Consider the following 51,928-nt stretch of genomic DNA (forward strand, 5'->3'; position numbering starts at 1 on the left):
GCGTCCCTCCGAGGACACGATCGGCCCGTTCGGCACCTTCGCGGAGGCCGAGGAGTCGCCCGCCGTGCTGCTCGAGCACGCCCGCGCCTGGCTGGAGAGCGAGGAGAGCGAGCCCTTCCGCGCCATCGCCGAGGCGGAAGGCGACATCGATCTTCCGTGACGGCATCCCGGTGAGGACTCGACGCGCCGCTGCAGCGTCTGCCGTCGTGCTGCTCGCGACGGCGCTGACCGCCTGCGCCCCTGCGCTGCCGGAGTCCGTCGTGCCCGGCACGAGCGTCACGGTGGCATGGGCGCAGGAGCTCACCTCGATGAACGCGGCCGCCTCCCCGACCGCGGGGAACATCGACATCGCGGAGACGACCCGTGCCCGGTTCGGCGATGTGGTCGACGGCGAGTTCATCCCCGACGAGGGCTTCGGGACGGTCACGATCGTCGGGGACGACCCCTTCACCGTGCGCTACGACCTCGCGGAGCCGACCTGGTCGGACGGCATCCCCCTCGACGGCGCGGATCTGATGCTGGGCTGGGCGGGCGCGGCCGGCTACTTCGCGCAGGACGAGGACGGCGAGGCCGCCGAACGGGACCTCTCGGCGCCCGTCCCCGTCCTCGACGAGTTCGCACGATCGATCGAGGTGACGCTTCCCGCTCCCGCCATCGGCTGGCAGCAGGCGCTCACCGTGCCCGTGCCCGCGCACGTCGTGGGGCAGCGGGCATTCGGGACCGACGACGCGATGGAGGCGAAGCAGGCCGTCATCGCAGCGATCCAGGATGGCGATCCGGATGCGCTGGACGCGATCGCGAAGGTCTGGAACGAGGCCTTCACGATCGCCGACCCGGCGAAGATCCCCGACGACCTGCTGCTGTCCAGCGGTCCGTACCTCGTCGACGGGATCGAAGCCGGCGACGAGGGGGAGCAGACGGTCACGCTCGTGCCCAACGCCGCATACCGGGGTCTCGTGGCGCCGCAGGTCGCACGCATCGACCTCGTCCCGCCCGCTCCGGACCCGGTGGCGGCCGTGGGAGAGCAGATGGACGTCGTGCAGGTCGCACCCGCGGCGTCGAACCGGGAGGCGATCCGCGACCTCGAGCGCAAGGACCTCACCGTCGCCACCACGCACGACGGCACGCTCTGGGCTCTGCTGCTCCGACCCTCCGGCGTCTTCAGCCGGGCCGACGCGCGCGCGGCCTTCCTCCGCACTGTTCCCGCGAGCGCGATGGCTGACGGCGGCGGCGGAGTCTGGGCCTCGGCCTACACGGGGACCACGTCCATGGTGTCCGCACCCGGAATGCGGGCGTACGACATCGTCAACGAGGACTCCGGGTTCGCCGAGACGCTGGGCACGCCCGCCGACGATCCGGTGCTGGCGCGCGACGCGGCGGGCGTGGGCTCCCAGACGAGGATCTGCGTCCTCTACGACACCACGAGCGAGTTCGCCAGAGGCGCCTTCGCCGCGTTGCGCGCCGGTGCCGCCGAAGCGGGCTGGAACGTCGTCGACTGCGGGAGCGACGACGTCGACACGGCGTATGCGGCGGGCAAGGGCGACGCCGTGATCCGCCGAGTGCCGATCCCGCAGTCGCCAGAGGAGATCGCCGCGCAGTGGGGCTCCGAGGGCGGGGCATCCCTCACCGGCCAGACCGATGCGAAGCGCGACGAGCTGATCGCGCAGCTGGCGCAGACGACGGACGTCTACGCGGCGCGGGACGTCCTCGCGGCCATCGAGGGGACGATCGTCCGCGCCTCCGTCGCTCTGCCGATCGCGCTGAATCCGCGTCTCACGGTCGTCGACCGCGACGTCACCGGTGTCACACCCCGTACCGGAGCGGTCGCCTCGCTCCTGTACGGGGTCGTGCAGTGGGCGGCCGTCCCGTGAGCGCGGACATGTGGGTGGTTCTCCCCATCGCGATCGATCGATCGCGGCCCTTAGAGTCTTCTATGGAGGTTGCGCTGTGGGAATGATGTTGCCGAATGAGCTCGTGTGGGTGATGGAGAAGCTCGGTTTCGAGTGGCCGGACATCGATGAGGACGAGGTCCGCAAGGGCGCCACTCTGGTGCGGAACTTCGGGTCGGATCTGGAGACGGTGATCCAGGCCGTCGACCGTCAGATCAACACGGATCTGGGCGGTGCGCTGAAGGGGAAGACCGGCCCGGCGACCTTGAGCGCCTGGAATGCGAACCGCTCTCAGAATCTGCAGAAGCTGGTGGACATCATGCCGCCGGCGTCGACGGCGATGGACATCGGCGCCGATGCGATCTTCGGTCTGAAGATGAAGGTCATCGTCGATGTGACGACGACGCTGGTCACGCTGGTGGCGATGCTGACGAATCCGATCAGCGCGGTGGGCGCCGGTCCGATGCTGCTGATCAAGAAGAAGCTGCTGAACGCGGCGGTGGACATCGTCGTGGAGCAGCTGCTGAATCAGCTGGCGCCGATGCTGATCGAGCCGATGGCGGAGCAGCTTCCCGCGGTGATCGATGCGATCCTCGATGCGCCTCTCGTGGAGGGCGCCGTGGGCGACTCGGACGAGTTCCAGGCGGATCTTGCGGCGCTGGAGAGCGCCCAGTCCACCTTGAAGCTGCATGGTGCGGACATCCAGACGCTGACGACGAACTTCTTCGCGGAGTTCTCCGCACTCGACTTCGGGGGAGACGACTGATGAGCGCGATCAAGCCGATCATCCGAGAGGTCAAGCAGTCGGTGCTGAAGGGCTTCGCCCACGCGAAGGACAAGCTGCACCAGGTCGCCGACAACCTCTCGAACCACGTCGACGACGTCGTGAAGAAGGTCAAGGGTCAGGACCACTTCGATCAGCCTGCGTTGACCGGCAACGTCACGACGCGGGTGGACCGCACCACTTCCCAGCCGCTGTACCGATCGGACGACAGACCGCCGTCCGAGATCTTCCAGGACGGCTTCCAGGTGAGGGATCCCTCGAACAACGACCTCGACAACTTCGTCCGGACCAATGCGCCGTCCAACTTCGTCAGCACGACCAAGGATCCGAACCTCTATCAGCGTTGGGGCTCGGACTACCGCTACACGGTCGACGCGCCCGGAGGCATCGACGTCGACGCGACGATGCCCAACGGCCCGTACAACCCGAGCTCGGCGGCGCCGGAGTTCGAGATCGCGTTCCAGGGCGGGGTGCCTGCCGAGAACGTGGTCGGAGCGCACCCGGTTCTTCCTGGCGGCGGGCTGGGCGACTGGGTCCCCAACCCGAACTACAGTGGGGGGAAGTGATCGAACCGACATGGAAGCCGAAGACTCGAATATGACGACCCCTGCTGCACCGCCCGTCACCGACGAGCTCCGCGCGGAGGCGAAGGCCAACCCGGGGTCGTGGGTGTACGCGATCGACAGCGGATTCGACGGATCGTCGTCCGTGCCGCCCGAAGGCGTCATCGGCGCATGGCACTCGGATGAGAACGGCGAACTGAGCGCGGAGTTCACGCCGAATCCGCGCTATGCGCCGACGCCGCAAGCGCGGGGCTGGGCTGCGCCCGCGTCCCCGCTGGAGCGCATTCTGCAGCTGCTGCTCTCGGGGTACGTCTCAGCCGAGCAGTTCCACAGGGAGTTCGCTGCGGCCGACGTCATCGTGTTCAGCAGGCCGGAGGGCGGGTTCTTCCTCGCCCCCGCCGCCGACGGCGGACAGGTCGTGTACGCCTACACGGATCCGGACAAGGCGGCGGAGTCCGGCTACGCGGAGCATCGGGCCGTCCCCGGTGCCGAGCTGGCCGCTTCGCTGCCGGACGCCGTGCGGATCGTCCTCAATCCCGGTTCCGTCGTCTCGATCGTCATCCAGCCCGAAGACATCGCGAACGCATGATCCCCAGCCCGCAGCGCATCCGGGTGGCGCAGTCCGGCGCCGTGCACCCGGCGACCGTGTCCTGGCGGCGGGACGACAGGCTCTGGGTCGTCTCGATCGCGTCCGATGCGTTCGAAGCGGTCGAGGCGAGGGCGGATGATGCGTTCGAGGCGCTCTGCCGGGTGCGCGACGTCCTGGAGCCCCTCGGCTGGCGCATCGGCGTCGCCGGGGCGCAGCCGGATGTCTGGCCGAGCGGCATGGCGCGCGATCAGGGCAGGGGCCTCTCCGCCTATCGGATGACGCCGGAGGCGATCACCGGCGTGGTGGAGACGTTCGAGCCGGTCGATCCCGCGAGCGTGACCACCGTGGCTGAGCAGCGCCTCGAGGCGGATCGGCTCTACGCTGCGATCGAGCGCGCGAACCTGGGCGGATGAGCCGTTCAGCGTTGCTTCGCCGCCGCATGGGCTGATCTCCCCATGGTCTGCCCGGCCGGTGCTGGGTAGCGTCGTCGCCGGAGGTGGACGACATGGGAATGATGCTCCCGGACGAGCTCATCTGGGTCATGGACAAGCTGGGCCTGGACTGGCCCGACATCGACGAGGACGAGGTCCGCAAGGCCGCCGTCTACGTGCGCGGCTACCGCGACGACATGGAGACCCTGGTCCAGACCGCCGATCGGCGCATCAACGGCGAGATCGCGGCAGCGCTGCAGGGCCAGGCGGGCGCCGCGCACGTGAACGGGTGGAACCGGAACCGCTCCGAGAACGTGCAGCAGCTGCTCGATCTGCTCGGGCCGGCGGCGGTCGGCATCGACATCGCCGCCGAGATCGTCCTCGCCCTCAAGATCAAGGTGATCGTCGAGATCACCGCGACCCTGATCCAGCTGATCCCGCTGCTCGCCGCCGGACCTCTCGGCGCCGGAGGCGCCGCACTGCTGATCCTCGCGCGCAAGAAGCTCTTCTCCATCGCGATGGAGCTGACGCTGGAGAAGGTCCTCGACGAGGTCCTCCCGCTCGCCGTCGAGCCGCTGGCGAACCAGGTCCCCGTGCTCGTCGCCGCGCTGCTCGACTCGCCGGTCGTGGAGGGGACCGTCGGCGACGTGGACGACTTCTTCGCCGATCTCGAGGCTCTCGACCAGGCCGCGGAGGACATGGACGCCCACGCGGCGGACGTCGAGGACCTCACCGACCGGCTGCTCGCCGACCTGGCCAATCTGCAGATCACGGGGGACTGAGGAATGTCGTTGAAGAAGCTGATGCGCGACATCGTGGACGCCGTCGACGGCGCCGGACGCGAGTTCAAACAGGGGTTCGCCGGCGCGTTCCGCAAGCGCGGCGGCAGGCATCGGGCGGATGCCGACGCGATCCGCGGACTCGACAGACGAGGAGCGGCGCAGACGCCGCGGCATCGTGCGGAGCGACGCCCGGCGTCGCACGCGAAGGACTACTCGATCCTCGAGGACGTGTCCAGGGGGATCGATGCGCTCGGGCGCACGCCGCGGCATTCGAACCCGGACTACAACCTCGTGCGCGATCTCGGCGGAGCCGTGGGCCAGGGCGTCCGCGACATCCCGAAGGATCTCCTCGGCGAGGTCAAGGGCATCCCGAAGAAGATCGCCGAGCAGCTGGTCGACGAGCTGTTCGAGAACGCGATCGGGCAGAGCAGCCCGACCGCGTACGGCGAGAAGCCCGGCGACATGCGGTTCCTCGCGCCGGCGGGGGAGGCCGGTGAGCTGCGCGCCCTCGACGGCGCCGGGATCGAGTCGCGCTTCGACCTCGAACCCGGCGCTCTCGACGGTGCGAAGGTCGAGGTCGAGCCGATTCCGGAGACGCGCTTCGTCAGCGTCGAGATCGACGTGCCGGGGGAGTGAGCGGGGTGACCAGGACGTCCGCCGGTGGGAAGCGCTACCCATGGTGCGATCCTGCTCGGGATCGTACAGTCTTCGCAGGAGGTGGGTCCTGTGGGAATGATGTTGCCGAATGAGCTCGTGTGGGTGATGGAGAAGCTCGGTTTCGAGTGGCCGGACATCGATGAGGACGAGGTCCGCAAGGGCGCCACTCTGGTGCGGAACTTCGGGTCGGATCTGGAGACGGTGATCCAGGCCGTCGACCGCAAGGTCAACGGCGACCTCGCAGGCGCGCTGAAGGGGCAGACAGGGCCGGCGACTCTCGGAGCATGGAACGCCAATCGTTCCCAGAATCTGCAGAAGCTGGTGGACATCATGCCGCCGGCGTCGACGGCGATGGATGTCGGCGCCGATGCGATCTTTGGTCTGAAGATGAAGGTGATCGTGGATGTGACGTCCACGCTGATCACTTTGGTGGCGATGCTGACGAATCCGATCAGCGCGGTGGGCGCCGGTCCGATGCTGCTGATCAAGAAGAAGCTGCTGAACGCGGCGGTGGACATCGTCGTGGAGCAGCTGATCAACCAGCTCGCTCCGATGGCGATCGAGCCTCTTGCCGAGCAGCTTCCCGCGGTGATCGACGCGATCCTGGACGCCCCGATGGTGGAGGGCGCCATCGGGGACTCGGACGAGTTCCAGGCCGACCTCGCAGCACTGGAGGAGGCGCAGTCCACGATGAAGCTGCATGGTGCGGACATCCAGACGCTGACGACGAACTTCTTCGCGGAGTTCTCCGCACTCGACTTCGGGGGAGACGACTGATGAGCGCGATCAAGCCGATCATCCGAGAGCTGAAGGATGCGGCGCTCAAGGGGGGAGCCCGGGCCAGGGATCGACTGCACCAGCTCACCGACAACATGAACGACCACCTCGACACCGTCGTCACCCGGGTCAGGGGGACCGACAGGTTCGACACCGACATCGATGTGAGCCTCAAGCGCTTCAAGAAGAACAGCAGGCACGATTCCGCGGAGTACAACCGGCAGTACAACGAGCAGATGGAGACGCTGCAGAGCATGTCGGCCGCGGACTGGCTGCGCAACCGGATCGAGTACCTCGAGAACGGTCGCACGCCCGACTCGTTGCGGGCTCAGCAGAACGCGCGAGACGCGGCGCTGGACAACCGGATCAATGAGCTGCTCGACGCCGACGGCGACCTGAGCTATGACGACGCGTCCGATATCGCTGCCGAATGGCTCAAAGGACAGGCCGCCACGCACCGGCTTGACGGGATCGCAGGCGGCGACGTCACGGACATCTCCGGCGTCGGCGACAGTCGGATCAACTCGTCGCTGGGCTCGCAGTGGCAGTCGCGAGTGGGCGACATCGACCGTGCCATCATCGACTTCGTGAACGCGAACCCCGGTGTCGACCTCAGCAACGTCGGCATCAACGTCGTCCTCCGATAGGTTGGGAAGCATGGTTGAGATCGCAGATTTCGTCCCGCACGCGCCCGTTCCCGCGGAGATCGTCGAGGAGTACCGGGGTCGGGTCCCGGACGAGCTCGTCGAGATCTGGGAGCAGTACGGCTATGGAACCTTCGGTGAAGGCTTCCTCAGGGTCATCGACCCGAAGCTGTACGAGGCCGAGGTCGGCGACTGCATCGGCAAGACGCAGGGCGACGGCATCGCCATTCCGATCATGGTCACAGGAATGGGTGACCTGATCACCTGGGAGCCCAGTGCTGGTGTGATCGGAATCCTGTTCCGTGAGGGGCGCACGCGCGGCCTGGGAGAGCTGAGGACATTCCTCAACCTCGTGCGCAGGGGCGGCGCAGCACATCTCTCGCGCACGCTGAACTGGGATCTCTTCCCCGAGGCGGTGGCCGTGCACGGCGAGCTGCCCTATGAGCAGTCCTTCATCTTCGTGCCGCTGCTGTCGCTGGGCGGGCAGGCGAAGGTGGAGAACCTGCACAAGCGCGAGACGATCGCGTCGATCCAGGTCGCCGTCGACATCCAGGGCGTCATCGGTCATTGACGGCGGCGCCGTGCCTGCGCCGTCTGCGAGCGGCCCTGATCGCTGAGGAACCGCGCCCGGCGACGATTCCGAGCGCGCGTCCGTCGTCCCGTCGTGGCAGGATGGTGTGCCGAGGGGGTCGTTACGTGACTGATCGGAATCCAGCAGCGGAACTCGACGAGGGCACGACGGGGTCGGAGGCGAAGAAGGCTGCGCCGCTCCGTCTCGAGTTCGCCGGAGAATGGCATGACCTGAACCCCGATCGGCCGTTCATCATCGGGCGGGAGGGCGATCTCGAGATCGACGACAACCCCTATCTGCACCGCCATTTCCTGGAGCTGCAGCATCGCGACGGCCTCTGGTGGCTGGCGAACGTGGGCGTGCGCCTGGCGGCGACGGTCTCGAGCGCCGGAGGCGCGGTGCAGTCCTGGCTGTCGCCCGGCGCGCGGATGCCGCTCGTGTTCGAGCGGAATGTGATCGTGTTCACCGCCGGCCCCGTCACCTACGAGCTGAGTCTGCACACCGAGGAGGCCCCCTACGAGGTCTCCCGCCAGGTGGAGATGTCGATGAGCGGCGAGACCACGGTCATGCCGGCGAGTTTCACGCCCCTGCAGAAGCAGCTCATGGTCGCCCTCGCGGAGCCCATGCTGCGGCGCGAGGGCGTGAGCATGAACGAGCTGCCGTCCTCGAGCGACGCGGCCCGGCGTCTGGGCTGGACGATGAGCAAGTTCAACCGCAAACTCGACAACGTCTGCGACAAGCTCGACCGCATGGGGGTGCAGGGGCTTCGCGGCGGGCCGGGCAAGCTGGCGACCAACCGTCGCGCCCGCCTCGTCGAGTACGCCGTGACCTCGCAGGTCGTGACCCGTGCCGACCTTCCTCTCCTGGACGACGAGGTGCTGCGGAATCAGAGCGATCCGGATGGCGACTGACGGGGAGGGCGCGACCGAGGATTGGATCGTGCTGTGCGCGCTGCTCGATGAGGACGCCGAGCTCGCCGCCGCTGTCCGTTCCGCCGCCGAGGCCGAGGACGGCGACGATCCGTGGATCGTGATGCTCGACGGGCTCGACGACGCCGGGGCGCTCGCCTATCTGGATCGGACGGACTCGGGGATCGAGCTGTCCGACGCCCTGGCTCAGCTGCCGCGGATCTTCGCCACCGGCGTCGACCTCGAACCGGTGGGAGACGTCGACGGCGATCTCGAGTCCGCCGTCGACGTCGCTGTCCGGATGCTCGCCCCATACGGGCTGGGCCTGGTCTACCTCGAAGAGGACTCGGACGCCTATCCGCTCGTCGCGGTGCCGCGAGATCGTGTCGAGCGGATCGTCTCGCTCGCAGCCGCACGCGGAAGGACCGCGAGGGCGTACGCCTGATCGGCCCCGGACTCAGCGGCCGGCGTCGGCGAGGTGGCGGGAGTCCTGACTGAGGACCTTCACCATGATGCCGCGCTGTCGCAGTTCCGTGATCGTGCGGGTCTCCTCGTCGCGGTCGCGGCCGAGAGCGTGCGCGTTGGCGACGACGAGCACATCGCCCTTGTGCAGTGTCGAGATGAAGCGCGCGAGCCGGTCGTTCCAGCTCTCCAGGATCTCGGGGGCCGGATGCCGGAACCCCTCGATGGGGACTCCGAACCGGGTGAGGTCATCCCGCTGCTTCACGACGGGAGGCATGCCCTCGCGCGCCACGACGAGTCCGACCAGGCGGGAGCCGTCCGGTCGGGCGGACCAGAAATCACGGTTCCGCTGAAGCTCGGTGAAGCACTTCGGGCACTCCGCCGCCGCATGCGGCAGGTGCACGGGGCTCGTGAGGGCGTCATCGATCTGCACGGCCCCTGTCGTCAGGTCGGTCGAATCGCTCATCGGCGCACCTCCAGGGACCATTCTGCCCTGCCCGGTGATTCCCCGCCACTGCTCAGAGCAGCCCGAGAGCGCGAACCGTCTCCCGCTCCTCGACGAGCTCGGCGACCGAGGCGTCGATCCGCGCCCGCGCCCACGCGTCCAGCTCGAGGCCTTCGACGATCCTCCACTCGCCGTCGACAGACTGCACGGGGAAGGACGAGACGAGGCCTTCGGGCACCCCGTACTCGCCGTGCGAGATGACGCCCGCGCTCGTCCAGTCGTCCGTCCCGTGCACCCAGTCGCGCACGTGGTCGATGACGGCGTTCGCCGCGGACGCGACCGAGGAGGAGCCGCGGACGTCGATGATCTCCGCGCCGCGCTTCGCGACCCGGGGGATGAACGTGTCCTCCAGCCAGGCCGTGACGGCGCCGACGCGCTCGGCGAGAGCATCCCGCACCGGTCTTCCGTCGACGGTCGCATGCGAGATGTCGGGGAACTGCGTCGCGGAGTGATTGCCCCAGATCGGGACGCGGCGGATGCTCTCAACCGGGGCATCCAGCGCCAGAGACAGCTGAGCCCTGGCGCGGTTCTCGTCGAGGCGGGTCAGCGCGGTGAAGCGCTCGGCGGGGACCCCGTCGGCCGCCGCCGCCGCGATCAGCGCGTTCGTGTTCGCAGGGTTCCCGACCACCGTCACGCGGACGCCCTGTGCCGCGTTCGCGGCGATCGCCGCGCCCTGCGGGCCGAAGATCCCCGCATTGGCGGCGAGGAGGTCGCCGCGCTCCATGCCCGGTCCCCTGGGCCGCGCGCCGACGAGCAGTGCGAGGTCGCAGCCGTCGAAGGCCTTTGCGGCGGCATCCGTCACCTCGACGTCCTCGAGCAGCCCGAAGGCGCCGTCCTGCAGCTCGAGCGCCGCGCCCTCCGCCGCCTTGAGACCCTGGGGGATCTCCAACAGCCGCAGCCGCACCTTCTCGTCCGGACCCAGCAGGTCGCCGGCGGCGATGCGGAACAGCAGCGCGTAGCCGATCTGCCCTCCCGCACCCGTGATCGTGATCGTGGTCGCCATGCACCGAGCCTACGCGCGCTACCCTCGGTTCCATGACGTTCAATCCCGATGCCGACATCTCCGGGCATTCCACGCGGCGGCGCGGCAGGACCGCCGCCGCGGTCGGCGGCGGCGCCGTGGGACTCGGCGCGATCGTCGTGCTCGTGGTGAGCCTGCTGTCCGGCGGAGAGCTCGATCTCTCCGGTCTGCTCGGCGGCGGAACGACCGGCAGCGCGCCCACCGGCACCAGCACGAGCGACCCGGGTCTTGAGCAGTGCGATACGGGTGCCGACGCGAACGCGGACGTCGACTGCCGCATGGCCGGCTCCCAGGTCGCTCTGGACGCGTACTGGGCGGATCACGTCGACGGCTATGTCGCTCCGACGCTCACGATCGTCGACGGGTCGACCTCCACGCAGTGCGGCACGGCGTCCAACGCCGTCGGGCCCTTCTACTGCCCGCCCGAGCAGGGCGTGTACATCGACCCGACCTTCTTCCAGGTCATGCAGCAGCAGTTCGGCGCCTCGGCGGGCAACCTCGCCCAGCTGTACATCGTCGGTCACGAGTGGGGACACCACATCCAGAACATCACCGGCGTGATGGGCGATCACCCGGACAACGGCACGGGGCCGGGCAGCAGCGGCGTGCGCACGGAGCTGCAGGCGGACTGCTACGCGGGCGCCTGGATCGGCGACTTCACCGAGCAGACGGATGCGGCGGGCAATCCGTATCTCGAGAAGCCGACGAACACGCAGCTGGAGGACGCCCTGAACGCCGCGCTCGTCGTCGGCGACGACCACATCCAGGAGATGTCCGGGTTCTCGAACCCGGAGTCGTTCACGCACGGATCCAGCGAGAACCGGAGGTACTGGTTCGCGAACGGATACCAGAACGGCCTCGGCGTCTGCGACACGTTCGCCGCATCGGTGCCGATCGAGGACGTTTCCTGACCCGCACGGTGCGCGGGGGACGGGGTCGCGCACGGTAGCGTGGATCCCAGAATGATGGATGCTTCGTACGGGGGTCGAAGATGGATCTGGATGCTCTCTATCCCGAGATAGAGCCTTATGACGGTGGGATGCTGATCGCAGGCGACGGCCAGCGTATCGCGTGGGAGGTCAGCGGCAACCCGGACGGCAAGCCGGTCGTGTTCCTGCACGGGGGGCCCGGAGGGGGGACGTCTGCCTGGCACCGGCGCTTCTTCGATCCGGACAAGTACCGCATCGTGCTGTTCGACCAGCGCGGCTGCGGCAGGAGCCTCCCGCATGTGAGCGCCCCCGACGCGGATCTGCGCTTCAACACCACGGCGCACCTCATCGCCGACATCGAGCTGCTGCGCAAGAACCTCGGGATCGAGAGCTGGCAGGTCTTCGGAGGGTCATGGGGCAGCGCCCTCGCCCTCGCCTACGCGCAGGCGCATCCCGACGCCGTCGGCGAGCTCGTGCTGCGCGGCATCTTCACGTTGCGCCGCGAGGAGCTGGAGTGGTTCTACGAGGGCGGGGCGTCCGCCCTGTTCCCCGATCTCTGGGAGGGGTTCATCGCTCCGATCCCCGTGCTCGAGCGCAATCGGATGCTGGAGGCGTACCACCGGCGTCTGTTCGATCCCGATCCTGCCGTGCATCTGCCCGCGGCGATCGCGTGGACGACCTGGGAGGCGTCCACGATCACACTGCGACCCGACGCCGCGGTCGTGGCCGGCATGACCGAGCCGGAGGCGGCGCTCGCCTTCGCCCGTATCGAGAACCACTTCTTCGTGAATCGCGGGTGGCTGCGGGAAGGCCAGCTCATCGAGGGGGTGGACGCCATCCGTCACATCCCCGCCGTGATCGTGCAGGGCCGATACGACGTCTGCACGCCGATGATGACGGCGTGGGATCTGCACAAGGCGTGGCCGGAGGCGGAGTTCATCGTCGTGGACGACGCCGGGCACGCGGCGTCCGAGCCGGGGATCCAGGCGGCGCTGCGCGCCGCGACGGATCGCTTCGCCGCTCGGTGACCGGGCTCTCTCCCGTTCCGTCTCCGTTCGTCGGGCGGGCCGGCTTCCTTTCCCGTTCGTCGGGCGGGCCGGCATCCTTTCCCGTTCGTCGGGCGAGTCGGCTTCCTCTTCCGTTCGTTGAGCGAGCTGGCTTCCTTTCCCGTTCGTTGAGCGAGCCGGAGGCGAGTCGAAACGGGGTTCGTCGCAAACGGCGTTTCGACTCGGTCGGCTGCGCCGTCCTCGCTCAACGTGCGGGGGGAGGGACCCCGTTCGTCCTCTCGCAACGTGCGGGGAGTGTGGCGTTCTCTGGTTCGTCGGGCGAGTCGGCTTCCTCTTCCGTTCGTTGAGCGAGCTGGCTTCCTTTCCCGTTCGTTGAGCGAGCCGGCTTTCTCTTCCGTTCGTTGAGCGAGCCGGAGGCGAGTCGAAACGGGGTTCGTCGCAAACGGCGTTTCGACTCGGTCGGCTTCGCCGTCCTCGCTCAACGTGCGGGACGAGGACGGCCGCATCGTCCTCGCGCAACGAGCGGGGACGAAGCGGGAGCCGCAGCTCAGGCGCGCAGCGCCTGGAGGAGCGTGCGGAGCAGCCCGGGGATCCGACCGGTGGCGCGGAAGCGCGTCAAGCCCTCGCTGACCTGTGCGCCGGTGCGGGCGGAGACGAACCACGGCGGCTTCGGCAGGATCGTGAAGCGATCGCCCTGGCGCGACAGCGCGCCGGGGACCCAGCGCGGGAACGGGCGGAACGGTCCGCGCACGACCGAGCGCTCGACCCCGTCCAGCAGCAGCGCATTGTGCACGACACCGATCCCGCTGCCGACGTCCTGCACGGTGCCGCCGGGGAAGGCGCCCCAGGTGAGCGTGGGCGTGATGAACCCGAACGCCGTCCACGCGTTCACCGCGATCGACCCGTAGCGCAGCTCCGTCAGAGCGCGCTCGAATCCGGATCCGAGCCGCTTCTGGGTGACGGGATCGATGAGCAGATTCGCGCCGAGAGTGCCCTGCAGGCGATCGTTCGCGTGCGCGACCGCGGCATCCAGGAACGCCTGCCCCGTCCCGGGGACGTCGACGACGCCGAGCACCGGCGCGAAGTACTCGGTGCGCTCCAGGGCCGTGGCGTCGGCGTCGCCGTCGATCTCGACGAGCAGCCGGTCTCCGAGCGCGAGAGCATCAGGATAGTCGGCGGCGGCGCGCTGGATCCGGGCATCCGAACCGGGGTACCAGATCGGCCGCTCCGGAGCGTTCGCGTACGCCCGCCGCAGCGCCGCGAGGAACTGCGCGCGCTGGGGCCAGTCGCCGGAAACGATGACGACCTGGCCAGCGATGCAGTTGTGGCCGCAGTTCTGCAGGCGCATCGTCGCGATGTGCTCGGCCTGGAAGGTGAGATCGGCATCCGTCCACTCCCCGGGGACGACGATGATGGGGGACACGCCGCCGAGCTCCGCGGTGATCGGCTTCTTGAGCAGAGGCCGATCCTCCCGTCTGCGGCGTGTGGTCTGCGCGGCGCCCGGCGCTCCCCAGGCGATCGCGTCGAAGGTGGCCGCGGACCCTGTGATGTGGACATGGGCCAGGCTCTTGTGCGCGGTGAGGTAGGCCCCGGTCGCCGGCCCGCCGCGGACGATCCGCACGAATCCCGGCTCGATGAGCGGCGCGAGGGCGCGCTGGTAGATCGGGACGAGGGCGTCCTGCGTCGGGTTCACCTTCAGCAGGGCGACGCGATTGTGCGCGAGCAGCTCGTAGAGCACGTCCAGCACGGGGATCGCGGTGACATTGCCGGCGCCGAGGACGAGTCCGACGCCGCCGGGCTCACCGGGGGTGCGCTGCGCGAGGCCGGCCGCGGCGCGCGCCCGTCGCGGGGTGATGCCCGGCTCCAGCCAGACCTCGCCCGTGAAGCCGGAGAGCAGAAGAGAGTCGATGCCTGTCAGAGGGAAGGCGTGCACGCGGATGCGTCCGCCCGGCGCCCTGTCGATGCGGACGCCCTCCAGCGGATTGCGTCCCTCCGCCAGCCGGGAGAGCGTCTCGATGTAGGCATCCAGGGCGCCGAGAGTGCTGTAGGGGCCGCTGAGCCATTCCTCGCCGCGCAGCGGGTGGCTTCCACCCAGTCCTTTGGATCGGGCGGCGCTCAGCGCCCAGTCCTCCGCGGAGGCGGCGACGCTCCGGCGCACCGCACGCAGCAGCGTGACGCGCTGTGCGAGGGAGAGACGCGACCAGGTGCGCGAGCCCTCGGCGAGCTCACGGATGGTCGCGTCGAGGGCGGCCCTCTCCTCGTCGGAGGCGGCGGGCGCCACGGCGTTCTTCTTCGGGGGAGCGGTGGATGCGGTCGCGGAGGTCATCGGCGTCTCCTTCGGGCGGGATCCCAGCCTACGTCGATCGGCCTGGCCGCGCTGTCGAAATCCGAGTCGCGCGGCTGATCCGAGTTGGCGCTGCGGCTATCTTCGTAGCGCGGGACGGGAAGGGCAGCGCGGGACGGGGATTGGTAGCGCGGGACGGGGATTGGTAGCGCGGGACGGGGATGGGCAGCGCGGGACGGGGAAGGGCAGCGCGGGATGCGGATGATTGGCGCGAGACCGGGATGAGCAGCGCGGGACGGGAAGGGCAGCGCGAGACCGGGATGGGCAGCGCGCGCAGCGCAGGGTGGGAGATCGCGCAAGGAATGCGAGGTCGGCCCAGGTAGCGCGAGTCGCGCGGCTGTTTCGGACCCGCGCTGCGGCCTTCCTTGCAGCGCGGGACGAGGATGGGCAGCGCGAGACGAGGATGGGCAGCGCGAGACCGGGCCATGTGCGCGGGGTGGAGGAGACAGCGCGAGCAGAGCGGGACGGAGCGGAGAGCAGAGGGCAGAGCAGGGGAGGGCAGAGGGCAGAGCAGAGGGGGTCAGAGGTCGATGTCCGCCTTGCGGAGCCGGTAGCGGGCGAGGGGGACGAGGCTCAGCGCCATGAGGGCGGCGGGCAGGATGCTGAAGCCGACCACGATCCCGGTGACGGCCGCCTCGGGCTGCGCCGCCGCGGCGCCGGCGACGCTCGACACGTACCCGGTCGCGGCGAGCATGAGCGACACCGCCGTCGCGCCCAGGGCGAAGCCGACGGTCTCGCCGGCCGTCCAGATGCCGGTGAAGGCGCCCGCCCCGCCGGGGCCGGTGGCGCGCTCGTCGTGCGAGATCACGTCGGGGAGCATCGCCATCGGCAGGGACTGCAGGCCCGCATAAGCGACGCCGGCCACGGCGACGGATCCGTAGATCCACGCGCCGGGAGCCCAGATCGCGACGGCGAGGGAGGCGGCGGCCACGAGGAAGAGGATGCTGGCGAAGCGGAAGGAGCGCTCCTTGCCGATGCGGCGGGCGATGGCCGTCCACCCCGGCGTCGCGATGAGGGCCGGGGCGACGAGGGCGGCGAAGAGGATCTCGACCGCTGACTCGGAGTGCAGCACCCAGGTGGCGACGTACTGCGCGCCGGCGAGCATCGTGCCGGTGGCGAGGGCCTGCAGGACGAAGGTCGCAAGGAGTGCACGGAACGGCGCGCTCCTGCGCAGCGCCGCGAATCCGGCTGCGTACTGCGCGCGGATGCCCCTCGCGACGATGGCGGACACCTCGGCCACCGGGGCAGCCGGAGCCGAGGTGGCCGGAGCCGGAGCATCCGCCACGGGATCCGCCGCCCGCGGGGAGCCCTCGGAGCGTCGCGGAGCGGTGCGGGTCGCCACCAGCATCCCGATGCCGATGACGACCCCGGCGGCGACCCCCATGAGCAGGTATCCGCTGCCCGGGTCTCCGGTCGCGCGGCGCAGCATCGGCCCTCCGGCTCCGAAGAGCAGGATCGCCGCTGTCAGCACGACGACCCGCCAGCCGAGCAGGCGGGTGCGCTCGTCATAGCCGTCGGTGAGCTCCGCGGGAAGGGCGATGTACGGCACCTGGAACAGGCTGAACGCCGTCGCGGTCGCGAGGAAGGCCAGCAGCACGGCGACCGCGCCGGCGACCGGCCCCCAGGACGGCGGCACGGCGAAGGTGAGCGCGAAGAAGACCGGCAGCGTCAGGGCGCCGGCGAGCATGAAGCCGCGCCGGGAACCGGTGCGCGCCAGCTGCCGGTCGGAGGCGACCCCAATGATCGGGTCGATGACGACGTCCCAGACTTTGGCGGCCGTCACGATAAGGCCGGCTCCGAGAGCGGCGACGCCCAGGTTGTCGGTGAGAAAGTAGGTCAGTACGAGCCCGGGCAGCGTGGCATAGCCTCCGGTGCCGAGCGAGCCGATCGCGTAGTCCGCGACCGTGCGGGGCTTCAGGCGGACGGATGCGGCCGGCTCCGCGGCGTGGCTCATCGCGCCAGTGTACTGCCCGTCAGATCAGCGACAGCTCGCGGAGCTTCGCCTCGACGTCGTCGTTCGACGGCTCGACATGGTGAGACGCGTCCGGATAGACGACGACGGGGATGTTCGTGCGCCCGGAGATCTCCTTCGCGACGTCGGCGGCGGCGGGGTCGGCCACGAGATCGACGTAGGTGTAGGCGACGCCGAGCTCGTCGAGCTGCTTCTTGGTGCGGATGCAGTCGCGGCACCAGTCGGCGCCGAACATCGTGATGCTGTCGGATGCGGGAGAGGCGGTCATTGCTCCAGCGTAAACGCCCGGAGACAAGAGGGCATTGCAACTAAGGTAAGCCTTACCTATAGTTGAGACGTGACTTCTGCATGTGAGCATATCGATGATCCGGACTGGGAAGGCCTCGACGGCCCGGTGCTGATCGCCGGCGACTCGCATGACCTCCCGGCCATCCGCAGCATCTGTCTGCGCCTGCCCTGGGATGCGCAGGGGACGGTGCTGCTCGAGGCGGCCGCGCGCATTCAGATCCGCCACCTCGACGTTCCGGATGGCGTCTCGGTGCGATGGCTCCTGCGCGGCGACGGCACGCAGGCGCGCGTGCGCGGCGAGCGCCTCGCCATGGCGGTGCACGCGTGGTGCGTGGAGTGGACGTGCAGCGAGCCGCCCGAGCAGTGGACGATCTGGCTGGGGCCGCACACGCCGCCCCGAGTCGCGCAGATGGCGCGGAGCCTGCTCGGCGTCAACGCCCCGGACTCCTGACCGGGTGATACCTCATGCCCCTTCCGGCCTCGGGCGAAACGACCGGATGCGGGCATGATCGCGGGGCCGTTCATCACCGGCATCCCGCACCGCGGGTCCTCGGCGGGCAGGGCAGAACCGACGAGGGCCCGCGAACCTCTCAGCCCTGCGAGACCAGCCCGCCCGTGGCCGCGCCGGCGGTGATCGCGTCGAGGGCGCGGCGCAGCGAGGAGCTCGAGGTGTGGGCGGTGTACGGGAAGTACACGACCTCGACGCCGACCTCGGCGAACTCGCGCTCCAGGCGCAGGCCCTTCTCGGTGCCGCGCCAGTCGTCGCCCTTGAAGAAGTGCGTGAAGTGCACGTCGCGCCAGGCATCCATCTTGGACGGCGTCGTCTCGACGTGCACGTGGTCGACGAACGAGATGTGGCGCACGATCTCGACGCGCTCCGTCGTCGGGATGACGGGCTCGATGCCCTTCACCTCGCGCAGCATCTCGTCGCTCACGACGCCGGCGATGAGCACATCGCACTGCGATTTCGCGTGGCGCAGAAGGTTCAGATGCCCGACATGGAACAGGTCGAAAGCCCCAGCGGCATAGCCGATACGCGTCCCCATGATCTCCCCAGATCAGTAGATTTCCCCAGAAGGACGGCCCCCACGGCCGTCTACGGCTCCCACAGCCGTATCCGATGAGTCTAGCGCCTCCGATGCCGCAGCGCACCTGATCCGGGACTCGCGCCCGTGCCTCCCCTCTTCTGCGCCGCGCGGCCCGTGCTCTCTGCGTCGTACGCTCCGTGTCCAGGAGTTCGTGGCCGTTCGGGTCATGTTCCCGCAGCTTCTGGGACACGTGGTGAGCGGCGTCCGGGAACCTGCGACCGGGCGAGCGGTGTGCTCGCATCTTCCGGGACATGCTTCCCACGCACGGGAAGCATGTCCCATGCACGGAAGCATTTCGGAGGCACGGGAAGGGGGGCGGGCGCTGGGCGCTCTGCAGGCAGGCGTGGCGCGGACGCATAGCCGGACGTGAAACGATGGATGCCGGCATCCGACGTGAGGGGAGGGAGACACGTGGCACTCGACGTCACCGTCATCGTCCCGACCTTCAACGAACGCGACAATGTCGTCGAGCTGGTGGCCCGCATCGCTGCAGCGCTCGACGGGCGCGCAGCCGAGATCCTGTTCATCGACGACAGCAGCGACGGCACGGCATCCGAAGTGCGCAGGATCGCGTCCGCGGCGCCCCTCCCTGTGCGCGTGATCCACCGCGAGCAGAACACGGGAGGGCTCGGCGGGGCGGTCGTGCTCGGGCTCGCGGAGGCGGATGCCGACCTCTGCGTCGTGATGGACGGCGATCTGCAGCATCCCCCCGAGCTGATCCCGATCATGCTCGATCGTCATGCCGAGAGCGATGCCGACGTCGTCGCGGCTTCGCGCTACATCGGAGGAGGGGATTCGCAGGGGCTCGGCACCGCGATGCGCTTCGGCCTCTCCCGGGCCGCCACGCTCCTCACGAAGGGGATGTTCCCCCGTCGGCTCGCCCGCAGCACCGATCCGATGACCGGCTTCTTCCTCGTCGACCGCAGCCGCCTGGACCTCGCCGAGCTCAAGCCGCAGGGTTTCAAGATCCTGCTCGAGATCCTCGCACGCTCCGACGTGCGCATCGCAGAGGTTCCGATGGAGTTCGCGGAGCGCCGTCACGGCACATCGAAGGCGACGCTGCGTCAGGGGGCGACCTTCGTCGCCCATCTCGCCCGGCTCCGCTTCGGAAAGATGTCGCTGTTCGCGGCCATCGGCATCCTCGGCGCCGTCGCGAACCTCGGCATCATGTGGCTGCTCACCTCGATGGGGATGCCGTACGTCTGGGCGGCGATCATCGGCGCGGAGACGACGATCATCGGGAATTTCCTGCTGCAGGAGCGCTTCGTCTTCGCGGACATGCGATCGGACGCGCGCGGGGGGTGGGTGCGCTTCGCCACCTCCTTCGCGTTCAACAACGTCGAGGCGGCGCTGCGCATCCCGATCATGGCTCTCATGGTCGAGAGCTGGCACATCTCCAGCGTCGTCGCGACTGCGATCTCGCTCGTCGTCGCCTTCTTCGCCCGGTTCCTGTTCCACTCGCTGGTCGTCTACGCGCCGCGCAGGCCGCGCAGGCGCCCGGATACGGCGGCCGCAGCGGCCGAGCCGAAGCCGGACACCGCGACGGTGCGCATCATCCGCGCGATCGACGCGGAGGCGATGCGGCCGGGGGAGCTCTGACGGGACGCGGACCGTCTCCGGGACGCCGCCGCCGTCTCCTCCGCAGTCCCTTGCGGCGTCGCGGAGTCAGGGCTGGCGGTGGTCGCCGCCCGCATCGGGGACGACGACGTCGCTGATGACGTACTTGATCTTCCCGCCGGTATAGGGCAGCGCGTCGACGGGCTCGACGGTCACCGGGACCTCGTGAGCGATCCGGTCGCGCAAGGAGCTCACGGCGTCGTCCACGTGGGCGCGGGCGTTCGCGCCGCCGCCGAGGACCACCCGGATGATGATCGAGTAGTCCGCCTGCTGGTGGATCTGGAAGAGGCGAACGGCCTCCGGGTGGCTGCCGAACATGCCCATGAGCCGGTGGGCGAGCACGGCTCCGCTGGGCAGCCGGATGAGATCCGTGGTGCGCCCCTGCGGCTGCTCCATCAGAGGCAGTGATCGTCCGCATGCGCAGGGCTCCGCGCGCAGGATGCCGCGGTCGCCGGTGCGGTAGCGGATGAGCGGGAACACCCGGTTGCGCAGATCCGTGATGACGAGATCGCCCAGCTCCCCCGGGGCGGCCGGCGCGCCGTTCTCGTCGACCACCTCGACACGGCGGACGTCGGAGAAGACGTGCAGCCCGTCGCGGCGCTCGCACTCTCCCGCCATCCAGCCGAACTCGGAGCCGCGGTACTCGTCGTACACCGGCGCGCCGAAGGTCTCCTCGAGCCTCGCACGCGCGGATGCTGTGAGGGGGGCCGCCGTCGTCGCCACGGCCAGAGGCTCTGGCACGGTCAGCCTGCGGCGCTCCAGGAAGTCCGCGAACTCCAGCATGGCTCCGACATATCCCTCGATCAGCCGCGGGCGGACCCGGGACAGCGACCGCTGGAAGGTCGTCATCGTCTCCGCGGAGATCATCCCGGCGTCGAGGTAGACCTGACGCGTCGGCCACCAGGAGAGCCCATTCTTCAGGGCATCCGCACGGCCGAAGTTCCATCGGCCGATCCTGGCGAGGTCGTCGTAGGGCTGGACGCCCCACCAGGAGTACATCCGCCAGCTCAGGGCGAGCGCGGGCACTCGTGCATCGTGCATCGTCCGCAGCGGCTCTCCGGTGCTTCCGCCCGTGAGCGCGGGGCGGATGTTCCTTCCCGTCGCCTCCGGCGTCGGGAAGTCGGCGCTGTGCTCCTTGATCGTGGCGCGGTCGAGGATGGGCAGCCTCGCCCACTCCTCGGGATCGGAGAGCTTCTCGGGGTCGATCCCGAGGGCAGTGAACGTGCGCGCGTAGTAGGGCGAGCTGCGCATCGCGAATCGCACGATGTCCCGTGCCAGATCGTCCTGCACCGCGCGCATCGCCTCCGGCGCGAGCCGCTCGTTCGCCAGGAGCTCGCGATGGAATCGACCGGCGCCCGCTCTCACCGTGCTCGCCTTGGCGGCGAAGACCGCTCCCCTGAACGTCATAGGCATGAGTGTAGCGGCCCGCTGCGGGGCGCAGTCCCGCCGCTCACCGCGGCGATCGTCGTCGTCGTGAGCGGGACGGATCATTCGCTGTAGTAGGCGCTCTCCCTGCGATCCCGGCGGGCCCGGTTGAGCACCGTGCCCAGGATCCGTGCGCCGCCCGACTCCAGCGACTTCACGCTCCTCGCGAGCGTGGCGCTCCTCGTCCTCGTCGCGTCGACGACCAGGATCACGCCGTCCACCAGCGGGGACAGCAGGTTCGCATCCGCCACGCTGAGGATCGGCGGCGAGTCGATCACGACGAAGTCGTAGGCATCCGACGCCCATTCGATCAGCTCGACCATCGGCGTGGACGTCAGGATCTCGGCCGGGTTCGGCGGGACGGTCCCCGAGGGCAGGACGTCCAGATCGGTGCCCGCGATGCGCTTCTTGGCGATCTCCATGTCGACCTCGTTCAGGAGCACGCCCGTGAGGCCGATGCTCCCATCGATCCCTGCGTGCTCGTGCGCCCTCGGTCGTCTCAGATCGGCATCGATGAGGAGCACCGACTTCTCGGCGGCCGCCAGCGTCATCGCGAGATTCACGGCGACGGTCGACTTGCCCTCGCCGGGAGCGCCGGACGTGACGAGCAGCACGCGGACGCGGGCGCTGACGTTGGCGTAGGTGAGGGCGGACTGGATGCGGCGGAACTCCTCGGCGGTGTGGCCGAGGCTCTCCTGCGCGACGGCGATGCCGCGCGAGGAGAGCAGAGGCGACTTCGTCACGACGCCGAGGACCGGCGCCCCTCCGACCCTGGCGAGGGTCTCGTCGTTGCGGACCCGCGTGTCGACCAGTCCGACGAAGAGGAGGGCGGCGAGCCCGACCAGCCCGCCCAGCAGACCCCCGAGCAGCGCATCGCGGGACTTGTTCGGGGTGAACTGGTACAGCGGCGGCACCGCGTCGTCGAAGACGTCGGCCGTGATGCTCGGCGCGCCGGAGGAGTCCTTGGGCGCGACCTCCTGGACGACCTCGATGAGGTGCTTCGCGACGGCGTTCGCGAGCTCCGCGGAGCGTTCGGGATCAGCGGTGATGGCGGTGATCCGCAGCGTTACGGTGCTCTGCGGGATCGTCACCTCGATGGAGCGGGCGAGCTCTGCCGGCGTCGTATCGAGATCCAGTTCGTCGATCACGGGGTCGAGGACGCGGGAACTCGGCACCAGCTGCGCGAAAGACAGCATCTGGCTCTGGGTGTACGCCGACCCCTGGTTGAGGTCGATCGCGCTGTCGCCCTGGTTGAGCGCGAAGATCAGCGATGTGGTCGCGCGGAACAGCGGCGTCTGCATGGCCGAGGAGGCGAAGGCGCCTCCGGCGCCGAGGACCGCGGCCACGAGAGCCACCCACCACAGCTTGCGGATGGACGTGAGCACGAACTGCACGCCGAACCGGGTGTCCGACATATCTATACCCCCTCAGCGATTCTATCCGCGGGCACGGTCCCTCCGTCACGCGGGGCCGTGGGCGTCGTGCGCCGCGATCCGTGCGCCGCACGCCCCTCAGACGTCCTCGACCTTCCGGCTCCGGATCACGCGGGCAGGACTGCCCGCGGCGACGCTGTAGTCCGGGATGTCCCTGGTCACGACGCTTCCCGCGCCGATCACGACCCCCGTCCCGATGGTGACCCCTGCCGCGATGACGGTTCCGCTGCCGATCCAGCAGTCGTCCCCGATGCGGACGAAGCTCCGGCTGACGCCCTGGGATCTGATCGTGGTGTCGGTGTCCGAGAAGACGTGGTTCTCGGAGTAGATCCTGACGCCTGGGCCGAAGAGCACGTCGTCGCCGATCGTGATCTCGCCGGAGCATCCGACGAAGCATCCCGTCGCGAAGCTGGAACGATCCCCCATCACGAGGCCGACGCCGGCCTCTCCGCCGTAGTACGACGAGGGACGGATGGCGACGCCGGGGCCGATCGACACGTCGGAGCCGAAGCGGATGCCGCGCTGGGAGAGTCCCTGGAGCTCGACGCCGTCCTCGAGGACCAGCCTTCCGGTATGGGTGATCCAGGAGGGGTTGGTGATGCGCACGCGCCGGCCGACGAGGAGTGCGCCGGAGGACTTGCCGAAGAACGGCCGGCGGAGCGCTCCCCGCACGGCCATGCCGGCGACGCGCGCGTACAGGCTGAGCTGCGCCCGGCGACGCCCTCGCTCGATGCCGGTGAACTCACGCATGGGACGCCTCTGCAGGCAGCGAGCGGTACCAGCGCACGAGCGAGGCGATCAGGATCAGGAGATTGACGGCCAGCAGCGCCGTGTAGAGGACGAGGAAGACGGTCGGAAGCCAGAGCGTCACGAGGACGAGCATGAGGAGCCCGTAGTCGGCGGGCAGGACGGCCAGGGCGAACAGCGGGGAGGTGCGCACCTGCTGCGCCCGCGCCGACCACTCGCGCGGACCGGTGCCGCTGGTGCGGCGGATCAGGTCGGAGAGGATCACGCCGAAGAAGAAGACGGTGGATACGAGCGTGAAGCCGATCGGGACCAGGAGCCAGCCCGGATCGATCTCGGAGAAGCGTGCCCAGCAGACGAGGACGGCCAGGTGGATGCTCGACATCTTCGTCGCGTCGACCATGTGGTCGAGCCATTCGCCGCGCGGGCTGCCGCCGCCTCGGAGGCGCGCCAGCTGGCCGTCGGCGGAATCGAGCGCGTACCCGAGCACCAGCAGGGCGACGACGATCAGCGAGCTCAGCAGGGTGGGCGGGACGAGGGCGATCACTGCGATCCCGGCGAAGGTGCACACCGCGCTGACCGCGGTGACCTGGTCGGGCGTCATCCCGATCGCGTGGGCGACCGCGGCGAAGACGCGGCCGAGGGGACGGTTGACGAACCGGGAGTACGCCGGTGCGCCCGACGACGATTTCTGAGCCTCTCGGAGCGCGCGGATGGACTCTCTGACGGTCAACGCGTCACCTCTCCGTTCCCGGCTCCCGTCCCGTCGACCGGCTGCGGTCGCGGGGGCTCCGCCGCCGTCGTCCCGATCCGGGTTCCCCTGGACCCGCCGGACGGCTGTTCCCAGGAGACGCCGAAGGCTCTCCAAGGGCATACTAGCGTGCCGGTCTCAGCGGCCCTCGGCCGCCCTCGACGTCCGCCGCCGGCGCTTGACGGCGACGGCGGCGCGGAACGCCTCCGCGTGAGCGGCGCCGGTGTCCGTCCACTCTCGGCGCGAGAGATCCGGTGCGCCGGAGCGGACGGAGGCGGCGCGCCAGGCATCCGCCAGCGTCGTGCCGTCGAGCTCTCCGTCGTACATCAGGACCCACTCGGCGCCGACCTCGGCGGCGAGCGCCTCGTTCGGAGCGTTCCTCGGCACGAGCACGGGCCGATCGAGCGACAGCGCCGCCAGTGCGCTGCCGGAGTTGTGCATGAAGCGGTAGGCGAGGACCACGAGCTCCGATGACGTCGCCAGCTCGACGAGCTCCGCGTCGCTCAGGAAGGCCAGCTGCAGTGAGACCCCGGGGAGATGCGACGTCCGTTCCCGCAGATCGTCCGCGAGCTCAGGGGTCGACGGCTTGCCGCCCACCCTGAGACTCAGGGAAGGCTCGATCCCCACGGCATCCGCATAGGCGTCGATCAGGGAGTTCACGCCCTTGTAGCGCCGCACGCCGCCGAACGTCCCCAGCCGGCCGCGGATCCGCTCGGCCTGCGGATGCCGGCCGTACCAGTCGCGGTAGTGGCCGTGCAGGATCAGGCTGTGCGGCTGGTCCTCACGGAGCGGGGTCGTGGTGTTGAGCGCGATCCGGTAATCGGTCTGGCGCTCGATCCTGCGCAGCAGCCGCAGCCTGGCCGGCGTGTCGTCCGGGAGCTCGATGTTGTGCACCGTGCGCACGACGGCGATCCTTCGCGACAGGGAATGCCGCAGCGACAGCAGCCAGGTCAGCAGGTACTTGCCCGCGGACTTCCCCCGTGTCGTCCCCTGCAGCTTGGCCTCCGGCCAGTGCCACTGGAACGCGTCGTAGCGGCCGAAGAGGGCGGTCGGCCACGAGAACCGCAGGTGCTCGACGCCGTCCGCGCCGGCCAGCGCCTCGTCGAGCATCGTGATGTAGGGATTCGTCGTCGGCAGTGGTGCGCCGAACGACTGCATGACCCGGAGCGCTGGGCGGTCGGGTCTCTCCGCATCCGCGGGAGAGGCGGCGGAACCGGCGCGCTCCGCCGCCCTCAGCAGGCGGATGCCGTGCAGGCTTCCCCGCAGTGCCGGCCAGAAGGTCCGCAGCGGGTGGATGAACTGCCGTCGCCCGCCCTGCAGGAGGATCCGGTACGAGGCGCGCGGCGTCGTGCGCAGCCACCGTCGACGGTCGGCCGGCCCGAGATGCTTGGCCGCATAGAGCAGACGGTTCCGCGCGTTGTAGTAGTAGTAGATCGGCGATTTCGCCTGCCCCGCCCCGGAGCTGCGATGCGTGGCGCCCTCGTCGTGGACGGCGCGCAGCGTCGGGTCGGCCCGCACCGTGCCGCCGGCGTCCACGACCCTCCGGGAGAGGTCGACGTCCTCCCAGTAGAGGAAGTAGTCGTCGTCGAAGCCGCCGATCCGCTCCCAGAGCTCCGTGCTGATGGCGAAGCATGCGCCGCTGACCCAGGTGTGGATGCTGTCCGGATCCGTGCCGGCCGGGCGCCGGCCCCTCCCGCGCATCTCTCCGATCCCCAGGTGGAGGTCGACCTCCGCGGTGTACAGCGCGCCGTTCGGGCGGAGCACGGTCGGGGCGAGCTGGAGCCCTCGGTCCTCGCGCACCTGAGCCTGCAGCGCGCGGATGGTCTCCGGCGAGAGCGAGGCGTCGGGGTTCACCAGGAGCAGCTCGGTGGCGCCGTTCTCGATCGCGCGCGCCGCGGCGCGGTTGTTGCCCCCGCCGAACCCCTCGTTGCGGGGGAGGGCGAGCAGATCCCATCCGTGGCGTTCGCAGGCCGCCGCGATGGCCGAGCGCTCGGCGGCCGTGCTGAAGTTGTCCACGACGATCACCTGGCCGGCGAAGCCGTCGGAGAGCGACTTCGCCAGATTGGCCTCGACGATCTCGTGCGAGCCGTAGTTCACGACGAGGACGGCCAGGGTCGCGAGCGGGTCTTCCGAGACCGCCGTCTCCCCCGCATCGGTGCCGGAGTCCATTGCTTCGACCATGCCCTTCCTGCGATTCGTATACTGGCTGGCACTACAGTCGCATCACGTGGGTCGTTCCCCGGAGGCGTCGGGGGATCGGATATCGGGATGAGGATATGAGAATACTCGTATGCGCCGCGTACACACCGTATCCGCCCGCCGGCGGCGGGCGGGCTGACATCTGGCGCAGGATCGAGGCCTTCGTCGCTCTCGGGCACTCCGTGATGCTGCTCCACCAGTACGACACGGAAGGCCCGATCGCGCCGTCCCCCGCGCATTTCGCGGCCATCGACGAGGTCGTCGCGTCGCGGTTCTCGTTCCCCGTCGAGCGCGGCCTCGCCCGCACCATCCGGCGGCTCGCGGGGGTGGGCAGGGTGCCGTGGTCGGTCGCGAAGGCGGTCCCCGCGGGCGAAGCGCGCATCGCCGCGGATGCGGCCGTCCGGGAGTTCGGCCCCGACCTGATCTGGCTCGACGGTCCCTGGCTCGGCGAGGCGGGGAGGCGGTACGCCGCGGAGTACGGCGCCCCGATCGCATACCGCTCGCACAACGTCGAGCACGTCTATCTCCGACGTCAGGCGAAGGCCACCTCGCGCAGGCGGAACCGGATCGCCTGGACGCTCGCGACCGTGGGCCTGAAGAGGTACGAGCTCGCTCTGATGAAGGCGTCCAGCCGGGTACTGGACATCTCGCTCGACGACCTCGTCTTCTGGCAGCGGCACGGCGTGACGGATGCACGGTGGCTGCCGCCCCTTCCGGAGCTCGCCGTCACCGGTCCGCCCGACGAGGTGATCCCTGGTGACATCGTCTTCGTCGGGGGGCTCAGCCTCCCGAACAACGTCGGCGGCATCCGATGGCTCATCGACGAGGTGCTTCCGATCGTGCGCTCGGAGCGTCCGGAGCTCACCCTGAGCGTCGTCGGATCGAGCGCTCGGCCGGAGTTCGCCGCCGAGCTCGCGGCGAATCCGGCGGTGCGCACGTTCTACGACGTGCCGACGGTCTACCCCCATCTCTTCGGGGCCAAGATCCTGGTCAACCCCGTGGCGATCGGCAGCGGGGTCCAGCTCAAGATGCTCGACATGCTGATGACCCCGGCCCCGATCGTGACGCGACGGCAAGGGGTCCGCGGGCTTCCGCCCGAGTGCGTGGCGCAGGTCGAGGTCGCCGACACCGCTGAGCGCTTCGCCGCGGAGATCATCCGGCACGCGGACGCGGGATCGGTCGACGAACAGGAGCGGGAGCGGAGCCGGCGGTTCTTCACGATCGCCGCGGTGGGCGAGGCCATCGCCGAAATCACGCGCCCGGCCGTCGCCGATGGAGGCGGACGCCCGCGCGCCGGGGCGGGGAAGCGATGAGTTCGGACCTGATCCTCGTGGTCTGCACGGCGAACGTCTGCCGTTCGCCGTTCGCCGAGATGCTCATGAAGGCCGATCTGGATGCGTCGGGGATCCGTGTCGAGAGCGCAGGCACGCACGCGCACGACGGCGACGCGGTGTGCTCCCTCGTCGCCGGGCATCGTTCCACGCGGGAATGGGCCGAGCTGGCGGCCTCCCATGGCGCCTGTGCGGTCTCGCGGGAGATGCTCGACGAGGCCGCTCTGATCCTCACCGCCTCGCGCGAGGTCCGCGGCGAGGTCGTGCGTCTCTCTCCCGCGGTCCGCGATCGCACCTACACGCTTCGCGAGGCCGCCTATCGAGGTTCGCGCTTCGAGCGTCGCACCGGCGGCGTCGCGGAGTATGCGTCCCACCTGGACCGAGCGAGGTCCTCCCTGGCGCCGGCGCCGGTCGCCCGGGGGCTCCGGCGACGTGGCCGCGACACCGACGACGCCATGAGCATCGCCGATCGGCACGGCGGCAGCGCCCGCGCGCACGCCCGCACGCTGAAGGACGTCGCGGAGGCCGCCGAGGCGATCATCGCACAGCTCAACAGGGTCCCCTCGCGATGAACACCGCCGGCCACCGCTGAGGTCGCGCATCGATCTGTTGCGGCGGAGCCCGGCTTGCCCTACGATGAGCCACGTATCGCGTTCTCGCGATGCTGGGGATTTGGGGAAATCTGGGGACTGACGATGTTCAGTGTTTTCACGCGCCGTGGGATCGGCGCACGCAGCAAGGCCGTTGCGCTCGTGGCGCCGGTGCTCGCGCTGTCCGTCGCCCTCGCGGGCTGCACGGTGGCGTCCGCCGGCGATGAGACGGACGACGGGGAGAGCGCGACCGATCCGGTCACGACCAGCTGGGTCGCGCCGGACGATCCGACGGCGGAGGGGCCGACCGAAGCCCCGGCGCTGCCGGAGGAGCACGGTGCTCTCGACGAGACGATCACGCTCTCGACGGGGATGGCCGTCGCCGTGGACTCCATCGAGACGACGACCGTCACTCCCGAGACTCCCGGCGAGTACGCCGGGAGCGCGGTGATCGTGAGGGTCTCGGTGAAGAACGGCTCCGATGCCGCGCAGAACATCGACTCCGCCGTCGTCATGGTGGTCACGGACGACGGCGAGACCGGCGTCGCGACGACAGCCGGCCCCAACAGGCCGCTCCAGGGGGACGTCGCTCCCGGGGCCTCGGTCGAGGGGTCCTATGTCTTCATGCTCGATCCCGCGCAGGGGCGCGCGGTGACGGTCAGCGTGAACTATGCGGCGGGGGAGCCCGTCGCGCTCTTCAGCGGCACCGTCGCGTAGTCGTTCATCGGCGTCGTCCGATCAGGGGTCTCTTCTCCCGATCGAGCGGGGCCCGCTCTGCTCAATGCTCTTTCACACCGCAGGACTGGGGATAACAATGGGGAACTCACAACGGGGCATCGGGGTGCTCCGATCCGTCGCTTCCATCGCGACCGCCGCACTGATCGTCACGGGGCTGACCGTGCTGTCGGGGCAGGCGGCCGTCGCCGCCGACGATCCGCCTCAGCCGCCGCCGCTGCTCCAGCGCGACGACGACGTCGTGACGGCCGACGCGATCCCGACGGTCCAGATCGACAACGGCTACGTCTGGGCGCAGGCGACGATCGGCTCCACGGTCTACGCCGTGGGCAAGTTCGACAACGCGAAGGCGCCGCTGGCCGCCCCCGGCACGCAGCTGACCCCGCGGTCGAACGTCCTCGCCTACGACATCAACAGCGGTGCCCTGCTGCCCTTCGCGCCGACGGTGAACGGCGTCGTCAAGTCGGTCGCGGCCTCGCCGGACGGCACGCGCATCTACATCGGCGGATCGTTCACGCAGGTCAACGGGCAGACCCGCTACAGCTTCGCCGCCCTCGACGCGACGACCGGACAGCTGGTGCCGGGCTTCTCCCCCTCGGTCGGCGGCAGCGGCGTCTACGCGATCACCGTCAGCGGCTCGACCGTCTACGTCGGCGGCCTCTTCTCCCAGGCGAACGGCACCGCGCGCAAGAACCTGGCGGCGTTCAACGCCGCCAACGGGGCGCTGCTGCCCTGGGCGCCCCAGAGCGACCTCCAGACCGACGCCCTAATCATGGACCCGGACGGACAGGACGTCATCGTCGCGGGCCGGTTCTCGCAGGTGAACGGCGACACGAGCATGCGCGGCACCGCCGCCGTCGACAAGCTCACGGGAGAGCTGGACACGGCCTGGGCCGTTCCGCAGACCGTGAAGAACGGGCGCGGCTCCGGCGGCAACGCGGGCAAGGCGGGGATCTTCACGCTCGCCGCGGACGACGACGCGGTGTACGGAACGGGCTGGGTGTTCGCGGACGCGGCGACCGGCAACCTCGAGGGGACCTTCGCGGCGGAGGCCGGAACGGGCCAGATCCGATGGATCGCCGACTGCCTCGGCGACCACTACGGCGTCTACTCCACGGGTGAGACCGTGTACACGACGAGCCACACGCATGCCTGTTCGACCCTGGGGCTGGCCCCGGAGCAGAACCCGCGCACCCACCGGTTCCTGGAGGCGTACACGGCGGACGCACGGGGCACGCTGGGCTATCAGCCGGCCACCGGCTCGACGTACGTGAACTGGCAGGGGACGCCTGCGCCCTCGCCCTATGCCTGGTACCCGGACATGGCCGTCGGCAACACCACCGGTCTCGGGCAGGCGGGTCTGTCCATCACCGGCGTCGGCGAGGTCATCTCGGTCGCCGGTGAGTTCAGGGCCGTGAACAACCTGCAGTTCGAGGGCATCGTGCGCTTCTCCACCACGCCGCCCGGCGGCGCGAAGGACAGGCCGCGTCTGACCGGCGCCAGCTGGGTGCCGAGCGCGCTCTCGCTCATCCCAGGACGCGCCCGCGTCTCGGTCCAGGCGAACTGGGACCGGGACGACAAGGACCTCACCTACGAGCTGCGCCGCTCGGGCACGAGCGCCCCGGTCGCCACTCTCTCGGCCTCGTCGACGTGGTGGAACCGGCCGAGCCTGACGCTCGAGGACACGACCGCGACGCCAGGGGCGCAGTACACCTACACGGTGGTCGCGAAGGACGGCGACGGGAACACGGCGACGAGCCAGGCCGTCTCCGTGACCGTCGCCGACGGCGAGGCGTCCGAGTACGTCAACGCGATCATCGACGACTCTCCGCAGCTCTACTATCCCCTCGGCGACACCGATCAGGACTGGGCGGGAGCGAACAAGGCCGTCTTCGGCAGCGGCGTCTCATCGGCGGCGTCCGGCATCGAGAACTCCTCGACGGGGCGCTCCAACCTGAACGGCACGTCCAACGGCAGGATCGTCTCCAGCTCGAGGGTCGCCGCGTCGCGGGAGTTCTCCACCGAGCTCTGGTTCCGCACCACCAGCACGAACGGCGGCAAGCTGATCGGCTACGGCGACGCGGCGTCGGGGAACTCCGGGAGCTACGACCGGCATGTCTACATCCGTGACAACGGGCAGCTCGTCTTCGGCGTCTATCCGGGCAGCGCGCAGACCATCCAGAGCGGCACGGGCTACAACGACGGCCAATGGCATCACGTCGTGGCATCCCAGAGTGCGCAAGGGATACGGCTCTACGTGGACGGGCAGCTCGCGGCGTCCAACGCCTCGGTGACCTCCGCGCAGGACTACCTGGGGTACTGGCGCATCGGTGGCGACAACCTCGGCGGATGGCCGTCGACGCCGAGTTCGAGCTACCTCGACGGCTCCATCGACGAGGTCGCCGTCTACGACTACGCGCTGAGCGCGAACCAGGTGGGCAACCACTACGGCATCGGGAAGGGCTTCGCAGCGCCGACCGCGGCGTTCACGGCGACCTCCGACGGCGCGGACGCCTCCTTCGACGCGGGCGACTCGGCCGCCGCGGGATCGGCGACCATCACGGGCTACAGCTGGGACTTCGGCGACGAGAGCCCGGCCGGCTCGGGCGAGACCGTGTCGCACACCTATGCGACGAGCGGCGCCTACACCGTCACGCTGACGGTGACCGACAGCAACGGACGCACGGCCAAGACGCAGCAGCAGATCGACGTCCTGGGGCCGAACGCGCTGCCGGAGGCCGCCTTCACGAGCACGACGAGCGGTCTCACCGCAACCGTCGACGCCTCCGGGTCGAACGACTCCGACGGAGCCATCGCCTCTTACGAGTGGGACTGGGGCGATGACAGCGCGGACGGCGAGGGGCAGGTGGCCTCGCACGCCTACGCGGAGTCCGGAACCTATCCGGTCACGCTCACGGTGACCGACGACCGCGGCGCCGCCGCCGAGCTCACGCAGGACGTCGTCGTCACGCACGCCGATCCGGTGGCGCGGTTCGACGCCTCGGCCTCCGGGCTCGCGGTGACGGTCGACGGGAGCGACTCGACGGCTTCCGACGGCGCCGAGCTCTCCTACGACTGGGACTGGGGCGACGACTCCGCTCACGGTGAGGGAGCGACGGCCGAGCACCCCTACACCGAGGACGGCGACTACGAGATCACGCTCACCGTGACGGACAGCCTCGGTTCCTCGCACAGCACCTCGCAGTCCTTCATGGTGACCGCGGACGTGTTCGCGGCCTCCGACGCCTTCAACCGTGCGGTCTCGAGCGGATGGGGTTCGGCCGACAAGGGCGGCGTCTGGACGGTCACGGGCGGTTCCGCGACCGTTGCGACCGTGGGCGACGGCGTGGGAAGGCTCAACATCGCCGTCGGTGGGACGCGCGAGCTGGTGCTCGCTTCCACCTCGATCCTCGACAGCGAGTCGAGGGTCACCTACACGCTCCAGAACGGGCCGGCCAGCGGGATCCTCTATGCGGGCGTGGGAGCGCGGCGCGGGGACCAGGGCGGGTATCGTGCGGCGGCCTGGCATCGGGCCGACGGCTCGACCTGGCTCGTGATCCAGCGCAACGGGACCGCGATCGCCTCGGTTCCGCTGTCGGGTGTCACGTGGTCGGCCGGCAGTACGTTCCATCTCGCGACGGAGGTCGCCGGGAGCTCCCCGACGACGATCAAGGCGAAGCTCTGGGCGGACGGCTCCGCCGAGCCCGCGAACTGGCAGCTTCAGACGACGGACAGCACGGCGGCCCTGCAGGTCGCGGGAGCGGCCACCGTCTACGGCTACCGTTCCGCCAGCGGCGCCGGTGCCAATGCGATGAGCTTCGACGACTTCACGGTGAAGGATCTCGCCGCGCCTGTGGCCGGGAATGCGCCTCCGGTGGCGTCGTTCACGTCGTCGGTGTCGGGGCTGTCGGTGTCGGTCGACGGCGCGGGGTCCTCGGATGAGGATGGCTCGATCGCGTCGTATGCGTGGGACTTCGGCGATGATGCGACGGGTTCGGGGGCGACGGCCTCGCATGACTATGCGTCGGCGGGGACGTACACGGTGACGTTGACGGTGACGGATGACGACGGTGCGACGCACAGCACCTCCGAGGAGATCACGGCGACCGCGCCTGTGGCCGGGAATGCGCCTCCGGTGGCGTCGTTCACGTCGTCGGTGTCCGGGCTGTCGGTGTCCGTCGACGGCGCGGGGTCCTCGGACGAGGATGGCTCGATCGCATCGTATGCGTGGGACTTCGGCGATGATTCGACGGGTTCGGGTGCGACGGCTTCGCATGACTATGCGTCGGCGGGGACGTACACGGTGACCCTGACGGTGACGGATGACGACGGTGCGACGCACAGCACCTCCGAGGAGATCACGGTCGAGGGTGCGGAGGAGCCGAGTGGACCGCTCGTCCAGGACGAGTTCGATCGCTCGGCCACGTCCTCGTGGGGCACCGCCCCCACCGGCGGAGCGTGGACCGTCACCGGCGGTTCTGCCGCCGTCGCCTCGGTCGCAGACGGCGCCGCGAAGCTCGCCCTCGCCGCCGGGGGCACTCGGCACGTCACCTTGAACGGCACGGCGGTCGCGGACAGCGTGATCGAGACGCGGTTCCGCGTGAATCCGGGCGCGGAGTCGGGCGGCAGCTATGTCGGAGTCGTCGCCCGGCAGTCGGGGGACGACCGCTATCTCGTGCGCGCATGGCTCCGCCCTGACGGCACCGTATGGCTCGTGGCGCACCGGGGGTCGACGCTGCTGGCCTCCCAGCCGCTCGCGGGGGTGACGTACAGCCCCGACACGGTCTACAACCTGAAGGTCTCCGTCGCCGGCGCCTCGCCGACCACGCTGTCCGCCAAGTTCTGGGCGGACGGCGCGACGGAGCCGGCCACCTGGCAGCTGACCACGACCGACAGCACCGCGGCGCTGCAGGGCGCCGGATCCGTCGGGCTGAGCGGCTATCGGACGGGCACCGCGACCGCGACGCTGAACCTCCTCTTCGAATCCTTCACCGTCAACGCCCCGGAGTAGGATCACTTCGCATGACCACCGCTGTGCCGACCGTGCTGCTCGCGGTCGGAGCGCTCGCAGCGGTGGTCATCGGCGTCTTCGCCGCACGGGTGGCGCCCCGGGCGGCCTTCGTCGCCTGGTCAGGGGTGCTCTTCTTCGTCCCGGTCTGGGTGGGGGCGTCCGCCGGCATCTTCTGGGCCGCGATCACCGCCCTGACCATCTTCCTCATCGTCGTCAACTGGTCTCTCGTGCCGCTGCGCGTCGCCGACCTGTGGGTCATCGGGTTCATCGTGCTGACGGTCGGTCTGTACGGGATGGGCTCGGTCACCCTCTCGGCGATGACCATCGCGATCCTCGAATGGGTCGTGCCCTATATCTGGGGGCGAGTGGTGCTGGCGCGCGTCGGCGAGGACTGGGTGGTCGTGGTGATCGCCGTCGTCGCGACGATCGCCGGCGTGCTCACGATCCTCGAGTTCGTCGTGGGGTGGAATCCGTTCATCCTGATCCCGGGGACGGGTGAGGCGCACGAGGTCTGGAGCACGCTGCAGTATCGCGGCGGTGTTCCCCGGGCCGAGGGGGCGTTCGGGCATTCGATAGCGCTCGGCGCCTCGCTGGCGATGTCCGTGGCTTTCGTCGTCGCGACGAGATGGCCTCTCGTGCCGAAGATCCTCGCCGTCGCCGTGGTTAGCGCGGGGGCGGTGCTCACCTTCAGCCGTGCCGGGATCATCACGCTCGTGCTGACCCTGATCCTGTCGACCTTCCTCCTCCCCGGCGTCTCGCGGGTGTTCCGGGTCACCTTCGCCGTCGTCGCGCTCGCGGCGCTGGCGGTCGTCATGCCGATCGTCGACGCGGTCTTCGGGACGGCGGAGGACGATCTCGCGGTCAGCGGAGGGTATCGCAGCGACCTCTTCGTGCTCCTGTCCCAGGTCCAGCTGTTCGGGAGTCCGGGGGACTGGCAGTCGAGGGTGGTCGGGGACCAGTACCTCGGCTATTTCGCCCGCACCATCGACAACGCGCTCCTGCTGATCCTGTTGAGGGTGGGCTGGGTGCCGACGCTGCTGCTGGTCGCGGCGCTGGTCTGCGCGGCCCTCGCGGCCGTGCGCAAGAGCACGCGGAGCCCGGCGTCGCTCGCGGTGGTCGGGCAGCTGCCGAGCCTGGTCGTCGTCGCGCTGATCACGCAGTACGGGATGTACCTCTGGTTCTGCGTGGGGTTGGCGATCGCCTGGTCGAACGAGGGCAGACGGCCTCCGGAGCCGTTCTCATCCGACAACGATCTGGTGACCGTGGAGTCGGGCAGCGGCCACGGCTTGCGAACCTGAGGAGATCCTGGGTATTCAGGCCTGGTCGATGCAGATGTAACGGTCGCTGTTATCTTGAGGGTGGCAGGGGGAAACCGCCGACGGCTGGCACGTGTGCCCGCGGAAGGCGAACTGCTTACCCGATCAGAAATGATGAGCATCAGTGACCCTCGAAAACAGATCCCTCCTGCCCTCCTCCTCCACGACGATCACCTCTCCTCTCCGAGGATCGAAGCGACGGCTGATCGTCGGTGCGGCGCTGCTGAGCGCCGTCGCCCTGTGCGCCACAGTCCTCGTGGCCGGTCCCGCGCGTGCGGACGATTCCGATCAGGATGCCGGCGCCGCCGCATCCGCGTTGACGCGGGCGGCCTCCATCGACAGGGTCGTCGCGTATGACGCGATGAATCGATCCGTGCAGACCGGATGGGGAACCGCCGGTGCGGGCGGCGCGTACCGTTCCGCGCCCGCGGGCCTGGGCGGCATCGACAAGGGGTGGGCCTCGCTGACCAGCCCGGGGCCTGGTCGTATGGCGCTGATGACGCTCGATGACGTGGACTCCCTCGACACCCTCACGCGGATCGATGTGAACGTGCCGGCCCTCCCGGCGTCCGGCAGCACCGTGTACGCCGCGCATCACGCGCGCGTCGGAGGCGAGGGGTCCTACGCCGTCCAGCTCGGGATCCGGGCGGACGGGTCGAGCGTTCTCAGCATCCTGCGCATGGAAGGCGGGATCATCGACGCGCCGTCCGCCTCCCTCGCATCCGGCAAGGGGCCCACGGTGCGTCCGGGCAGGCCCATCTCGCTCGTGCTCTCGGTCGCCGGCACCGACGAGGTCCTGGTCTCGGCCAAGGCCTGGGAGGTGGGGGCGCAGGAGCCGGGGAACTGGTCGCTGAGCGCGACGGACACCGGCTCGGCGCGAGTCGCCGGCTCCGGCGCGGTCGCCGTCACCTCGTACGCCGGCTCCGGAGGGGATGTCACGCCGGTCCGGTTCGACAACCTCGTCGTGCGGAGCTCGGCGGGTACCTCGGCGCCTACGCCGAAGCCGCCGACGACGGAGCCTGAGCCCCCGACGACGGAGCCGAAGCCGCCGACGGAGCCCGAGCCGCCGACGACGGAGCCGAAACCTCAGGATCCGTCGACCGATCCGTCCGCATCGGTCGACTATCCGGGCAAGCGGTTCGACGCGGGCGCCGCCGCTCCGGGGACCGTCTCGTACCCGGTGCCGGCCGACGCCGTCTTCGTCGCGACCGACGGCTCCGACTCCAATCCCGGGACGATCGACCGTCCGCTGGCCACCCTCACGAAGGCGTCTCAGGTCGTGAAGGAGAACGGGACCGTCGTGCTGCGCGGCGGAACCTATCACGAGGACGTGCTCGTGTACCCGAGACGCGGCATCACCATCCAGCCCTATCTGACGGAGGCCGTGTGGTTCGACGGCGCGGAGACGGTCACCGGCTGGACCCGGTCCGGAAACGTCTGGGTGAAGAGCGGGTGGACCACGTTCTTCGATTCGAGTCCGACGTTCGTCAAGGGCGCGGCGGACGGCACGGACGTCGGCTACGTGTGGCTGAACCCCGCATATCCGCTGGCCGCGCATCCGGACCAGATCTGGGTGGACGGCGTCCCGCTCACCCAGGTGGGAAGCCGCGCTCAGGTCGGAGAGGGCACCTTCTTCGTCGACCGGGCCGGCCGGCAGCTCGTCCTGGGCACGGATCCTGCGGGCAAGCGCGTCGAGGCGAGCACTCTGCAGAAGGCTCTCTCGATCCGCGCGGAGGACAGCACGGTCCGCGGGATCGGTGTGCGCCGGTATGCGACCAGCATGCCGGAGAAGGGAACCGTGACCGCGGACTATCCGGGGATCACCCTCGAGAACGTGACGATCATCGACAACGCGACCACCGGATTCCACACCTGGGCCGCGGACGTGTCGCTGGAGAACGTGACGGCGGCGCACAACGGCTACATGGGCTTCAGTGCGCACAAGGCCGACGGGTTCACCGCCGATTCCGTGCTCTCCTATGAGAACAACACCCAGCACTTCAACCGCACGCCCGGCTCGGGGGCGATGAAGGTCACGACGACGAAGGACGTGACCATCCGCGACAGCTCCTTCATCGGGAACTGGGGCCAGGGCGTCTGGTTCGACGACTCGGCGCAGGACATCGTCTTCACGGGCAACGACGTCGTCGGCAACGAGGGCAACGGCCTGGTTCTGGAGATCTCGGAGCGGGCGACCGTGGCGGACAATCTCATCGCCGACAGCGGCATCGCCGGCGTGTTCGTCACCAACACCGGGAACGTCGCGATCTGGAACAACACGTTCGTGGGGAACAAGCGCAACATCAACATCGCGGAGGACGATCGGCGCGGCTCTGCGAGCGGGATGCCGTGGGTCACGAAGAACGTCTCGCTCGTCAACAACGTGGTCGCGGGAGAGGCCGGCGCCGACTGCGTGGTGTGCGTCGAGAGCTGGTCGAAGAAGCTCACGGGCGACACGATGCTGACTCAGAGTGAAGGCAACCTCTTCCATCGGCCCGGATCCTCGTCTCCGAAGTGGTTCGCCCTCTGGGCGAACGGAGCCGGCGGATCGACCGGGTACGCCACCTTCGAGGCGTATGCGGCGGCCACCGGCCGTGACGGGTCTTCGACCGTCGTCCAGGGTGCCTCTCCGGTGGATGAGGACTTCGCCCTGACGTCGTCGTACGCGGATCGGGTGAGCTCGGCTCGGCCGATCCCCGCCTCGATCGCCGCGGTCTCGAACCTCCGGGAGGGATCGCGGCTCCTCGGCGCTCGGACCACGGGATAGCCGCTCCGGCGGGCGGCTCGCCGATGACCGGGTCCTCGTCCTCGCGAGGATGAAGACCCGGTTTCCGGCGAGGGATCCGAGGGCGCGGACGCCTAGTATTGAGCGAGGGCGTCGCGCTGGGGGCGGCGACGCCGTGAGGGGAGGATCAAGGTGCGGATTCTGGTCGCGTGGGCGGATGACTCCTCCCCGAACCTCGGCGTGCGGGTGCTCGGGCAGGGGTCTCGTGACCTGCTCCAGCAGATCTGGCCGGATGCGGAGTTCGAGTTCCTCAACTACGGCCGCCGTCCGGAGTCCGTGCCGTGGCGGCCGCGATCGCTCCTGAAGGAGCGCGTTCTCGGCCGGCACGGGATGATGTCGTGGCTCTCCTCCTTCGACATGGTGTGGGACACGCGGTCGGGGGACAGCTTCACCGACATCTACGGGATGCACCGCCATTGGACGATGTCGCTCATCCATGAGTTCGCCGTCCAGGCGGGCGTGCGCGCCATCATGGCGCCGCAGACGATCGGACCCTTCCAGACCCGGCGGGCGCGCATGCTGGCCCGCCGGAATCTCTCGCGCTCGAGCCTCGTGTTCGCCCGGGACGCGGCCAGCGCGGAGGCCTCCTCGCAACTGGGCCGGGAGGTGGACCTGACGGCGACGGACATGGTGTTCGGCCTCCGGCAGCCGTCGAGGACCGAGGAGCACGACGTGCTGCTGAACATCTCGGGACTGCTCTGGAACCCGAACAGCCATGTCGACAACGAGGCGTACCGGCGGGCCGTCCACACCATCGTGGACGAGCTGCTCTCGCGGGGGAGGGAGGTCACGCTGCTCTCGCACGTCCTGGACTCCGCCGACCACGACAACGACGTGCCGGCGGTGCGCGCGGTGCAGGAGCACTACGGCGACGCCGTCCGGTCGTATCTGCCGAAGGGCCTGGACGATGCGCGCAGCGTCATCGCGTCCTCCCGCGTCGTCGTCGGCGCGCGGATGCACGCGTGCCTGAACGCCCTCTCGACCGGGACGCCGGCGATTGCCATGGCGTACTCTCGCAAGTTCGCACCGCTGCTCGGCGCGCTCGACTGGGATCACGTGGTCCCCCTCGGCGACGGAGCGCGAGCGGGAGCGGCGGTGCTCGACGCCCTCGGAGACGCCGAGCTGGACAGCAGAGCCCTTGCCACGCAGAAGCGCGGACAGTCGATGCTCGCCGAGATGATCCCCGCGATCTCGAGGGTGGCGTGAGCTCTTCGCTCGCCCGTTCCGCGGCGAGCGGCGCCGTCTTCACCCTCGGCGCGCAGGCCGTGAAGATCGTTCTCCAGCTGGCCTCGGTCGTCGTCCTCTCTCGCCTGCTCACGCCGCACGACTACGGTCTGATCGCCATCGTCCTGGTCGTGATCGGGATCGGCGAGATCTTCCGCGACTTCGGACTCACCTCTGCGACCATCCAGGCCCCTGAGCTCTCCGAGGGGCAACGGGACAATCTGTTCTGGATCAACGCGGGTCTCGGCCTCGGCCTGGCCGTGATCATGTTCGGGATGTCCTGGCCGCTGCAGGTCCTCACCGGCGAGGACGACCTCCTGCCCATCGTCCAGGTGCTCTCCTGCACGTTCGTGCTCAACGGCCTGACCACGCAGTACCGGGCGCAGCTCATGCGCGCCCTCCGGTTCAGGGCCACGGCGCTGATCGACATCGTCGCCGCAGCCCTCGCCCTGGGCGCGGCCGTCGTCTCCGCCATCCTGGGCGCCGGGTACGGGGCTCTGGTGCTGCAGCAGATCGTGAACGGACTGGTGCTGCTCGCCGGTGCCGTGATCGCCGGGCGCTGGATCCCCCGTCTGTACTCGCGACAGCATCGCGTCGCCGGTCTCGTCCGGTTCGGATGGAACCTCGTCGCGACGAACCTGCTCTCCTACGCGGGGAACCAGATCGACACGATCCTCGTCGCCGCCCGATTCGGCACCGTCCCGCTCGGCACGTACAACCGTGCCTTCCAGCTCGTCATGACACCGCTCGCCCAGGTGCGCTCCCCGCTCTCCAACGTCGCGATCCCCGTCCTCTCCCGCGTGCAGCAGGACCCGGCGAGATTCGACGCCTTCGTGATCTCCGGACAGCTGGCGCTGGGCTATGCGCTGGGCACTCCTCTGCTGCTCCTCGCGGGCCTCGCCGATCCCGTCGCGCACATCATGCTCGGCCCGCAATGGGGGGAGACCGTGCCGATCATCCGGCTGTTCGCGGTGACGGCCCTGCTGACCACCCTCGCGTTCGTCGGATACTGGGTGTACGTGGCGCGAGGACTGGGCGCGCAGCTGTTCCGCTACACCATGGTGTCGCTTGCGATCCGCGTGGTGTGCATCGGCACCGGTTCGTTCTTCGGCCTCCTCGGCGTCGCCATCGGCGTCGCGGTCGCACCGGCCCTGGCCTGGCCGCTCTCGCTGTTCTGGCTCTCGCGCATCACCCCGGTGCCGGTGCGGAGCCTCTACGGCGGCGCCTTCCGCGTGATGGGCCTGACCTTCGTCGCCGGAGCCGTCGCGTGGTGGGCGTCGTCGGGACTCGGCAGCGGATGGACGGCGCTCCTCGCGGGCATCGCCGCCGGTCTGGTCGCCGCAGGGGCGTTCCTCATCCTCCCCGCCTACCGGCGGGACGCGCGCAGCCTCGTCGGCTTCGCGCGCCTTCTGCTCGACAGGCGCCGGGACTGACTCCGCGGCGACGTCACGCGCGGATCAGGCCGGGTCCAGCGCTCGCACGAGGCGGGCGGGGACGCCCGCATACAGCGCGTTCGGCTCGCAGTCCGCGGTGACCACGGCCCCCGCGGCGATGACGGCGCCGCGGCCGATGGTGACTCCGGGAAGCACCGTCGCACCCGCTCCGATCCACACGCCGGACTCGACGACGATCGGGGCCGTGACGTGCGCGCCGGCGCGGCGCCTCTCGGTGCCGATCTCGTGGCCGGCCGTGATGAAGGAGACCCGCATCCCGATGTCGACGTTCTCGCCGATGGTGATCGGCGCATGGGTGGAGAACATGCACTCGCGGTTGATGAAGGTCGCCCTTCCGATCGACACCCGCTTGCTGCCGAACCACACCCCGGGCGAGATCGTGGCGGCGTCGATGTCGAGGCCGAAGGCCCGGAGCACCCGCCAGCGGTATCGGCTCGGGATGATCTCCCAGGACGCGATGCCGTTGAGGGTGACGGCCCGGAACAGCTCATGCCGGTATCCCATGGCGGCTCCCTCCTGGTCGGGGACGGGAGGGAGCCGCCCGGTCGTATGCCTCGCGGACGGCCTCCGCGACATCCGCGCGGTACACGGCGGGGGCGTGGCGTCGGAGCGCCTCGGCGCGGTTCTCGGCCACCTCGGCGATGACCCTCGGCCAGCCGGCCGCCGTCGCCTCCAGGGCATCGGCGATGGCAGAAGCGTCGTCGGCGGGAACCAGGCGCGAGGTGGTGTAGCCGCCGGCGGCTTCGCGGAGCCCGCTGCTGTCGCTGGCGATGACGGGGCGCAGGCCGAGGACGCCCTCGACGGCGGTGTTCCCGAACGGCTCGTCGATCCGGGAGGGCACGACGAGGACGTCGGCCTCTGCGAGGAACGGCCAGACGTCCTTGTGGAAGCCCGCGAACTCGACGGGCACTCCCCTCGAGGCCGCCTGCTGGCGCAGCTGCTCCTCGAACCACTCGTACCCCTCGAACACGGCGCCGAGCAGTGTCACGGTCGCCGCACGTCCCGATTCGAGCAGACGCGCCGCCGCATCGATGGCGAGGTCGGGACCCTTGCGGGGGGAGAGGCGGCCGACGTAGAGCACTCTCAGCGCCCCGCGCAACGTCGTCCGCGGAGACCTGGGCTCGTCCGGGGAGGCGACGCCGTTGTAGACGACCTGCGACCGGCGCGCCAGCGCGGGCAGTGCCCTGCGGATCGTCTCGAGGCTGAACTCGCTGTTGACGAGCGTCCTGCGCGATGCGAGATGCGGCAGGTACAGAGCGCGGTTGACGAGGCGGCTCCCCGACGCCTCCGCCTCGTGGACGTGACTGACCGCGACGCGGCCGCGAAGGCGCGCGACGAGCGGCCACAGCGGGATCGTGATCGTCGAGACGTAGACGACCTGGGGCCGCACCCGTCCGATCAGACGCCACGCGGCGCCGAGCCCGCGCAGGCCGTCGCGGATGAGGGCCGGCCAGCCGCTGGGCTTGAGGAGCGCCTTGCGCAGCACGAGCATCGACAGGATCACGACCTCGGCCCCCGCCGCGCGCAGCTCGTCGACGAGCGGCCCGAGCGAGGGCAGCGCGACGACCACGCGGCATCCGCTCTCGCGCAGTCCGATGACGCTCTCCAGGAGCATCCGGTCCGAGCCGAACAGTTCTGCGCCCGGGTGGGCGACGAGCACGGTGAGTCCCACGTCGTCCGCAGCGGCGCCGCGCCCTCGTTCCGTCGCGGTCATCCGGTCCACCCCTCGGAGCGGCGACGTGCCCTGCGCGCCGCCGCGTGAACCGAATCGCCCTCGGCGAGGCGACGCGCGAGGTTCTCATATGCGGTGGCGACGTCGTCCCAGCGGAAGGCGGTGGCGGCGCGTTCGCGATTCGCGCGGCCGCTCGCCTCCGCAGCGGCGGGATCGGCCTCGGCGAGCGAGAACTGCTCCCCGATGTCCGATGCGCCGGAGAAGAACCATCCCTCGCCGTCGAGCACCTCCCGGTTGAAGCCGACGTCGTAGCCGATCACCGGCGTGCCGGCGCCCATCGCGCGCAGCAGCGACGGGTTCGTACCGCCGACGGAGTGCCCGTGCACGTACGTGCGCGCGTGGGCGTAGAGCGAGTCCAGCAGCTCCTGGTCGTACACCCCGCCGACGAGCCGGATGCGTTCGTCGCCCTCGGCGGCGGCATCGATCGCCCCCGTGTACTCGGCGGCGTACGGCGCGGATCCCACGACCACGAGCGGCAGCTTCGCGCCGCTGCCGCGGTAGCCCTCCACGATCTCGAGCACATGGTTCTCGGGCTCGAACCGGGCCACCACGAGATGATAGCCGTGCGGCGTCAGATCCATCTCGGCGACTCCGCGCGCCGGCAGCTCGTCGAGGATCGGCGCTCCGTACCGGATGAGCTCGGTCGGCACGCCGAACTGGTGGGTGTAGTAGTCCGCGATCCCCGGCGCATCCGCGATCAGGGCGTCGGCCGTGCGGACGCCGAACTGCTCCGCCCAGCGGTAGTAGGCCTTGCCGCGCGGCCCCCATTTCGATCGGCGCCATTCCAGGCCGTCCATGTGCAGCGCCGTCGGCGCGCGGCGCAGCCGGAGCAGGGGCAGGAACGGGGAGTTGGCGGCGTTGAAGACGAAAGTGGCGTCGGGCCGGCGGCCGAGCATCAGGTGCAGCACGGACAGCCCCGTGTGGCTGAGGGTCTCGATCTGCTTCACGGGGACGGCGGGCAGATGCACGACCCGCATCCCCAGGTACTCCTTCGCCCGGCTCTGCGAGCCACGGGTGTAGACGACGACGTGATGGCCCCGCTCGGCCAGCCGCCGGCCGACCTCCTCGACGGCGGTCTCGAACCCGCCGTATGCCGCGGGCACCCCTCTGGTCCCCACCATCGCGATGGTGAGGTTCTCTCGCGCCGTCATGAGATCAGTATGCTCCGCTCGGCTGCACCATGACCTTCGCGGTGCGCCACATGATCTGCAGGTCGTTCATGACGGACCAGTTCTCCACGTAGCGCAGGTCGAGCCGGACGCTCTCGTCCCACGAGAGGTCGCTGCGGCCGGAGACCTGCCAGAGACCCGTGATGCCCGGCTTGATGTACAGCCGCCGGTACACCGTCCCGTCGTAGGCGGTGACCTCGGTCGGCAGCGGCGGGCGAGGCCCGACGACGCTCATGTCGCCGACGAGGACGTTCCAGAACTGCGGCAGCTCGTCGAGCGACAGCTTGCGCAGGATCCTGCCGACACGGGTGACGCGCGGATCGTCCTTCATCTTGAACAGGAGGCCCGCGCCCTCGTTCTGCTCCTTGAGGGCTTCGAGCTGCTGCTCGGCATCCGTCTTCATGGAGCGGAACTTGACGATCCTGAACGTCTTGCCGTCACGGCCGACGCGCTCCTGGAAGAAGAACGCGGGCCCTCGGGAGTCGAGCTTGATCAACGGCACCAGCACGAGCGAGACGAGGCCGATCGGGATCAGGGCGATCGCCGACACGACGATGTCGAGCGCGCGCTTGAGCAGATGCACCCCGCCCGCATAGGTGGGGATCTTCACCTGGATGAGGGGAAGGCCCTCGACCTGCCGCAGCGAGATCCGCGGACCGGCGACGTCGGTGAGGCGGCTGGACAGCACCAGCTCGGATGCGGTTCCCTCGAGCTGCCATCCCAGCTGCTTGACGAACTCCGGGTCGCCGTCGGGGCGGCTGGCCACGATGATCGTGTCGGCGCTGAGCTGTTCCGCGACGGTGGCGACCGTGTTCACGTTCCCCAGAACGGGATAGCGGTTCTCACCGAGCTCGAGGTCGATCGCATTGCGGTCGAACAGCGTCGCGCCGACCACGTGGTAGCCGGTCTCTCCGCTGCGGCTCAGCGAATCGATCACGTACTCCACGTCGTCGCCGTCCCCCACCACGAGCGTGCGCGAGGCGTAGTGCCCCCCGAGCCGCCGGCGCTGCAGCCACCGGCGCCACGTCCATCGTGCGACGAGGAGCCCCAGCATCCCCATCGGCAGGGCGATCAGCAGCTGCGGCCGGAGTCCTTCCCACTCCAGCAGCACGCCGACGATCGCGAGGAACCCGAAGGCCAGACCGCTGGCATGCGCGACGCGGCGATATTCGGCTGCCCCTGAGCCGAAGATCGCCGCGTCGCGCGTGTTCAGGGCGCTCAGCATCAGGTACCAGCCGACGATCAGCAGCACTCCGCCGCGCACGACGACATCGACCGGCGTGCCCAGCAGGAGGAGCTGGACGGCGGCGGTCACCGCGGTCGCTGCGACGATGATCGCGGCATCCGTCAGGCGCAGGCGCATCCGATACCGTCGCTCCCAGAGCTGACGGCGTTCGAGCGTCGGAGACACACGCGGTGTCACGACGGTGCGCGAAGCGACCTTGACGGCTCGCGGTGCGGCGACGGGCAGGAACACCGGCGTGGTGCGCGTGAGCCGCTGCGCTCCCTCGACGGACGTCATGCCCGGGCCTCGCGAGCCTCGTATGTACGCAGAATTCCCCAGTGCGCCATGATTTCCCCAGATTTTCCCCAGACCGCAAGCGATATGCGTGCGGCATTCGCCCGCATTCCCGACCCCTCGGGTCCTGCTGCTCCTCGTGACCCCACGTCACGAAGCTCCGGACGCCGTTCCCACACGGCGTCCTCATGCAGCAAGCACTGCGGACTTCGCTCACTCTAGCGGATGAGCGTCGGGAGCGGAAGATATCTCATGCGAATGGACGAAACATGACGCGCGGACATCCGGAGGTCTAACCTGATCCGGTGACAGACGCGACCGCCGCATCAGCCCGTTTCCGCCTCAGCAGGATGCTTCCGCGCGATCCCCATCAGCCTCATCGCGCTGCGAGCTCCCTCGAGCTGTTCTTCGACCTCGTCTTCGTCGTCGCCGTGAGCACCGCGTCCGCGCAGCTGCATCACGAGATCGGCGAGGGACAGGTCGCGCACGGGGTCACGTCCTATGCGATGGTGTTCTTCGCGATCTGGTGGGCGTGGATGAACTTCACCTGGTTCGCGACCTCCTTCGACACCGACGACTGGGCGTACCGCGTGACGACGATCGTCCAGATGAGCGGCGTGCTCGTGCTCGCGGCGGGCATCCCGGCCGCGTTCGAGGGCGGATTCGCGACCGTCGTGATCGGGTACATCATCATGCGGGTCGCGATGATCTCCCAGTGGCTGCGCGCGTCGAGGGGCGCCGGTCCGCTGCGCACCGCGACGATCCGGTACGCGGCGGGCATCGGCGTCGTCCAGGTGCTGTGGGTGCTGTTCCTCTTCGTCCCCGGCGAGCTCCGCATCCCGGCGTTCGTGCTCTGCGCCCTGCTGGAGATCGCGATCCCGATCGTCGCCGAGCGCCGGCGTCAGACGCCGTGGCATCCGCATCACATCACGGAGCGCTACGGCCTGTTCACGCTCATCGTGCTCGGTGAGAGCCTGCTCGCCTCCGCGAAGGCGATCATCGAGGCGCTGCACGACGCGGAGTCCCTCGGCCCGCTCATCTCGATCTCGGTCCTGACGCTGGTCGCCACCGCCTCGCTGTGGTGGATCTACTTCTGGCCGCCCCATCACAGGGCCATCACCTCGTTCGCCCGGTCGCTGCGCTACGGCTACACGCACTACTTCGTCTTCGCGGCAGCAGCCGCGTTCTCGGCGGGGATCGAGGTCGAGATCGACGTGCTGACCGGCCACAGCGAGCTGAGCTCCGCGACGGCCTCCTTCGCCGTCACGGTGCCGATCGCGATCTTCCTGATCGGGATCTGGTGGATCGCGATACGGGAGAACGCCGACCGCGTCGTGAACACGGTCGTCCCGATCGGCGCGCTGCTCGTGCTGTTCGACCCGGTCGTCCCGGTCCCCGTCACGCTGACGGCGGGCATCCTCATCGTCATCGTCGTCTTCCTCGTGATCCGGCCGCCCGTGGAGCGGAAGGCGCTCATGGAGCAGGAGTCATAGAGAGCGCATAGGGCACGCAGAGCCCGCTGATCGCCTCCTCAGGAACCATGGGTCTCGCCCAGGACGGTTCGACACGAGAGGAGCACGATCATGAGCCGCATCCCCGAACCCGCCCCCACTCCGCAGGGTCCTGCCTACGAGGGCCGCCTGCTCGATCGCCCGGACGAGGAGGTCGTCGACCAGGGCGCGTCCTTCGACATCCGCACCCTGATCAGCCGGCGGGGCCTCCTCGGCATCGCCGGCCTCGGCGCGGGGGCGGTCGTCCTGGCCGCCTGCGCCCCGACCGTCTTCACCTCCGGCTCCGGCAGCGCCTCATCCGACGACGGCTCCTCATCCGCGGACGGCGCGGACGCCGGGGCGACGGCCGACGGCGAGATCCCCGATGAGACGGCCGGTCCCTATCCGGGAGACGGATCCAATGGTCCCGACGTGCTGGAGGATTCCGGCATCGTACGTCAGGACATCACCTCCTCGATCGACGGCACCGCGACCGCCGACGGCATCTCGCTGACCTTCGAGCTCGAGATCCTCGACATGGCGGACGGCGACGCGCCCTTCGAAGGCGTGGCGGTCTACGCCTGGCACTGCACGGCCCAGGGCGAGTACTCGATGTACTCCGAAGGGCTGGAGGACGTCACCTACCTGCGCGGCGTCCAGGTCGCGGATGCCTCCGGCAAGGTCGCGTTCGACTCGGTCTTCCCCGGGTGCTACTCGGGGCGTTGGACGCACATCCACTTCGAGGTCTACCCCGACGTCGCCTCCATCACGGACTCGACCAGCGCGATCGCCACCTCGCAGCTGGCGCTCCCCGGGGACGTCTGCACCGCCGTCTACGCGGACCCCCGCTATGACGGCTCCGCCCAGAACCTCTCGCAGATCACGCTCGCGAGCGACAACGTGTTCGGCGACGACAGCGCCGCGCTGCAGATGGCCACCGTGACCGGCGACGCGAGCAGCGGATACACCGCGACCCTGCAGGTCCGCGTCGACACCGCCACCACGCCCTCCGCCGGTTCCGCGCCGTCCGGAGACTCCGGAAACGGGGGGCCGGGCGGCGCCGGCGATTCGGCGGGCCCCGGCGAGCCGCCGTCCCGCTGATCCCACAGGCTGCCGAACGACTCGGGCCACGTCGCTGCAGGGCTGGTAGACTGGATCCGCACGTGAAGGTTTCGCCGCGAATCGGCGCATCACGTCGCCACCGATCTGGGCCGTCAAGGACCGCGCACACCGATGCGCGCGGCATCCGTCCGGATCGCGAAGACCGCGAGGCGCGCATGGGCGCGCCCGCCGCAGAGCAATGAGCAGTATCACCATGAGCATCATCAACGACACACTGAACTGGAAGCAGGCGGACGACGACGTGCACGTCGCAACGCGAGACGGCGAGTTCGCCGGCTTCGTCGAGTTCGACGGCACGGCGCACGTCGTGCGCGACAACCACGGGGCCGATCTGGGCGCCTTCCCGACGTTGGCGGACGCCCGCCTGGCGCTCGAGAGCGCCAGGCGGGCGTCGCGGCATCCGCTGAAGCTGACGCTCCGCCGCCGCATCCGCCGCGCTCGCGCCTGAGCATGGGCACTGAATCCATGAACGTATGCCCATCGGCGCATACCCCGCGGAGTAACGTAAGGTAAGCGATCGGCACCTGCCCTTGGCTTTCACAGCCACAGGGCTCCGATCGACAGGAGAGCACCATCTCCCTCTCGCAGGTCGAAACGACCGAATCAATCCTCGGCCCGGTGCGCCAGACGTACTCCGGAAACGACGAGTTCCCCCCGATGGCCCAGGCGTACCGCCAGGTCTCCCAGGTCGTGCGCGAGATGGGTCTCCTGCAGCGCGCGCCCTGGTTCTACACCGCGGTGGCGGGTGCGATCGTGCTCGCGCTCGGCGGCGCCGTCACCGGATTCGTGCTGCTCGGCGACAGCTGGTTCCAGCTCCTCATCGCCGGCGCCCTGGGGATCATCTTCACGCAGATCGCCTTCCTCGCCCACGAGGCGGCGCATCGGCAGATCCTGAGCTCAGGGCCGGCGAACTTCCGTCTCGCGCGCATCCTGGCCGGCATCGTCGGCATGAGCTATTCCTGGTGGGACTCCAAGCACACCAAGCATCACGGCAATCCCAACCAGGTGGGCAAGGATCCGGACATCCAGGTCGACACGATCTCCTTCCTCGAGACGGATGCCGCGCAGTCGCGGGGACTCATCCGCCTGATCACTCGCAAGCAGGGCTGGCTGTTCTTCCCGCTGCTGACCCTCGAGGGGCTGAATCTGCACTACATCGGGCTGAAGCACCTCGCGACGAAGAAGAACGTCAAGGGGCGCTGGATCGAACTCGGCCTCATCGCCGTCCGGTTCGCGGTGATCCTCGTCCCGCTGTTCCTGATGCTGCCGATCGGCATGGCGTTCGCCTTCCTGGGCGTGCAGCTCGCGGTGTTCGGCGTGTACATGGGGGCCTCCTTCGCGCCGAACCACAAGGGCATGCCGATCATCCATCCCAACGCGAAGCTGGACTTCTTCTCGAAGCAGGTCCGCACCTCGCGCAACATCTCCGGCGGCTGGTGGGCGACCTGGCTCATGGGCGGACTGAACTACCAGGTGGAGCACCACCTCTTCCCGAACATGCCCCGCACGAACCTGGCGAGGGCGAGCGAGATCGTCCGCGACTACTGCGCGGCGAACGGTGTGCCGTACACGGAGACCACGCTGATCCGCTCGTACGGGATCGTGATCGAGTATCTCAACCGTGTGGGGCTCGCCGCGGCCGATCCCTTCGACTGCCCGGCTGCGGTGCAGCTCCGGAGGGCGTGACCCCGCTTCGAATCGCGCGAATTGTTGCATCCGGAGCCGGAAAGCGGCAATTCGCGCGATTCGAATGCGCCGTAGGCTCGAGGCATGGCCGAGCTGCATGACCTGACCGCGATCGAACAGCTGGCCGCGCTGCGGGCGGGGGAGCTCTCGCCCGTCGATCTCGTCGGACACTATCTCGACCGCATCGCGCGGCTCGATGCCGGGCTCGGCGCGTTCGTCGAGGTGACGGCGGACGCGGCGCTCGAACGGGCGCGGGCGGTGTCTTCGGAGCATCCGGTCGGCGCCCTGTGGGGCCTGCCGTTCGGGGACAAGGATCTCGTGCCGCGCGCCGGGGTGCCGACGAGGTTCGGCTCGCGCCTGCATCGAGACTTCGTGCCCGACATCACCGCCGACCAGGCCGCCGTGCTGGATGAGGCGGGCGGTATCAGCCTCGGGAAGACGAACACCCCGGAGTTCGGGATGACCGGGTACACCGAGTCGCAGGTGGCGCCCCCGGCGAGGGATCCGTGGAATCCGGCGAACGGCGCGGGAGGGTCCAGCGGCGGCGCGGCGACCGCCGTGGCCGCAGGGCTCCTGCCCCTGGCGCCCGCATCCGACGCAGGAGGATCGATCCGGATCCCCGCCGCCACCGTGGGGCTGGTCGGGATCAAGCCTTCGCGGGGGAGGGTGCCGTTCGCGTCCGGGCTGGACAGTCCCGGCGGGCTCGCCGTTGCCGGGCCCATCGCGCGGACCGTGGCGGACGCCGCGCTGCTCCTGGACGTGCAGGTCGCCGGACGCGCGTACGCCTATGCGACCGCGGCGCCGTCGTCGCCGACGTTCTCCGGCTCGGCGCGTGTCGGCGTGACGACCGTGTCTCCGTGGGACGATGACGCGGACATCCGCCTCGACCCGGACGCCCGGCGCGCGGTCGAGGTCGCGATCGCGCTGCTGTCGGATGCCGGGCACGGGGTGGACGCTCTCGACTGGCGTCCGAGCGGCTATGCGGCGATGTTCATGACGCTGTGGCGGACGAGCGCGGCGCGGATGGCGCTGTCGGATGCCGAGCTCGAGCTCGTGGAGCCGATCACGGCCTGGCTGGCGCGGGAGGGGCGTCGGCTGACCGGCCGCGAGGTGCTGGACGGGCTGGCCGCGGCGACGGTGTTCGAGAGGCGGACCATCACCGCCTTCGCGCCGTTCGATGCGGTGCTGACCCCCGCGCTCGCGCTGCCGGCACGACCGGTGGGATGGTTCCATCCGACGGATGCGAGCGAGAACTTCGACCAGCAGGTGCGCTATGCGCCGTACTCGAGCTTCGTGAACGTGGCCGGCCTGCCCGCGATCGTGGTTCCCGTGACGAGGGATGCTTCCGGGCATCCGGTCTGCGTGCAGCTGATCGGTCGTCCCGGCGGGGAGGGGTCGATCATCGCGCTCGCCGCGGAGCTCGAGCGGCGGGCGGATCTGCTCGCCGCCCGTCCGCGAGTGTGGACGGAGTGACGGCTCCTATGAGCCGGGATCCGCACGGAGGCGTCCGCGGAGGAACGGGAGCGCGGGAGCGCGGTAGACGAGGACGCCTCGCTGGCCGGGCTCGAGCGTGATCTCCGCCTGTCCGAAGCGCCACATCCGATTGAAGAGGAACACGCCCAGGACCACGGTGCGGTCGGCGGGGACCTGCCAGGTGCCGAGCCCCCACTGCGTCGGCTGCCCTCGCCCCTCGATGACCAACGTGGGCCGGATGCCGGCGTAGAGGGCGAACCACGGCTTGCGCATCGCCAGCTCGACGCGTTGGGTGGTCTGGGCGTCAGCGGTCACGGTGATCCCGGGGGAGGAGCGGTGCGCATGGTGTTCACGGTATCCGATCGGAGAGGGGGCGCGATGTCGTCGTCGCGACTCAGGGAGCAGATGCGGTCAGCGACGCGCGAGCCGCAACTGAAGCTTCGTCGACGAGCCAGGTGCGCCCGACTTGTCGTCCGATGAGGAGCTCATGATGGAGCATGGCAAGTACGCGCTGCGGGGTTGCTCGCAATCGTCGAGCTGCTTCTTTGGGCGAGATCTCCGTGGCCGCACAACCATTGGGTTGAAACAGTAGCTATGCACGAGAAGCTTGCGGTCGTCCCGGACGCGAGAAGCTGGGTGCCAGCACAGAATCGGCACACGACGCTGACTCTTCGACTCGTCGGCGCGTGCTCAGCGCATTTCGTCTCGCTCGCTCAACGAATGGGGACGGAGACCAGACCTCACCAGGGCAAAGCAAAACCCCCGCCATGTAGAAGCTAGGCGAGGGTTATAGGCAAGAACGTGTGGATGGGTTCTTGATCTAGCCGCGGGATCTCGCGGTGAAATGGGGATGGTTATGGTCTGCGAGGCTTACTCGTGGACCTTCCCCCGAACTCGACGACGTGTCTGGT

At 69.6% G+C, this 51,928-nt stretch carries 46 protein-coding genes (1 of these 46 only partly in view); 30 read left to right on the plus strand and 16 right to left on the minus strand.

Features of this window, described 5'->3' with window-relative positions; genetic code table 11:
* From ACYVGQ_RS07025 to ACYVGQ_RS07085, 13 genes are all read left to right on the plus strand, one after another.
* Positions 1-160 carry the 3' portion of a hypothetical protein gene (locus tag ACYVGQ_RS07025; RefSeq protein ID WP_460783852.1) on the plus strand. Its footprint begins 65 nt before the window's first position, so the window shows 160 of its 225 coding nt (coding positions 66-225); its start codon lies beyond the left edge, outside the window; it ends in the stop codon at positions 158-160.
* A gap of 10 nt (positions 161-170) precedes the next feature.
* Entirely contained in the window at positions 171-1,871 is a 1,701-nt protein-coding gene (locus tag ACYVGQ_RS07030; RefSeq protein WP_460783853.1) for a periplasmic substrate-binding domain-containing protein, read from the plus strand.
* Between the two features lie 82 nt (positions 1,872-1,953).
* Positions 1,954-2,655, plus strand: coding sequence for a WXG100-like domain-containing protein (locus ACYVGQ_RS07035; protein WP_460783854.1), 702 nt, complete (start codon positions 1,954-1,956; stop codon positions 2,653-2,655).
* Positions 2,655-3,239, plus strand: a complete 585-nt coding sequence (locus tag ACYVGQ_RS07040; protein ID WP_460783855.1) for a scabin-related ADP-ribosyltransferase — start codon at positions 2,655-2,657, stop codon at positions 3,237-3,239. The genes ACYVGQ_RS07035 and ACYVGQ_RS07040 overlap by 1 nt, the downstream gene beginning before the upstream one ends.
* 31 nt (positions 3,240-3,270) lie before the next feature.
* On the plus strand, positions 3,271-3,825 hold the full coding sequence (locus ACYVGQ_RS07045; protein ID WP_460783857.1) for a type VII secretion system-associated protein: 555 nt from the start codon (positions 3,271-3,273) through the stop codon (positions 3,823-3,825).
* A complete protein-coding gene (locus ACYVGQ_RS07050) occupies positions 3,822-4,238 on the plus strand; it encodes a hypothetical protein (protein ID WP_460783858.1) in 417 nt (138 codons plus the stop codon). The genes ACYVGQ_RS07045 and ACYVGQ_RS07050 overlap by 4 nt, the downstream gene beginning before the upstream one ends.
* A 92-nt stretch (positions 4,239-4,330) precedes the next feature.
* On the plus strand, positions 4,331-5,038 hold the full coding sequence (locus tag ACYVGQ_RS07055) for a WXG100-like domain-containing protein (RefSeq protein ID WP_460783859.1): 708 nt from the start codon (positions 4,331-4,333) through the stop codon (positions 5,036-5,038).
* Positions 5,039-5,041: 3 nt separating this feature from the next.
* Positions 5,042-5,674 carry a hypothetical protein gene (locus ACYVGQ_RS07060; RefSeq protein ID WP_460783860.1) on the plus strand — a complete coding sequence of 211 codons (633 nt, stop codon included), beginning with the start codon at positions 5,042-5,044 and terminating at the stop codon, positions 5,672-5,674.
* A 96-nt stretch (positions 5,675-5,770) separates the two neighbouring features.
* Positions 5,771-6,472, plus strand: a complete 702-nt coding sequence (locus ACYVGQ_RS07065; RefSeq protein WP_460783862.1) for a WXG100-like domain-containing protein — start codon at positions 5,771-5,773, stop codon at positions 6,470-6,472.
* Complete coding sequence (locus ACYVGQ_RS07070) at positions 6,472-7,119, plus strand: polymorphic toxin type 15 domain-containing protein (protein WP_460783864.1); 648 nt, start codon at positions 6,472-6,474, stop codon at positions 7,117-7,119. Before ACYVGQ_RS07065 ends, ACYVGQ_RS07070 begins: the two co-directional genes overlap by 1 nt.
* Positions 7,120-7,129: 10 nt before the next feature.
* Positions 7,130-7,687, plus strand: a complete 558-nt coding sequence (locus ACYVGQ_RS07075; protein WP_460783865.1) for a GAD-like domain-containing protein — start codon at positions 7,130-7,132, stop codon at positions 7,685-7,687.
* Between the two features lie 125 nt (positions 7,688-7,812).
* On the plus strand, positions 7,813-8,598 hold the full coding sequence (locus ACYVGQ_RS07080) for an FHA domain-containing protein (protein WP_460783866.1): 786 nt from the start codon (positions 7,813-7,815) through the stop codon (positions 8,596-8,598).
* Positions 8,588-9,040, plus strand: coding sequence for a DUF6630 family protein (locus ACYVGQ_RS07085; RefSeq protein WP_460783867.1), 453 nt, complete (start codon positions 8,588-8,590; stop codon positions 9,038-9,040). The genes ACYVGQ_RS07080 and ACYVGQ_RS07085 overlap by 11 nt, the downstream gene beginning before the upstream one ends.
* 12 nt (positions 9,041-9,052) lie before the next feature.
* On the opposite strand, the gene ACYVGQ_RS07090 is transcribed toward ACYVGQ_RS07085, so the two are convergent.
* Together ACYVGQ_RS07090 and ACYVGQ_RS07095 are read right to left on the minus strand one after the other, a co-directional pair.
* On the minus strand, positions 9,053-9,523 hold the full coding sequence (locus tag ACYVGQ_RS07090; RefSeq protein ID WP_460783868.1) for a recombinase family protein: 471 nt from the start codon (positions 9,521-9,523) through the stop codon (positions 9,053-9,055).
* 52 nt (positions 9,524-9,575) lie between these two features.
* Positions 9,576-10,565: a malate dehydrogenase gene (locus tag ACYVGQ_RS07095; protein ID WP_460783869.1), complete on the minus strand. Its 990-nt coding sequence runs from the start codon at positions 10,563-10,565 to the stop codon at positions 9,576-9,578.
* A 32-nt stretch (positions 10,566-10,597) separates the two neighbouring features.
* On the opposite strand from ACYVGQ_RS07095, the gene ACYVGQ_RS07100 reads away from it, so the two are divergent.
* Positions 10,598-11,494, plus strand: a complete 897-nt coding sequence (locus ACYVGQ_RS07100) for a neutral zinc metallopeptidase (RefSeq protein ID WP_460783870.1) — start codon at positions 10,598-10,600, stop codon at positions 11,492-11,494.
* 80 nt (positions 11,495-11,574) lie between these two features.
* Positions 11,575-12,540, plus strand: a complete 966-nt coding sequence (gene pip, locus ACYVGQ_RS07105; RefSeq protein ID WP_460783872.1) for a prolyl aminopeptidase — start codon at positions 11,575-11,577, stop codon at positions 12,538-12,540.
* A 526-nt stretch (positions 12,541-13,066) separates the two neighbouring features.
* Here the strand turns inward: pip and ACYVGQ_RS07110 are convergent.
* From ACYVGQ_RS07110 to ACYVGQ_RS07120, 3 genes are all read right to left on the minus strand, one after another.
* The gene (locus tag ACYVGQ_RS07110) at positions 13,067-14,845 is read right to left on the minus strand and encodes an aldehyde dehydrogenase family protein (protein WP_460783873.1); all 1,779 of its coding nucleotides are present in this window, start codon (positions 14,843-14,845) and stop codon (positions 13,067-13,069) included.
* Between the two features lie 538 nt (positions 14,846-15,383).
* Positions 15,384-16,817, minus strand: a complete 1,434-nt coding sequence (locus tag ACYVGQ_RS07115; RefSeq protein WP_460783874.1) for an MFS transporter — start codon at positions 16,815-16,817, stop codon at positions 15,384-15,386.
* A gap of 19 nt (positions 16,818-16,836) precedes the next feature.
* Positions 16,837-17,103, minus strand: a complete 267-nt coding sequence (locus ACYVGQ_RS07120; RefSeq protein ID WP_460783875.1) for a glutaredoxin family protein — start codon at positions 17,101-17,103, stop codon at positions 16,837-16,839.
* Positions 17,104-17,172: 69 nt separating this feature from the next.
* Between ACYVGQ_RS07120 and ACYVGQ_RS07125 the strand changes: the two genes are divergently transcribed.
* Positions 17,173-17,574 carry an SIP domain-containing protein gene (locus ACYVGQ_RS07125; protein WP_460783876.1) on the plus strand — a complete coding sequence of 134 codons (402 nt, stop codon included), beginning with the start codon at positions 17,173-17,175 and terminating at the stop codon, positions 17,572-17,574.
* 139 nt (positions 17,575-17,713) lie between these two features.
* Here the strand turns inward: ACYVGQ_RS07125 and ACYVGQ_RS07130 are convergent, their stop codons facing one another.
* On the minus strand, positions 17,714-18,169 hold the full coding sequence (locus ACYVGQ_RS07130; RefSeq protein WP_460783877.1) for an adenylyltransferase/cytidyltransferase family protein: 456 nt from the start codon (positions 18,167-18,169) through the stop codon (positions 17,714-17,716).
* A gap of 420 nt (positions 18,170-18,589) precedes the next feature.
* Between ACYVGQ_RS07130 and ACYVGQ_RS07135 the strand changes: the two genes are divergently transcribed.
* Positions 18,590-19,810: a glycosyltransferase gene (locus tag ACYVGQ_RS07135; RefSeq protein WP_460783878.1), complete on the plus strand. Its 1,221-nt coding sequence runs from the start codon at positions 18,590-18,592 to the stop codon at positions 19,808-19,810.
* Positions 19,811-19,876: 66 nt separating this feature from the next.
* Here the strand turns inward: ACYVGQ_RS07135 and ACYVGQ_RS07140 are convergent, their stop codons facing one another.
* The 5 genes from ACYVGQ_RS07140 to ACYVGQ_RS07160 form a co-directional block, all read right to left on the minus strand.
* Complete coding sequence (locus ACYVGQ_RS07140; protein WP_460783879.1) at positions 19,877-21,235, minus strand: phenylacetate--CoA ligase family protein; 1,359 nt, start codon at positions 21,233-21,235, stop codon at positions 19,877-19,879.
* Between the two features lie 80 nt (positions 21,236-21,315).
* The gene (locus ACYVGQ_RS07145; protein WP_460783880.1) at positions 21,316-22,668 is read right to left on the minus strand and encodes a tyrosine-protein kinase domain-containing protein; all 1,353 of its coding nucleotides are present in this window, start codon (positions 22,666-22,668) and stop codon (positions 21,316-21,318) included.
* A 96-nt stretch (positions 22,669-22,764) separates the two neighbouring features.
* Entirely contained in the window at positions 22,765-23,436 is a 672-nt protein-coding gene (locus ACYVGQ_RS07150; RefSeq protein WP_460783881.1) for an acyltransferase, read from the minus strand.
* On the minus strand, positions 23,429-24,163 hold the full coding sequence (locus tag ACYVGQ_RS07155; RefSeq protein ID WP_460783882.1) for a CDP-alcohol phosphatidyltransferase family protein: 735 nt from the start codon (positions 24,161-24,163) through the stop codon (positions 23,429-23,431). Before ACYVGQ_RS07155 ends, ACYVGQ_RS07150 begins: the two co-directional genes overlap by 8 nt.
* A gap of 156 nt (positions 24,164-24,319) precedes the next feature.
* A complete protein-coding gene (locus tag ACYVGQ_RS07160; protein WP_460783884.1) occupies positions 24,320-26,362 on the minus strand; it encodes a glycosyltransferase in 2,043 nt (680 codons plus the stop codon).
* Between the two features lie 95 nt (positions 26,363-26,457).
* On the opposite strand from ACYVGQ_RS07160, the gene ACYVGQ_RS07165 reads away from it, so the two are divergent.
* The 8 genes from ACYVGQ_RS07165 (at position 26,458) to ACYVGQ_RS07200 (ending at position 40,805) form a co-directional block, all read left to right on the plus strand.
* Positions 26,458-27,693, plus strand: a complete 1,236-nt coding sequence (locus tag ACYVGQ_RS07165; RefSeq protein WP_460783885.1) for a glycosyltransferase — start codon at positions 26,458-26,460, stop codon at positions 27,691-27,693.
* Entirely contained in the window at positions 27,690-28,283 is a 594-nt protein-coding gene (locus ACYVGQ_RS07170) for an arsenate reductase/protein-tyrosine-phosphatase family protein (RefSeq protein ID WP_460783886.1), read from the plus strand. Before ACYVGQ_RS07165 ends, ACYVGQ_RS07170 begins: the two co-directional genes overlap by 4 nt.
* A gap of 123 nt (positions 28,284-28,406) precedes the next feature.
* Positions 28,407-29,018: a DUF4352 domain-containing protein gene (locus tag ACYVGQ_RS07175; protein ID WP_460783887.1), complete on the plus strand. Its 612-nt coding sequence runs from the start codon at positions 28,407-28,409 to the stop codon at positions 29,016-29,018.
* Between the two features lie 124 nt (positions 29,019-29,142).
* Entirely contained in the window at positions 29,143-34,047 is a 4,905-nt protein-coding gene (locus ACYVGQ_RS07180) for a PKD domain-containing protein (protein WP_460783888.1), read from the plus strand.
* An 11-nt stretch (positions 34,048-34,058) separates the two neighbouring features.
* Positions 34,059-35,345: a hypothetical protein gene (locus ACYVGQ_RS07185; RefSeq protein ID WP_460783889.1), complete on the plus strand. Its 1,287-nt coding sequence runs from the start codon at positions 34,059-34,061 to the stop codon at positions 35,343-35,345.
* Positions 35,346-35,487: 142 nt separating this feature from the next.
* Positions 35,488-38,130: a right-handed parallel beta-helix repeat-containing protein gene (locus ACYVGQ_RS07190; protein WP_460783890.1), complete on the plus strand. Its 2,643-nt coding sequence runs from the start codon at positions 35,488-35,490 to the stop codon at positions 38,128-38,130.
* 150 nt (positions 38,131-38,280) lie between these two features.
* On the plus strand, positions 38,281-39,354 hold the full coding sequence (locus ACYVGQ_RS07195) for a polysaccharide pyruvyl transferase family protein (protein WP_460783891.1): 1,074 nt from the start codon (positions 38,281-38,283) through the stop codon (positions 39,352-39,354).
* Positions 39,351-40,805, plus strand: a complete 1,455-nt coding sequence (locus tag ACYVGQ_RS07200) for a lipopolysaccharide biosynthesis protein (RefSeq protein WP_460783892.1) — start codon at positions 39,351-39,353, stop codon at positions 40,803-40,805. The genes ACYVGQ_RS07195 and ACYVGQ_RS07200 overlap by 4 nt, the downstream gene beginning before the upstream one ends.
* 24 nt (positions 40,806-40,829) lie before the next feature.
* Here ACYVGQ_RS07200 and ACYVGQ_RS07205 read toward each other — a convergent pair whose 3' ends face one another.
* Genes ACYVGQ_RS07205 through ACYVGQ_RS07220 form a run of 4 tightly spaced genes read right to left on the minus strand, consistent with a single transcriptional unit; the run spans position 40,830 to position 45,249 of the window.
* On the minus strand, positions 40,830-41,330 hold the full coding sequence (locus tag ACYVGQ_RS07205) for a DapH/DapD/GlmU-related protein (RefSeq protein WP_460783893.1): 501 nt from the start codon (positions 41,328-41,330) through the stop codon (positions 40,830-40,832).
* Positions 41,314-42,540 (minus strand): glycosyltransferase, encoded by a 1,227-nt coding sequence (locus ACYVGQ_RS07210; RefSeq protein ID WP_460783894.1) that lies wholly within the window; start codon positions 42,538-42,540, stop codon positions 41,314-41,316. Before ACYVGQ_RS07210 ends, ACYVGQ_RS07205 begins: the two co-directional genes overlap by 17 nt.
* Complete coding sequence (locus ACYVGQ_RS07215; protein WP_460783895.1) at positions 42,537-43,709, minus strand: DUF1972 domain-containing protein; 1,173 nt, start codon at positions 43,707-43,709, stop codon at positions 42,537-42,539. Before ACYVGQ_RS07215 ends, ACYVGQ_RS07210 begins: the two co-directional genes overlap by 4 nt.
* 4 nt (positions 43,710-43,713) lie before the next feature.
* A complete protein-coding gene (locus tag ACYVGQ_RS07220) occupies positions 43,714-45,249 on the minus strand; it encodes a sugar transferase (RefSeq protein ID WP_460783896.1) in 1,536 nt (511 codons plus the stop codon).
* A 347-nt stretch (positions 45,250-45,596) separates the two neighbouring features.
* On the opposite strand from ACYVGQ_RS07220, the gene ACYVGQ_RS07225 reads away from it, so the two are divergent.
* The 5 genes from ACYVGQ_RS07225 to ACYVGQ_RS07245 all read left to right on the plus strand — a co-directional run bounded on the left by ACYVGQ_RS07225 (position 45,597) and on the right by ACYVGQ_RS07245 (position 51,017).
* On the plus strand, positions 45,597-46,739 hold the full coding sequence (locus ACYVGQ_RS07225) for a low temperature requirement protein A (protein WP_460783934.1): 1,143 nt from the start codon (positions 45,597-45,599) through the stop codon (positions 46,737-46,739).
* 90 nt (positions 46,740-46,829) lie between these two features.
* Positions 46,830-47,837, plus strand: a complete 1,008-nt coding sequence (locus tag ACYVGQ_RS07230; protein ID WP_460783897.1) for an intradiol ring-cleavage dioxygenase — start codon at positions 46,830-46,832, stop codon at positions 47,835-47,837.
* Between the two features lie 214 nt (positions 47,838-48,051).
* Positions 48,052-48,306 (plus strand): hypothetical protein, encoded by a 255-nt coding sequence (locus tag ACYVGQ_RS07235; protein WP_460783898.1) that lies wholly within the window; start codon positions 48,052-48,054, stop codon positions 48,304-48,306.
* 125 nt (positions 48,307-48,431) lie between these two features.
* A complete protein-coding gene (locus ACYVGQ_RS07240) occupies positions 48,432-49,544 on the plus strand; it encodes a fatty acid desaturase family protein (RefSeq protein WP_460783935.1) in 1,113 nt (370 codons plus the stop codon).
* An 84-nt stretch (positions 49,545-49,628) separates the two neighbouring features.
* The gene (locus tag ACYVGQ_RS07245; RefSeq protein ID WP_460783899.1) at positions 49,629-51,017 is read left to right on the plus strand and encodes an amidase; all 1,389 of its coding nucleotides are present in this window, start codon (positions 49,629-49,631) and stop codon (positions 51,015-51,017) included.
* Positions 51,018-51,023: 6 nt separating this feature from the next.
* Here the strand turns inward: ACYVGQ_RS07245 and ACYVGQ_RS07250 are convergent, their stop codons facing one another.
* Entirely contained in the window at positions 51,024-51,332 is a 309-nt protein-coding gene (locus ACYVGQ_RS07250; protein ID WP_460783900.1) for a hypothetical protein, read from the minus strand.
* Positions 51,333-51,928: the final 596 nt, after the last annotated feature.

This window comes from Microbacterium tumbae, from assembly GCF_054780175.1.

Excerpts from the sequence above, each read along its gene's own strand:
- ACYVGQ_RS07115 (WP_460783874.1), bottom strand. The coding sequence starts at position 16,817 with ATGAGCCACGCCGCGGAGCCGGCCGCATCCGTCCGCCTGAAGCCCCGC.
- ACYVGQ_RS07090 (WP_460783868.1), bottom strand. The coding sequence starts at position 9,523 with ATGAGCGATTCGACCGACCTGACGACAGGGGCCGTGCAGATCGATGAC.
- pip (WP_460783872.1), top strand. The coding sequence starts at position 11,575 with ATGGATCTGGATGCTCTCTATCCCGAGATAGAGCCTTATGACGGTGGG.
- ACYVGQ_RS07100 (WP_460783870.1), top strand. The coding sequence starts at position 10,598 with ATGACGTTCAATCCCGATGCCGACATCTCCGGGCATTCCACGCGGCGG.
- ACYVGQ_RS07245 (WP_460783899.1), top strand. The coding sequence starts at position 49,629 with ATGGCCGAGCTGCATGACCTGACCGCGATCGAACAGCTGGCCGCGCTG.
- ACYVGQ_RS07175 (WP_460783887.1), top strand. The coding sequence starts at position 28,407 with ATGTTCAGTGTTTTCACGCGCCGTGGGATCGGCGCACGCAGCAAGGCC.
- ACYVGQ_RS07120 (WP_460783875.1), bottom strand. The coding sequence starts at position 17,103 with ATGACCGCCTCTCCCGCATCCGACAGCATCACGATGTTCGGCGCCGAC.
- ACYVGQ_RS07070 (WP_460783864.1), top strand. The coding sequence starts at position 6,472 with ATGAGCGCGATCAAGCCGATCATCCGAGAGCTGAAGGATGCGGCGCTC.
- ACYVGQ_RS07045 (WP_460783857.1), top strand. The coding sequence starts at position 3,271 with ATGACGACCCCTGCTGCACCGCCCGTCACCGACGAGCTCCGCGCGGAG.
- ACYVGQ_RS07185 (WP_460783889.1), top strand. The coding sequence starts at position 34,059 with ATGACCACCGCTGTGCCGACCGTGCTGCTCGCGGTCGGAGCGCTCGCA.
- ACYVGQ_RS07215 (WP_460783895.1), bottom strand. The coding sequence starts at position 43,709 with ATGACGGCGCGAGAGAACCTCACCATCGCGATGGTGGGGACCAGAGGG.
- ACYVGQ_RS07065 (WP_460783862.1), top strand. The coding sequence starts at position 5,771 with ATGATGTTGCCGAATGAGCTCGTGTGGGTGATGGAGAAGCTCGGTTTC.
- ACYVGQ_RS07160 (WP_460783884.1), bottom strand. The coding sequence starts at position 26,362 with ATGGTCGAAGCAATGGACTCCGGCACCGATGCGGGGGAGACGGCGGTC.
- ACYVGQ_RS07140 (WP_460783879.1), bottom strand. The coding sequence starts at position 21,235 with ATGACGTTCAGGGGAGCGGTCTTCGCCGCCAAGGCGAGCACGGTGAGA.
- ACYVGQ_RS07110 (WP_460783873.1), bottom strand. The coding sequence starts at position 14,845 with ATGACCTCCGCGACCGCATCCACCGCTCCCCCGAAGAAGAACGCCGTG.
- ACYVGQ_RS07145 (WP_460783880.1), bottom strand. The coding sequence starts at position 22,668 with ATGTCGGACACCCGGTTCGGCGTGCAGTTCGTGCTCACGTCCATCCGC.
- ACYVGQ_RS07225 (WP_460783934.1), top strand. The coding sequence starts at position 45,597 with ATGCTTCCGCGCGATCCCCATCAGCCTCATCGCGCTGCGAGCTCCCTC.
- ACYVGQ_RS07040 (WP_460783855.1), top strand. The coding sequence starts at position 2,655 with ATGAGCGCGATCAAGCCGATCATCCGAGAGGTCAAGCAGTCGGTGCTG.
- ACYVGQ_RS07035 (WP_460783854.1), top strand. The coding sequence starts at position 1,954 with ATGATGTTGCCGAATGAGCTCGTGTGGGTGATGGAGAAGCTCGGTTTC.
- ACYVGQ_RS07165 (WP_460783885.1), top strand. The coding sequence starts at position 26,458 with ATGAGAATACTCGTATGCGCCGCGTACACACCGTATCCGCCCGCCGGC.
- ACYVGQ_RS07205 (WP_460783893.1), bottom strand. The coding sequence starts at position 41,330 with ATGGGATACCGGCATGAGCTGTTCCGGGCCGTCACCCTCAACGGCATC.
- ACYVGQ_RS07060 (WP_460783860.1), top strand. The coding sequence starts at position 5,042 with ATGTCGTTGAAGAAGCTGATGCGCGACATCGTGGACGCCGTCGACGGC.
- ACYVGQ_RS07230 (WP_460783897.1), top strand. The coding sequence starts at position 46,830 with ATGAGCCGCATCCCCGAACCCGCCCCCACTCCGCAGGGTCCTGCCTAC.
- ACYVGQ_RS07075 (WP_460783865.1), top strand. The coding sequence starts at position 7,130 with ATGGTTGAGATCGCAGATTTCGTCCCGCACGCGCCCGTTCCCGCGGAG.
- ACYVGQ_RS07130 (WP_460783877.1), bottom strand. The coding sequence starts at position 18,169 with ATGGGGACGCGTATCGGCTATGCCGCTGGGGCTTTCGACCTGTTCCAT.
- ACYVGQ_RS07095 (WP_460783869.1), bottom strand. The coding sequence starts at position 10,565 with ATGGCGACCACGATCACGATCACGGGTGCGGGAGGGCAGATCGGCTAC.
- ACYVGQ_RS07055 (WP_460783859.1), top strand. The coding sequence starts at position 4,331 with ATGGGAATGATGCTCCCGGACGAGCTCATCTGGGTCATGGACAAGCTG.
- ACYVGQ_RS07170 (WP_460783886.1), top strand. The coding sequence starts at position 27,690 with ATGAGTTCGGACCTGATCCTCGTGGTCTGCACGGCGAACGTCTGCCGT.
- ACYVGQ_RS07135 (WP_460783878.1), top strand. The coding sequence starts at position 18,590 with ATGCCGGCATCCGACGTGAGGGGAGGGAGACACGTGGCACTCGACGTC.
- ACYVGQ_RS07085 (WP_460783867.1), top strand. The coding sequence starts at position 8,588 with ATGGCGACTGACGGGGAGGGCGCGACCGAGGATTGGATCGTGCTGTGC.
- ACYVGQ_RS07210 (WP_460783894.1), bottom strand. The coding sequence starts at position 42,540 with ATGACCGCGACGGAACGAGGGCGCGGCGCCGCTGCGGACGACGTGGGA.
- ACYVGQ_RS07150 (WP_460783881.1), bottom strand. The coding sequence starts at position 23,436 with ATGCGTGAGTTCACCGGCATCGAGCGAGGGCGTCGCCGGGCGCAGCTC.
- ACYVGQ_RS07235 (WP_460783898.1), top strand. The coding sequence starts at position 48,052 with ATGAGCATCATCAACGACACACTGAACTGGAAGCAGGCGGACGACGAC.
- ACYVGQ_RS07220 (WP_460783896.1), bottom strand. The coding sequence starts at position 45,249 with ATGACGTCCGTCGAGGGAGCGCAGCGGCTCACGCGCACCACGCCGGTG.
- ACYVGQ_RS07050 (WP_460783858.1), top strand. The coding sequence starts at position 3,822 with ATGATCCCCAGCCCGCAGCGCATCCGGGTGGCGCAGTCCGGCGCCGTG.